The organism is Gluconobacter sp., assembly GCF_047722525.1.
In the GTDB taxonomy this organism is placed as follows: domain Bacteria; phylum Pseudomonadota; class Alphaproteobacteria; order Acetobacterales; family Acetobacteraceae; genus Gluconobacter.
Window position 1 is genome coordinate 1 of the sequence record NZ_JBDNYY010000008.1, and the last position, 57421, is coordinate 57421.

Sequence of the window (57421 nt, forward strand, 5' to 3'; positions counted from 1 at the left end):
AGAGATGGAATCACAGAGGAACCCTCAAATCCAGAAGGTTTTTCGAACCCTCCAGCTCGTTCCAGTAATATCGACATCATGATAAGTCGTTGGAGAAGCGCCTGTAGACCAGTTCTTGACATTATAAAAATCGCCGTTTGAGCCGCCGGTCCAGTAAGTAGAAGCCATTAAACAAGTATCCTATATTCCAGGGAAACCCGGATATTTTTTTGTTCAAAACTCGAGTGCAGAATTATTCAACCCGCGCACTCTCATCCGGGATCAATGCTGGCCTAACTCGCACATCTTAAAAATATTTTCTCATTAATAAGACGTTAAACCCTTTTTTTATCATAAACGGTAAATGTCTGAAAAATCCCGGAAATCTCGAGTATCACCCCGGTTCTTGTCGATCTCCTGAGGCGGGCTGGAGGTCTGTTTTCGGGGGATTGCCGGGAAATCCCGACTTTTTCGATCATGATTCATCCCGTCTGAAGAATTGCACAGACAGGCAAACGGCGATTATGACAGCCACAACATATCCGGAAATACAGGAGCAGGGCGATCAGGATGTCCGAGGTCTGACGTTCTCCTGTCCCAGGATAGTCGGATCATTGATCGGGCATAGCTTCTGGAAAGGCACAAGCTGCGTAGACCAATCTGGCGGACTTCTCTACGTTCCCGCAAAACAGTATCACAGTGAGACCCCCATTGAGCGCCGAAGTAAGAAACATCGCATTTTATTTGCCGCAATTTCATCGTATCCCCGAAAACGACGAGTGGTGGGGTGAGGGCTTTACGGAGTGGACTAACGTCCGCAAGGCGAAACCGCTCTTCAAGGGGCATGTTCAGCCGATCGTTCCAGGGGAACTGGGATATTATGATCTGCTGGACGAACAGGTCTACGCTGCGCAGGCGCGGATGGCCCAGAAGCATGGAATTGAAGGATTCTGCTACTGGCATTACTGGTTCGGAAACGGAAAGCGTATCCTCGAGAAACCCTTTAACAAGGTTCTGGAAACGGGGAAGCCTGATTTTCCTTTCTGCCTGTGCTGGGCCAACCAGTCCTGGACGGGCGTGTGGCATGGGGCTCCGGGCCGGGTCCTCATGGAGCAGACCTATAATGGCGATGAGGATATGCGAGCCCATTTTGCATTCCTCGCAGAGGCTTTCCGTGATCCGCGCTACATTACCTTTAATGGACGGCCTGTCTTTCCGATCTATGGCGTTCGTGATCTTCCCGATCCACCGGCTTACATCCTGGCGCTGCGAAATCTGGCGGTTGAGCACGGATTTCCGGGGCTACATATCATCGGCATGGCCAATAGTGATGCCGACAAACTTCTGACCTGTTGCGATCAGGTGATGCCCTTTGGACCTGGAGATTATCTGGAGCACCGGCCATTAGGATTGTTAAAGCGCGTTTTGCGTCGTCTTGCCTGCACATCGCAGGCCGACTGGCTGTCTGATTTCCTGCGAAAAGCAATGAATGCGCCGATTCATTATCCATTCCGGGATGTGGTCGATCAGGCTTTTAAAGACCTTCCTGCGTCTCCGGATTATATCCCGTGCGTCACGACTGGCTGGGACAATACCCCTCGTTCGAAACGTAGAGGGGTTGTCTTTGAAGGATACTCTCCTGAATTGCTGGGCGAATATGTGCGCAAGGCGGTGTTGCGGAACAGGCAGGTCGGCAGTGATAATTTCATTTTCTTTAAAGCCTGGAATGAGTGGGCGGAAGGCAATATTCTGGAACCCGAAACGCGTTTCGGGTTGAGACCGCTTGAAGCCGTAGCGGCTGCTCTGAAGGACTGATCTGAACTCGTGACGGACAGATCTCAGTCGGAAAACATTCCGAATTCGGAACATGATGCCATAACGGACACAGGTGCAAAAACAGCGCGGGGTGCGGCATTTCTGCTTGGTACCAAGCTTTCGGGCCGCGCTCTGGATTTCATTTCTCTTGTCGTCCTGACACATCTTCTGCGACCGGCCGATTTCGGGGTGGTCTCTCTGGCCATGTCCATAATCTATCTGGCAGAGGCGGTTTTCGAGCTTCCTCTGTATCAGGCGCTTGTTGTTCTGGATCTGATAGATAAAGACCATCTTGATACGGCATTTACACTGAGTTTTCTGCGTGGCTTTGCCATCTGCATCGTCATTCTGGTTATTTCAGTACCGTTCTCGATTTTCTATCACGACTTCCGGCTGCTTCCGCTTCTCATGGCACTCAGCCTGGCGCCTGCATTTCGTGGAATGCAGAGTCCAGGCCTTGCGCTTTACGCCAAGCAGCTCGATTTTTCGCGCGAATGTGCCATTGAGCTGCTGGGGAAAGGCTGCGCGTTGGCCGTTGCCGTTCTTGTCGCTTTTACAACACGCTCATACTGGGCCATTGCGGCGGCCACAATTACCAGCTCTGTTGCGTCCATGGCCGTTTCCTACGTCATATCTGCGTATAAACCACGTTTCACGCTGTCTCGATGGAATGATTTCAGGAGCTTTCTCGGCTGGAGCAGCGGTGCCCAGATTCTTGGCGCCATTAACTGGCAATACGATCGCCTGATTCTCGGCCGTCTTGTCTCTGCGCAGACCTTGGGTGTTTTTTCGATAGCAAGCGATCTCGTTGCCATTCCTTCTCAGGCCATCGCCGTTCCTCTGAGTCGCCCTCTCCTTTCGGCTCTCGTGGCGAACCGGGACAATCTGGATCGGCTTAGAAATCTCTATCGCCTGTCGAACACCACCATTTTCATGGTCATTCTTCCTATTTTCATTGAAATGTCTTTGCTTTCCAATGAAATCGTTCATACGATTCTGGGGCCAAAATGGGAGAAGTCCGTCACTTACATTGCTCTCCTCGCCATTCCTCCAATAATTGCAGGGCTTTCTGAAGGCATTGGGGCTCTTGTGATGGCTTTTAAGAAAAACCATCTTTATATGCGCCTTAATGCTCTGGAGTTCTGTCTCAAGATCCCGATTATTACGGGTGTATCATTTTTCTTCGGGGCGATCGGGGCGTGCTGGGCCCGTATAGGCGTAGCATTCATTATGATGGTTGTTTGCCTTGCGACGACCAGATCTTTAATCAAGACATCCTACACCGAAATCTTTTTTCAGAACTGGCGTACCGGTCTGGCCGGAATTATGTCCTGCCTCGCCATAGAAGGTATGAAATACGATATTCTGCCCTCGACATGGCCGGGACTTGCGAGGCTGTTCATTCTGGGAGGGACCGGAATAGGCGCCTATATCCTTGCTCTGCTTGTGCTTTGGTGGCTGACCGGGAAAAAGGCTGACGATATTGAAGCCAAAATAGTCGGAAAATGCCTGTCGAGATTCAGGCAAACCCAACCTCAGCCTTGAAATCTGGTTTTCTGGTAAGCTCAAGCGTCAATAGCTTTCTTCAGCGCTTCGATTTTTAATATACGGCGCTAGTTCCTGCCGACGTCGCTGTTTTACGAACGGGATTGAGCGGAGCGGGTTTCAAGGAGCTGAAGCAGCTTGATGGCCTTTTCATTCCCATGATCTGCGGCAAAATCCAGAAGCCGCTTCGCTTCCGCATGATCGGTCTCGCATCCCATACCATTGTAGAGTAGCTGGGCAAGCGTTACCGCGGCTCCGACATGCCCGGCTTCTACGGCTCGGCGATACCATGAATGGGCTTCAAGAAAATTGGGGGCGACGCCATCTCCCTGAAGGTTGATATCGCCCACCAGGGCGATCGCTTCAACCTCGCCGCTCTGAGCGGCTTTTCGTAGCCATGTTTCAGCTTTCGACACATCCCGCTCGACACCCCGGCCCTGATAATAGGCAACTCCGACCTTCATTTGCGCTACCGAATGGTTCTGTGTTGCGGCCTTCATGAAATGACTGAACGCCTGAGCATCTTTGCCACCTTCGTATTCCAGAATTGTACCAAGCATCAGTTCGGCGTCGGGCAGGCCGTCTGTAGCCGCCTGCTGAATGAAAGCCACCGCCCTGCTGCGTTCTTCAGGTGTTCGCGCCGCACCAAGCAGGGTGACTCCATGACCATATAATCCCTGAACATTTCCCCCTTCGGCCGCACGTTGGTAGAGTTCGCGGCCTCTGGCGATATTGCGAAGAGTTTCTGGCCCCTGCGTCAGGAGATGTGCGGCCAGCACCATGCCGTCAAAATCGCCGCCTTCCACTGCCCGCTCGGCCCAGGAGAGTGCCTCTGCATGATCAGGTTTTCCCTGTCTTAGTGTCATATCGAACACTGTGACCTGCTCTCCAGCAGACGGGCTGAAGCCCATATGACTCAGCACGCCCAGTCTGTGACAGGCTTTGGCATGATTCTGGCCTGCGGCTTGCCGGAACCAGCGAAGTGCCTCGTGTCCGTTCATCGGAACATCCTGGTCGGCCAGATACAGTTCTCCAAGCATGAACTGGGCTTCCGCGTTTCCTGCGGTTGCCAAGACATGGAGCTGTTTGATCCCTCGTCTGGTTTTTCCGTTTTTCAGAAGATTCTGTGCATGCTTCAGCTTTGCTTCAGGGGCGCCAAATAACGGGAAGCCGAATTTTTTCATGTTATTTTTCCAAATCATTATGGTGTGATTTCAGGAGTGTAGAAGCGGGCACAGGACAGCGCATGAACGGAGCAACAAACTGGTGCGAAAAATACTCAAGCCACGTCTCCGCTGGGGAACGCAGGCCGTGCAGGATCATTGTCAGAACCAAACCACCGGTTATCAGGAAGAGAATGGGCCGTTTCGACCATGTCGTTCCTGAAAGCGTACGTAATTCATTTTTTCTTGCCAGCGTCAGCAACAGGACGCCCAGCAAACCGACGCCCGCACCAATAAAAACTTCTGCAAGCGAATGGACATGAAGGGCGATCCGCGCGCATCCTGCAGACAGCGCAATCCCAAATGCCACGGCCAGACACGTACGCGGAGATCTGCTGAAAAGCACTGCCGCTCCGCCATAGACAAAAGTCGTACCTGCCGTGTGTCCGCTGGGACTGTACAGGCTTTGCCCCGGAAGACGCCCGCAGGCCTCGAAACAGAGTTTGAGGATCAGTGTGCCCCCGAAGACCAGAAGCACCAGGGCACAGTAGTACAGGAATATCCTGTATCGTTCCTGCAGGATGAGGATCAGACTGATCAGTGCCATCAGGGGCCACAGAATATTCTCGTCCCCAAAATCACTCAGAAAGCCGATGAGAATAACGGTGCTGTCAGGCACGCCCCGTTTTTCCCTTTCTGGCCTGAGCCCTCATCAGTGATGAGACCAGCACAGCCAACAGCACATAGAAATCCATCGTTCCCAGAACGGGGCCGGAAATAAGCGTCGCCATTGTCCGTCCTAGCAGCGCGGTCACTGTTGCCTCGATCATCCACGCATCGAGCGACTGTTCATTGGCCGCTACTTTCAGGGTACGGAATATTGTCGCAAAGAGTCGCCCGTTCCAGACGACGAGCCCCAGAATACCCACTACACCAATGGTGGACAGGAAGCCTGGAAGAAGACTGGAAGAACGGTTACTGCCCCATCCGGTGCCGAGGCCATAGGTTTCCAGGGCGAGTTGGTATGAATCAGTATCCTTCTGGGTGCGCTCTTCGTAAGAAACGGACTGCTTCTTTTCCTGTGTCTCCAGAATGACTGCTGCTGCCCCCTTGATGACATCAGGCGCGAAAGCCGCGAGGGCGAGTGTCGTCAGGCCCATGCACAGGACGCCGGCTCCGATGAACAGCATCAACCGCCGGAACAACTGCCGTTTCCGACTCACAATGGCATAGATGACCAGCAGCATCAGCCCGACCAACATGGCAATATACCCCGTGGTTGAGGTCGTCATCAGCAGGCAAAGCGTGCTCATGACCAGCATGAGCCGCGTCAGCCATCCACCATACCCCCTCAATGTCGACCATACCGTCGAATAGAGTGTACCGATGAGAAATGTTGCGCAGGCTGCAGGTTCCGTAAACGTGGAGTTGATGCGCGGTACTGGTCCGCTCATTTGCGTATCGAGTACAGCCCAGCCGGGATTGGAATAAAAAAGGGTTTTTGGAAACGGAATACTTCCTATAAGCCTGTGTGCCATTTCCCAGAATCCGACCATACACGCCAGCATCGCTCCTATGAGATAGGCTTGGTATAGCCGGCGCGGGTCGGCCTCCCGTCTCGTCAGGAATAAGACCGTCATGACGAACATGACGAGATCGAGCACGAGATAGGCGTCCTGCGTCATGTTGCCGCGTTGAGGGGAGAGCGGTATGCGGGTTGCGATCTCATCCAGCTTCTGAGGCCAGACAAGAACTTTTCCTTCAAACAGCCGCGGAAGCAGAATGGAGCCAAGGAGTGCCCAAGAAAAAGCGAAAAACAGCGGCGCACAAAATTTTATCTGGCGCATTGCCCCGGGAAAGGTAATGCCCAATGCAAGCTGAAGCCCCATGAATGCAATAAACATCATTCCGGGAGCCATAGAGGGTTGTAGGCCCAGCCCTCCCAGTACCAGAACAGCGGAAGCCTGCAAGACTCCTCCGACAAGAGTCAGCTCCAGAAGACGCTGCGGGTCTTTTCTGAAAAAGAAGATAAGGCTGAGGGGCCAGAAGATCAGCCCCATCGCAGTCAGACCCATATCAGACCTTGTCGACCGGCCGGGAGGGCATAAATGCCTGCCATTGCTGTTCAACAAACGTCGTGAAACGCGATCGAAACAGCTCTTCCGAAAACCGGAGCGCATTCTGATGACAGAGCTCGGACGTCATGTCCTTTTCATACTCTTCAAATGTCTGCACTGCATCGATAATGCTTTCCACGCTCTGGCTGTCAAACAGAAGACCTGTTGTCCCATGCTGAACAATATCGCAGGCGCCTCCACGTCCGTAAGCGATTACGGGAGTTCCCGCTGCCTGAGCCTCGACAAGGGAGATACCGAAATCTTCCTCGCCGGCATAAACGAAGGCCCGGGCCTTACTCAGCGTCATCTGCAATTCTGCGTCGGAAATATGCCCCTTGAGGCTGATATTCGGAGCCCCGGCAGCTTTCTGACGGACAAGCTCCGCATCAGTTCCGCCACCGATGACGATCAGCTTCCGGTCGGGCATGTGGCGGAATGCTTCAACCACCAGGTCAATCCGCTTGTAGGGCACCAGTCGTGAAACAACGACATAATAGTCTTCCTTTGTGCCATTCACGGGAAAACGATCCAGATTGACGGGGGGCGGAATGACATGGGCTTCCCGTCGCCATGTCTTGCGGATCCGGCGGGCGATATAATCTGAGTTTGCTACGAACGCGTCCACACCGGCCGCGGCTCTCACGTCCCAGTTGCGCAGACGATGGAAGAGCCAGCGGATGTAGAGGCCGCGCAGCCCTCTGTTCAGGCCGCTTTGGCGAAGATAGGTATTCTGGAGATCCCAGGCATACCGCATTGGGGAATGGATATAGGACACATGGAGTTGATCCGGTCCTGTGATAATACCCTTTGCCACGGCATGGTGGCTTGAAATAACAATATCAAACCCGCTGAAATCCCACTGCTCCACAGCCAGAGGCATCAAACCGAGATAGTGTCTGAAGAACCTGCTTGCAAAGGGCAGTTTTTGGATGAAAGATGTTTGAATTTCCCGGTTTCCCAAGCGCGCGCGGTCCGTCGGGGAAAGAAAGTTCACGACAGAGAAAATTTTTGCGTTCGGGTAACATTTAATTAATTGCTCGATGACAAGCTCAGAGCCCGCCCAGTTCTCCAGCCACTCGTGTACAATCGCAACCTGGATAGATTTCATGTCTATTTTTTCTCATTCTGCGGTTTTCAAAGTTCCGCTGCCGATAGATATTTACGCTCTCTGTGCAACACCGTCGTCAAAACAGACCTCCACTCCCATTGCCGGAAGCGGCATCGGTCTGGCAGCGTTTCTCGGCGCATGCATGTGGCTTGCCGGAGGCTACTGGTTCCTCTCGTGATCAACCTCAGGGATTGGCGGTTTGCTCATCTTTGGAGAATGGGGAGCAACATCAGAAGTGTCGCTCGTATACCTTGATGACGTCTCCAGGTTTAACAAAATTCTGAGGATAGAGAAGGCCGGTGACTGTGCTTCCTCCCTCCTGCCGGATCGTATACGCATAGCGTTCCCATGACCGGTATGTGAATCCTCCTGCCGCTGCGACAGCTGAAAGCAGCGTCATGCCTGGCTGGTATGCATACTGACCGGGGTGCTCGACCTCTCCGATGACCGAGACGAGACGGTAGGCTGTAACCTGCACCGCAATTTTCGCGTCCCGAAGAATGGCTTTCTGCCGAAGTGAGGCCGCAATGCTCTGTCCGAGTTCCCGGGTCGTCAATCCTGAGGCTGGTACATTCCCCAGCAATGGCACATCAATATTACCTGCACTGTCGATGCGGAAATCAGAAGTTAACTGATCCTGACCATACGTCATCAGGCGCACTTCATCATCCGTTCCAAGTCTGTACTGCATCGGATCGTACGCTGGTACCGGTGTCAGTCCCCGGCCTGGACTACAGGCTGCCAGACAACAGCCCGTTACACACAGGAGAATATATTTTCGCAGGTTCTGCAAAAGGCGCATTCCAAGAAATTCCGTCATGATGAGAACTTTATCATAATTGATATTTTATGCTTATCACAGCCGTATCGATACTGTATCGCCCTGTTCCGACAGCATTTGCATTTCTATAGATATTCGATGCTCCCAGAGAGAAGTTCCGGTCCAGCGCCCAGTCAAAGCCAACGCTGAAGTCAGAATTGAGCTGGGATGTCATGACCTGATACAGAGGCGTATGTTCGAAAATGGCTGGCGTCTTACCCGCTCCGCCCTGCTGCACCTGAGCCCCGGCATGCAGTACGAGGTTGCGGGAGTAGGTATGGCGGATATCGAGTGCAGCGTTCGTATAAACAAAGCCGACTACACTTTCGAAAGCGCTGTCAGCAATCCCGCGCGAAACGGTCAGAGAAACCCGCGTAAGATGCGTAGGTGTCCATGTTCCCCGTAGTTCAACATAGAATGTATTAAGGGCTTTATAGGCCGAAGCCTTATAGGAACGGCTCTGATATCCTCCCAGAACCCGAACGCTGAACGGGCCCGGCATTTCGTAATCGTATCCTGCCAGAGCGGAAAAACCGTTGGAATTTCTGGAAGGGAGACTGAAACGGTTGCTCGAATACCGGATCTCGACACCTTGGGCGATCATGAGAAGATCGCTACCTTCGGCCATGGAATAGCGCAACCCGATCCCTTCGGAGAACAGGATCCGATTGCGGTAGGACTGCTGCAGGTAGATATCGCTTCCCCCAAGATCTGAAAACTGAAAGCGTTTCAGATCAAAGTTTGGAATTATCGAGAGCTTTCCGTGCGTCTCGATCCGATCGTCCAGAGCCAGATCCTGCACAAAATAGGGAACGGGCCGATTGGCGGCCAGTGCACCCAGATCAAAGGGCATCTGGGTCATTTTTTCATGGCTCAGATGATACTCGAGCCGATCATGGCCCAGCCTTTCATCTCCCGACAGAAATGCAGACCAGTTGGTCTGATCCTGTAATCCGCGCTCGGGATAGTAAAGCTGGTTAACGGAAGTTCCAATATTGATACGTCTCCGGCTCTGAATGAGTAATCCTTCCAGATTGGCCTTGGTCTGGCTGACTGCGCTGGGAACACCGCCCATGATCTGGTCGGCGTTATTGGTGTACCCCCATCCTTCAGAGGCCTCACCATTGACAGTCCAGGGGCCGAACCTGAGGCCCTGAGCCCCATATCGATGATTTGTGTCCGACTGGAAAGCGTCTACGGTTTCACTGCTTTCAGGACCACCCAGGGCCGAAAGATTCTGTGTAACCACCTGTGCATATGCTGCTTTGCCCAGAAACAGCGGCGACTGCAAGGCCCCCCCAATTCCCAGAGCGAACAATACGCTCAGACCAGATTTTTCCCGATACAAGAACATGGGGGCGTTTCTTATCAGAAAAACAGTTGTCCAGAAATCCTTCGTATGAAATCAGTCGAGAAGTATATTACGTGCGGCGCTATAACGTTTTATTAACTCATGGTGATATAGACGGCCGCCAATTTTCATGTAGATAGAAGCCGTCGTCAACGACATGAATTATTGTTGTTATCTATCGTGTGGAAAATAGCTGTGAATAACACTGCTATTGCCCTCGATAATTATTGTCACTCACGGAGAACAGATGAGACTATCCCCCTCCTTTAACCAGGATGCTTTCAAAGCCTCTGCAGATAAGACGATTATTTCTGCGGCTGGCAATGTTCGCTCCCGGTTTGTTATGGAGTTTTCCCGTCGGGTACCTCTCGTCTTCTTCTTGAGCGACATCGTGGCTGTCTTTCTGTCAGGCGCGTCTGGAAGCTGGATTGCTTCAGCCGTCCACAATTTGTCAGTCGGTGCTCCGCTGTTTCTTGATGCAAACCTGAACGCATCCCGCACAGCAGGCCATCTCATGCCGATCTGTATCGGTGTTCTGCTCTACATGTTTGTCAGTGGTGAATATCGTAACAGATTCCCGTTCTGGAGCGAGTTCGGGCGTCTGATCGCGGCATCGTTCTGTGCCTTGCTGGCATCGGGCTTCTGGGCGTTCGCGTTTCAGATTTCCGATCTGCGGATGGCGCTCCTGCTGCCCTGGGTCATTTTTCCGTTTTGCAGTGAACTGTTGCGGCAGGTCTGCCGTCACGGACTGCATGCAATCCACTTATGGCAAATTCCCACGGTGCTGGTTGGGGGCAAGGCCGAAACGGATCAGGCAAGACGCATCCTGAATAGTGAATCTCTTCCCAGCCATGAAATCACGAAGTGCCTTAGTCCGGCGGAAGCGATTAACCTCCTTGCGCTTTCCGAAGAAACGAATTTTTCCCGCTGGTTCCAGTTCCTGTTATGCCTTGATCCAACCGACATATGTTCTCGGGACCTCATCGAGCGACTGACCCGCAAGCGTATTCCCTTCGCCCTGATCCCGCAGGTCTCCGGGATGCCTACTCATGGTCTGACGCAATCGTCCTATTTCAGTCATGATACTATTATTCTGTCGTACCGCAGCAATCTGGAAGAACCGGTTCAGCGTTTTTTTAAATTCACGTTTGACTTTGTAATAGCTCTGGTTCTGCTTGCACTCGTTTTCCCTGTTTACGTCATCCTCTATGTACTCATCGCTCTGGAGGGCGGCCAGCCAATCTATGGTCATCGCCGGATCGGTCAGAACGGACGTGAATTCAATTGCCTGAAATTTCGCACAATGGCGAAAAACTCCGATGAAGTCCTGAAGCATCTTCTTGAAACTGATGCTGAGGCAGCCGCAGAATGGCAGGAAACACAGAAGCTGCGGAATGATCCCCGCATCACCCGTATTGGACATCTGCTTCGGAAAACAAGTCTGGATGAACTGCCGCAGCTTCTCAACGTCATTCGAGGGGAGATGAGCCTGGTGGGGCCGCGTCCCATTGTGCAGGCGGAAGCCCATCATTATGGTGAGAATTTCGAGTATTATCAGGCGATCCGTCCGGGAATTACCGGGTTGTGGCAAGTCAGTGGCAGAAGCGATACGGGTTATGCTGAACGTGTTCAGCTTGATCGATGGTATGTTCGTAACTGGACTCTCTGGCACGACGTTGCCATTCTGGCGAAAACCCTTCCGGCAGTTTTCTTGAGACGTGGTGCTCGGTAAGCGGAAATTAATATTTATGAGTCAGATTTCTGCTGCAATGAACGTGAATTCCTCTTATCCGATTGAGATAACTCCTGCCCACGAGCAGGAGTTCGCTGGTTTTAGCCAGTTGTTTTCAAGCCTCAGAAGGCACAGGCTCCTGATGTGTTCTGTTACGGGCGGCACATTCCTTCTGGGCGCTGTCGCCATTGCGAGCCTCAAACCTTACTATCAGTCCGTTGCTGAAGTCGCGGTGGGGGCTCGCGGCATGATATCGCCGTCACAGCTCAGTCCCTATGCCGATCATGCTCTGGATCTGGTCGCACTCAATACCCAGCTCCGCATCATCAAAAGTCCAGCAATTGCCCTGATGGTGACGCAAAGACTGCATCTTGCAGAGACCCCCGAATACGAGCAGGCACTCCGTCCCTCACTTCTGTCAAAACTCAAGAGGAGCCTCGGTCTTCAGAAAGCCGAAGCTCCCCTGACGCATGACCAGCATGAAGAACTGGTTTCCGACCTGCTCATGCAGAAGGTGGTCATCAGCAATGACGGTCGCTCAGCGATCCTCGGAATAACCGCACGATCCGCCACGCCCGATCTTGCGCCAGCCATCGCCAATGCCTACGTCCGGGCGTATCTCGACTTCGAACAGCAGGCCAAGATTCAGGCGGCCCGCAATGCAAGTGTTCTTCTTGAAGAGCAGATTGCCCCTCTGCGCGAGAGAGCAATCCAGACGGAGCAGGCCGTTTCCCGCTACAGGCAGGAACACAATCTGCATCTGCTTGGAGACGATACGGGTAATGATCCGGATCGTAAGGGGCGTATTGTGCTTCCCGCGACAACGAACGATGTGCGCCTCACGCAGATGAATCGTGAACTCGGCGAAGCGGAAGCAGATCTGGCGCGAAAGCAGGCGATATACAGTCAGGCTGAATCTGGCGGAAATATCGAAACCATTACGGCAATCACGGCCTCACCGCTTATCCAGAGTCTTCGCCTTCAGCAGGCGCGGGTCAATGCACGTATCTCGACGCTGGCCGCTACAGCTCTCGATCAGAACCCGGAACTGATCGCTGCCCGTGCCGAGGCAGCGCGAATTGATGCTCAGATTACCACGGAAAGCCGAAAACTTCTGCAGAACCTCCGTTACGAGGCGGAAGCCGCCCAACAGCGGGTCAACGCTCTGAAAGAGCGTACGAACACCCTGCAAGCAAATGCGACGGAAGAAGAGCACGCTGACATCCGCCTGCGACAGCTTGTCGGCGAAGCGACAGCCGCGCAGACCCTGTATCGGGATTATCTCTCCCGTGTTGGTCAGATTTCGGCCGAGACGGCCATACAGCAGGCGGAAGCACGTCTCATCACGCCTGCTGACCAGCCCCTTGGACCTGCGGGGCCGCCAAAAAAACAGTATGGCGTACTGCTACTGCTGATTTCTCTGGGACTTGGAGCCGGTGCCGCCCTGCTGAAAGACCGTTCCCGCAGCACGCTTCGGACCCTGAGCGAGCTTGAGCAGCAGACCCGTCTGTTCGGACTTGGCGCTCTTCCACGTTTCGAAGGCCCCCTGCGGCAGCAGCTGGGCTTGAGTAATTCCCTCTACGGACGGATGCTCAATTCCATGCGGGCCATCCTGACCTTCGGCAATCCGTCCATCCGCACGAAAACCACAGTCATTACCTCTGCTGTGGGCAGTGAAGGCAAAACCACACTTGCCATCTCACTTGCCAGTAGTGTGGGTGCGCTCGGCAAACGCGTTCTTCTGATCGATTGCGATGCCCATCGTCCAGGTGTTCTCATGGCGCTCGGGCTGAAGGAAACTGCTGATGGTTTTATCCGCGAGGCGTTGCCGGGCATGGATATTTTCGTTGCCAGTCAGAGCAGCGAACGCGGTGTGATGAATTTCGAAGCCCTGGCACAGTTTATGGAGACGCATCGAGATGATTACGATCAGATCATCATCGATACCCCACCAGTTCTGAGCTTTCCTGAAGCGGGTGTTCTGGCCTCTTTCGCTGAAGGCGTGATCCTCGCGGTCAAGTGGCATCATACGTCTGCAAGTGCCGTTCTTGAAGCACAGAAAATCCTGCGTACCCATCACGCAAACTGCCTGGGTGCCGTTCTGACGTTTGTCGATATTGAGAATTTGCATCCTGAAGAGAGTGTCCGGATTGGCGAATATGCCTACTATCGCAAGCTTGTCTCTGCACCATAATGACTGCTTCTTCCATGCCCCGGATTTCTCTGAACGGACGTTTTTCCGTTCAGCCCCTCAGTGGAGTCCAGCGTTTCGCAACGGAGATTACCCGAGCACTTTCGGGAATCTGGCCAGTTGACCTGCCACGCCCCGAGCTACTGACGCCGCGGGTTTCTTCTTCTGTGCCGGCACCTGTCGATATGGGGTTTCCGGTCCGCCCCTGTGGTCATTTTCAAGGCCAGATGTGGGAACAGATTGATCTCCCGAGAGCCGCGGGTCATGGCTTGCTCGTAAATCTGGGGAATACCGGCCCCCTTCTCCTGCCAGCGCGAAACAGCCGTCAGATCGTCGTCATTCATGATGCCGGCGTTTTTTCTACTCCTCAGTCCTATTCCCGGCAGTTCCGTGCCTACTACAAAACGCTGCACCGGTTGCTGGCTTTAGGCAGAACCCGGATTGTCACGGTATCGAACTTCGCCCGCAGTGACATAGCCAGTCATCTGCGGATTGATCCGGCCAGAATAAGTGTCATCACCGAGGGGGCGGAACACGCTACGCGTCTCCCGGCAGATAGGACCGTTCTTGAGCGCAATGGCCTGGAAGCGGGGAAATATGTGCTGGCTGTTGGCAATATGGCTCCCCACAAGGATTTCGCGGCACTTGATCATCTGGCGTCGACACTCCCTCAGCGTGGGGTAAAACTGGTCATTAGCGGCGGAATGAACAAGCGGGTTTTTGAGAGTGACATACCGGATCTGCAGCACGCCACGTATGTTGGTCGTGTGACGGATGAGGCACTTCACGCCCTTTACAGAGACGCAGCCTGCTTTGTTTTCCCTTCCATTTATGAAGGGTTTGGTCTCCCGCCGATCGAGGCCATGGAAGCGGGCTGCCCCGTCGTCGCGCGTGATATTCCTGTATTGCATGAAGTTTGTGGTCAGGCTGCTCTCTACGGTTCCATGCCGGCCGATCTGACGTCCCGGGTTTTGGAAATTCTTGATAATCCAGGGGTTGCCAAAACACTTCGTCATGCGGGCCGCGAGCAGGTGCGCCGCTATCGCTGGTCAATCGCGGCCGGGAAACTTCTGAATGTCATGCGAGAGGAATTCTTCGTATGCTGAAGGTTGTCCGCACCCTGCACATGATGGTTATGCTGCTTACAGCCAGTACCATCATGTCGGTCAGTGCGCAGGAACCCAGCGTTGATGAAGATACATCTTCGACTCCTTCGCCTGCGAAGATGCAGTTATGGTGTATGATCACGGATTCAGCATCGAACCGCCTGTTCGTTTCTGATCCGGCTCCTACAGGGACACTCAGTCACATGGTGTTGTGGACTGTAAGCAGCCGCTTCGTGACGGTCGTGAACAGTCGCTACAATCTGACGATCCGCAACAGCGATCATGCCTGTGCAGTTTATCGGGATAAAACTCATGCCACGAAGGCCAGAGATACCGCGGTATCCCTGGCTCAACACCATGGCGAACACATCGTTACTATCGGTCTGGATTAGGCCATGACACCTGAAACTGTCTCATCACTTCCGAAGAAATCCGTTAATGCAAAGTAGCCTTCAACGACAGAAAGGCGCGCAGGTTAGCGAAATGGCCCTGCTGTCAGCAGACCCCAAGGTCATCGTTGGTATCGCGACTACGGGCCGTCCTGCAATTCTGGCAGAGCTTGTGGATCAACTGGCCAAACAGTCGATCCAGCCTCACAGACTCATTATCAGCTATGCCAAACCGGGTGATATTGCTGCTATACCCCAGGTGCTTCGGGACAGCATGTCCATTGAATTCGTCACCGGCCATATGGGCGCTGCCGTCCAGCGTAATGTTATCCTTGATCGTGTGAAGAATGAGGACATCATCCTCTTTCTGGATGACGATTTCTTTCCGCATCCCACATATATTTCCAGAATCATCGAGGCTTTTCGTGAGCATCCGGATGTTCTGGGAGCCACCGGACATCTTCTGGCAGATGGGGCCAAAGGGCCCGGTCTGGAAATCGAAGAAGCTAACCGACTGAACGCAAGCGCCGAAACAACGCCTCTTCTTCAGGTCGAGGATGTCTTCAATACTTATGGCTGCAACATGGCCTTCCGCTGCGCTGCCATAAAACGTCTGGGCACCCGCTTCGATGAAAACCTGCCTCTTTACTCCTGGTATGAGGACATGGATTTTTCCCGTTCTCTCCTGCCGCATGGCAGGATTGTCAGGGTCAATGGCGCCCGCGGTGTGCACCTCGGAAACAAGACCGGCAAAGGGTCAGGTGTCCGCCTTGGTTATTCCCAGATCATCAATAGCATCTATCTTGCCCGGAAGGGGACTTACCCCTGGTCACATGCGCTGAAAAGCGCGGGAAGACATGTCCTCATCAACGCTCTCAAATCCTTAAGATCCGAACCTTACATCGACCGCAGGGGACGTCTGCGGGGGAATCTGATCGGCATCGGCGACGTCGTCCGAAACCGTATCACTCCTGAACGTGCCGCCACACTTACCATTTCAAAAGTAGCATCCTGACATGCGTTTTTCACTTGTTGTTCCCACTCTCAACCGGCAGATTGAAGTCGAAGCCTTCATGCAGGGGCTCGACCGCCAGATTTTCCGTGACTTCGAGGTTATCCTCGTTGATCAGAGCGGAACGGATATCTTCGACGACATTGTTGCACGATACAGCAGTAAATGGCCCGTGAAGCATATCCGCTCTGACATCCGCAAACCACGGCACGCATGTAATCTGGGTGCCCGTCAGGCCGTGGGGAAACTAATTGCTTTCCCCGATGATGACTGCATTTACGAACCAGACACTCTCGAACGTGTGGATGCCTATTTCCGCAAGACGGGTGATCAGGGTTTCATAACTGGTGCCGTACTGAACCTGGATGGCGCACCAACGGCAATGGGGCGATGGCTGAAACAGAGTCAGCCCCTTGACCGTCACAGCATCTGGACGGGCCTGATCGAGTTCAATTTCTTCATGCCTCGCGATCTGTTCGAACAGGTCGGCGGTTTTGATGAAAATCTGGGCCCGTGTACGCCATTCGGCTCCTGCGAAGGTCCAGATCTTGCGCTGCGCCTGATGTCGGCCGGGGCACATGGATATCACGATCGCAGCCTGCTGGTCCGTCACATGGACAAGTCTTCGACGGTCAATGGTTCCCGTGCCTATGATTACGGGACCGGGATGGGATATGTGCTACGTAAAAACCATGCTTCCATGCGAACGGTCCTGACATTCTTCATCCGCCCGCTGGGAGGAGCACTCCTCAGCCTGCTGCGACGGAAATCTGATCAGACGGCATATTATTTCAGGACGCTTCAGGGCAGGCTGACAGGGTATTTCTCCAGAGAAGGCCGCCAGATTGCACGGAACACTCCACGGGAAAATATTTCCTGATCATCCGGGAGCCCTTCTGGAGCGACTGTAAAGGCAGGTTCATGACAGGAAATTTTCTCAGGGTTTTCGCCGTTTCGAGCGCAATCCCGGCTGTATTTCTCATACTTTCCGCACATGCTGATGCTGCAGATCCCGCCCGAATGATCGCAGCGTGTCCGGCATGGCCTGTTCATTGTGAAATTGACCTCAAGGGACAGGTCTACAGGATTCAGCATACGCTACATCTCAATCCGCTCACCATGAGGCTGACCAACGGCGTACTGGATGCCTCGGGTCTTCCGGATGGTGAACCTGCAATTCTTGTCTCGTCGGATGGTGCAGGACAGCCTGAAAGTTACGATACCGCTGCAGACAGCATCGATCATATTGTTCTCACGGGCCAGTTGAAAGCGGATGGGATCGTTCTCGACAACAGGAACGATGATAATATCCGCGCAGCCGCTATTACGCTGGAAAATGTTTCAATTTCAGGATTCCGCCACGGATTGACGTTTGGCAGTCATGCTTACGTTTTCGGCCTTTCCCACGTTCAGATCCATAATAACGCGACGGGCCTGTATACGATTTCCGGCGCGGTGGATGCGGGAGAGCGCATTACTCTGGAAGATGTCAACGTTTTCAATAATACGCTGGGCGTGGATGATGAAGGCGGCATGGAACTGGACTGGCTCGGATCGCGTCTGGATTACAACGCAATGACTGCGGTAATATCAGGTCTGTGGAGTTTCGACGGACATATTGAGATTTCTCCCCCGCACAGTCCACCGATCCGGCTTCATGCTCTTGTCGGTCAGCCAGCGGGTTCACTTTTCATGACAGCCGGGTCCTTCGTAATTGTCAGTCAGTCCGACGGAAAGGCAAGCAGCGATTACTGGGTCCAGAGTGATAGCCCCTATAGTGCGATCCAGTTTCCCGCCCGCACTTATGGGGTTCGCGGAAAGATCGCTGTCATGAATGGCCCTGCTCCTGTTTACGGGCCTGCCTTGCCAGCGTTCAACCCGAACTGATCCTGGGCGAGGCCCCTGCCCAAGACAGGGGCCCATAACGGAACTGCTACGCCATCCAACGGCCTACTGCCGCCATACCCAGTTTCAGGAGTTCTTCGGCCCGCTGAGGAGTGGATGCTTCAACATATACCCGCAGTTCCGGGGCATTTCCTGACGGGCGCAGGTGGATAATGTCGTCCTGATGGAAGGTGATGCGGATACCGTCCGTTTCGTCGACGTTCGCAACGGGGCCGCAGGCGGCAACGAAACCCAGCATCTCGCTGACACCTGCAACGTCCTCACGTAACATGGCCAGCCGTGCTTCACTCTGCTTCCGGGGAATGTCTTGAAGACGATCGCTCTGTGTAAAACGCGGCGGTAGTGTTTCAAGAAGTTCTGCAACACCGCGCTGTCCGTCCTGAACCGAGGTCAGGACACAGATCATTGGTAAGACGGCGTCCCGGGTCGGCAGGGCAGCAAGAAATTTTCCCTGACGATTGATATCACTGGCCAGCAGGAAGCCGCCATTGGCTTCGTAACCGACAGATGGGATGTTTCCTGCCTTAATGGCATCCATCATTCCTGTCACGACGTAGGGTGAGCCAATCCGGGTACGACGTACGGAAGGAACAATTCCCGAAGCTTCGAGGGCCGTATTGCTGCTGACAGGCGTTGTCACCGAGGCGGCACCCAGGCTCTGTGCCGCAAGAATTCCAAGAACGTCTCCCCGAAGCCAGCGTCCATGCTGATCCGTGAGGAGAGGGCGGTCTGAATCTCCGTCCGTTGTCAGGATGGCGTCATACTCACCGTTCTGCGCCCAGTCGCGTGCGAGAACGATGTCTTCCGGACGCACTGCCTCTGTATCGACGGAAACGAACACATCCGAACGTCCCAGAGGAACAGCCTTTCCTCCCAATGCCTCGATAACAGACACCAGCACGTCCCGTCCTACTGCTGAATGCTGATACACTCCCAGCGTCTTACCGGAGAGCGCCGTCGGACCAAAAAAATCCACGTAGCGTGAAATATATTCCGGCAGAACGTTTGTGAGCGGGGGAAGCGTGATATCGGTTGTCAGAGTCCCTTGGTCATCGAACCATCCGTGCGGGAGGCTGACGTCCTGTTCGCGCATGCCCGCTTCGTCGCTTTTGAGCAATTCTCCTTTCGCACGATTGAACTTGATGCCGTTTCGATCACTGGGGATATGGCTTCCTGTCACCATAAGTGACGGAATATTCCGCGAGAACGCATACAAACTCAACGCGGGTGTAGGAACCAGACCGCAATAGACCGGCTTGCCTTTCATCCACACGATGGCGGCAGCGCAGGCCCGAAGAATGCGAGGAGTACTCGGACGCAGGTCTCCCGCAATAGCTACGGGCGTTCCGGGGCTGAACTCCCCGACTGTCTCCAAATACTTCAGATAGCCAGCAGTATACGCAAAGCAGACAGCGTCCGTCATGGATGTGACAAGCCCGCGTGCACCACTTGTCCCGAACGCTACTTCTGATTGCACCATCCATTTAGAAATTTTCATGTATCTTCAGCCTCATGTCATCAAGGGAAATAGCTCATGCGTATATCTCCTCGAACATACATCTGCGCTATTGGACCTAATAGGGCTTGCCGGGGAAAAATCATGGGCGAGCTGACAGGGATACAAGGCCAGCCTCGCCCAGCATGTGCCCGAGCGACATTGCTGCGGCTGATCGATCGTTTTGTGGATCTGTCAGCTGTTCGCCATGATCTGAAGCCATTCTGCTGTGATACAGCGCATCCTTCGATCGACTACTGATCCGCATGCTGAGCATCGGATATTATATGGGCATCAGCGCTGGAATAATCAGAAACTTCCACCCCTCCGTCAGATCGAAGTCAAGAGGGCGTCCCTGACCGTCAGTATGGGCGTGGATCTTGCTCGTAAAGCTCCACGGCTTCGACCAAAGCCTTCCCTATGAGGCCCCCTTTTGCACCCGCCGCCTTGCTCTGCCCATCGACGGACCCGCACATAGACCGAGTTCCATTTCCGGTGGCGTTCATGCATGTCTCGCCACGGACAACCGACACGCAGCACGTAAAGTATCCCGTTGAGGAACAGACGATTATCCTGTGCCGGTCAGGACCAGCGGCAACGTTCGGGCGGCAGCAGGCCGCTAATGATCCCCCATTCCTCGTTCGTCAGGTCGACACGCATTCACCGGTCTCCGTAAAGACCAGCTTTGAATCACATCTCCAACATGAGCTGCTTTCTATTCCTCGAAAGGTTCAGTGTAACTGCATGTCATCCTCAAGAACTATCAATCAACGGTTCTTAAAGCTCTCCAGATCTGAATGCGGGAGGATCGCGTAGGTCATAAGTTTAGATGATGGTACAAGAAGAAGAAAAGATTTCGAAGAGAATGCCTAGCTGTGGTTTTGTTTTTGAGGTCAAATCAAATGGTTGATCTCAGAATTGCCGGGGCAGCTTGCCTCTCATTGCATGTGAAAGTTCTGGATCGATAGACTGGAGAACATTTCATGCTGCGAGACATGGCTGTAGAGTCAGGTAACGGTTCGATGGAGCAGAACACTCCGTCACTCAGCATGATCGGAACGCGCGCTTTGCTGTTTGAAGCGCCGGGAGACTTCACGCTTGCACAGCAGCGTCGTATCTGGGCGCTCACGGAAGCATCTCGCGATCGCCAGGACGTTGCTGAAGTGATTGTTGGCGTGACCAACCTGATGCTGGTTTTTGCGCAGGCACCTGAAGATCCGAAAATCGTAGCGGACTGGCTTCTGAAAGCTTGGGATACACTTCCGGAACGTCATATCAAAGGCAAGCTCTTTGAAATTGGCGTACGTTACGGCGGCGAATTGGGAGAAGACCTGTTTCATGTCGCAGAACATGCCTGTCTGTCCCGGGAAGACGTCATCTCGCTGCATCAGGGAGCGGAATACACTGTCTGTGCTTTGGGCAGTGTTCCGGGATTCGGGTATCTTCACGGGCTGGACCCGAGGATTGCGACGCCTCGAAAATCAGTGCCCTCCCTGAACATGCTGGCTGGCACCGTTACCATTGGGGGAATGCAGGCCGGAATATCGGCTTTGACTGGCCCCAATGGATGGAATTCGATCGGCTTTACGGAAATATCGCTATTCAACCCTGAAAAGGATTCTCCTTCCCTGTTCGCAATGGGAGACCGGATCAGGTTCTATCCGGAAAGTATTGATCTGTGATTACAGTTCTTCAAACCCCTCCTCAGAATACCGTTCAGGATCTGGGGCGTTTCGGATACCGCGAATTGGGTGTGGGCACCGCTGGTGCAATGGATGGTGTGGCGCTTCAGGCGGGAAATATCCTTCTGGGAAACCAACGCGGCGCAGCAGCTCTGGAGATCCAGACCTTTCCTTTTGTCGTCCGGTTTGACGAAGCATGTTTCGTCGCTGTGACCGGTGCAGATGCGAAGCTGGATCTCTCCGGGCGACCATTCCTTCCCTGGAGTCTGAAGCACGTCGAGGCAGGGCAGCTTCTGTCGGTGGAGCGCCCATCCGTGGGCGCGCGCGTGTATCTCTGTGTCCAGGGAGGTATTGAAGTTCCTACAATTCTGGGGTCCCGCAGCACGCAGCTACGCGGTGGCTTCGGGGGGCTTGAGGGTCGTTTCCTTGAGGGTGGCGATGTTCTGAAAACAGGTCATGGATCAGAAAAGCGTCTGCTCTATGGTGCTTCGCCACCAAAGCAGAGGCTTGAGCAACTGGACCCGGTAAAAGGTGTGATCGGCCTGAGAGCTATTCCGGCGACAGATTATTTCCGGTTTCCGGAACATGCCCGTCATCGTTTCTGGAATACGGACTGGAAAATTTCTCCGCAGAGCAATCGCACCGGGTATCGCCTGAAAGGTGAGCCGGTTCTTCCTGAAAATGCTGTTGAACTACGATCCTATGGTGTGGTCCCAGGGATTGTTCAGGTCCCTCCGTCAGGAGAACCAATTGTACAGATGGCTGATGCCAATACGGCTGGAGGCTATCCCAGGATAGCGTCGGTTATCGAAGCTGATCTCTGGAGACTTGGTCAGGCACCGGTTGGTTCCAGGATCAGATTCGTCCAGTGTGATCATGCCGAGGGAATTGCAGCGATGTCGGCTGTTACGTCGTATCTGTCTGATCTCATGCAGGTCACGAGCCTTTATCAGGGAGAGCGTGACACGCTTTCGCAGGCTGTTTCCTGACGTTTTCGGGCCAAATGTCTCCCAACCATAACGAAATATTATGGTTGGGGAAAAAATTCCTATGAGAGAACCATTCGTAATCATCTTACACTACTGAAGAGTGTAAAAGGGATATCTTTTCATGAAGATATTCCGGATAAACAACAAACCATGTTCGGGCGTGGAGATTATTCGGGAGTCTGACGAACCGTGCGGCATGATCTGAAACGAGGAGCGCTTCTGCTCGCAACAGCGACGCTATTCAGCGCCATGGTTAATGCTCTTCAGAAGCTGACCGGTGTTCGCCTGCCTGCTGTGGAAATCACGTTTTTCCGGAATTTCTTCTCGTTGCCTTTCGTTCTGCTGATCGCCAGCAGAAGAGGGATGGTTCTCAAAACCAATCATTTTGGCGGCCATGTCATTCGTTCTGCCATTGGCCTGACCGGAATGATCATGGTTGTTGTCGCCGTGACCCGGCTTCCGCTCGCAGAGCAGCAGATCCTGTCCTATACGCAGCCTTTGTTTCTGGTTCTGCTTTCCATTCCCTTGTTGAATGAGAAACCGTCCCTGACGCATTGTATTGCCGTTCTCATTGGTTTCTGTGGCGTATTGTTTGTTGCGCTGGGGAAAAACACAGTATCTGCGGTTCCCGGCGTTGTCATTCCTCACTGGGTATATCTGCTTGCGATTGCACAGGGCGCGGTCGGGGCGCTGACGGCCATGCAGATACGTCAGCTTTCCGCTACGGAATCCAGTACGACCATCACCATCTGGCAGGCCATTCTCATGACACTGGCCACCCTTGTTGCGCTGCCGTTCATCTGGGTATCTCCCGGAATAACGGATCTGTTGTGCCTTGTTGCCGTGGGGGCATTTGCAGGGATTGCCCAGATTCTTCAGACAGAAGCCTTTGCCTCGGCTCAGGTTTCTGCGGTCGGGCCTTTCTCTTACACCGGCCTGCTTTGGGCGGCCCTGATTGGATGGCTTGGCTTTGGGGAACTGCCCGGTCTGACGCTTTTGCTCGGTGGGTGCCTGATCATCGGTTCAGGTGTGTGGATGCTGCGCGTCGATCGAAACCGGCAGTCCAGGAAGGATGATGTGCTTTCCAATGTGGAAGCGCTCAGCAGTCAGGATGCGGCTCTCGAAGCCAGTGAACTTACGAACGAAAATCTGGAAAGCGCACCTTCGACCCGATGAGGGCGCACAGGACACTGCGGTTTTTCAATGTCGAATACCCTGACGGGACGCCCCATCCCTGACCGGTAAGGAGAGCGGATATGTCTGAATTTGGAGTTGCAGGATCCGATGTTGAGGACGGTGCACCAGCCATGAAAGTCTCCCGCACCAACATATCGTCACAAAAGACGTCGGCCACCACCTATCGCTATGTCATGTTTGGATTCATTTTCCTCATGTACATGATCAGCTATGCGGATCGAGCCGCCTTATCCATTGCATTGCCGGCTCTGGGACAGGAATTCGGGCTGGGTTCGGTACAACTCGGATGGATCTCCTCAAGTTTCCTGTGGTCCTATTTCATCCTGAATCTGCCATCGTCCATTCTGCTTGATGCAATCGGGCCTCGTCTGACGGGCGTAATTGCGGTGGCGTTATGGTCGTCTGCGATGGTCTATGGCGGAACGGTTTCCACGATCCGGCAGTTCATTGCATCGCGGGTTTTTCTCGGGATCGGTGAAGCGCCGACCTTTGGTGTCGGGAGCAGTGTCGTGCGCGCCTGGGCACTTCCTAAAGAGCGCGGGTCAGTTCTGACGACGCTTCTGACCGGGCAGCAGATCGGCCTGGCGCTCGGTACGCTGGCTGGTGCGTTCCTGATTGTTCGCTTTGGATGGCGGTTCGAGTTTGCCGCACTCGGGGCGATTGGTCTTCTCTGGGCTGCATTCTGGTGGTTTTTCTATAGAGATTCACCCTATAAGCCGATCGCTGAGAAAAAAGGCCCCATTACCCGGACACAGTTCTTTTCTCTTTTTAAATCCCGCTCGTTCTATGCGATTGTCATTACGCAGTGTCTTGGAAATTACTTCAATTTTCTCGTGATGTCGTGGTTGCCGGTTTATTTCATTCATAAGTTCCATCAGGATGTTTTCCAGTCTGGTGCGAAAAGTGCAGTCTGTTATGTTTCTGCATCATTTGGGGCAATCCTTCTTGGGCGTGTTCTGGAAGTTTCAGTTCTGCGTCGCCGAACTGAAATTCATGCCCGTCGCATTATCGTCTGTACATGCATGATGTTGAGTGCAAGCGTGGGCCTGCTTCCCTTCATGAATTCGATGTCTCTGACTCTGCTTGTCATGGGTGTATGTCTGGCTGGCATGATTGCAGGAAGTGGCGCCAATACGGCGCTTCTTGCGGATCTTCTGGACGATGGCAGCAAGATCGGTACCGTAACGGGCCTGACCCTGACATTCAGCAATCTGTCAGGACTGTTTGCACCGATTGTCACGGGTTACATTGTGGCGGGTACTGGCAGCTTTGACATTGCCTGGTTTGGCTGCTCGGGAGCCCTTCTGGTGGCTGGCCTTACATCCCTGTTCATGGTCAGTGCGCCGATCCGGACGCTCTTCAGCAAGGCATGAAAAAAGGGAGGGAGCCTGAGCTTCCTCCCTTTCTCCGGAATGAACTGCCTTAACGCAGGCTTGCAACGAATTCGGCAATCCGGCGGCACCCCTCACGAAGCGTATCCGTGTCTGTCGCATAGGAAATGCGGAAGAACGGACTGAGGCCGTAAGCCGTCCCCTGAACGGTTGCGACCTGTTTTTCTTCAAGCAGGGCCATGACAAAGTCGGTGTCAGTATCAATCGTTCTGCCGCTGGCTGTCTGCCTGCCGATGCAGTCCGTAATATCCGGATAGACATAGAACGCGCCCTGAGGCGTATGACACCGGATGCCCGGAATGTCGTTCAGAAGTCCAACCACAAGATCACGGCGCTTCTGATATTCTGCCGCCCGGTCTTTCAGGAAATCCTGCGGGCCCGTCAGCGCCGCAACAGCCGCAGCCTGCGCAATGGTGTTGATGCCACTCGTGGCCTGTCCCTGCATGTTGTTCATGGCTGCGACGAGGTCACGCGGGCCGCCACAATAGCCGACACGCCAGCCCGTCATGGCATAACTCTTCGAGACACCATTGACCGTCAGGACGCGGTCTTTCAGTCGTGGCTCGACTTCGGCAAGAGTATGGAACCTGAAGTCGTCGTAAACGAGATGTTCGTAGATGTCGTCTGTCATGATCCACACCTGGGGGTGCTTCAGCATGATCCGGGCAATGCTTTCCAGATCTTCCCGGGAGGCGCATGTTCCGGTGGGGTTATTGGGAAAGTTCAGAGCCAGCCACTTGGTTTTCGGCGTAATGGCGGCTTCCAGCTCTTCAGGAGCCAGGCGGAAACCGTTTTCCGGACGACAGGGAACCTGAACGACCTTTGCGCCACCCAGTCTGGCCAGATCAGCGTAGCTGATCCAGTAAGGCGTCGGAAGGATGACTTCATCACCAGGATTGCAGGTCGCCATCATGGCGTTGAAGATGATCTGCTTGGCACCGTTGGCGACGAGAATTTCATCGAGGTCGTAATGGAGATTATTCTCGCGCAGGAATTTCTGCTGGATCGCCTTTCTCAACGCGGGTTTGCCGTTCTGGGGAGGATATTTGGTATCCCCACTGCGGGCAGCCGCAATTGCGGCCTCGATGACATGATCCGGAGTTGGAAAATCAGGCTCTCCGGAGGAAAGCCCTACAATTTTCAGTCCCTGTGACCGTAGTTCCGAAACCTTGTCGGTCATTGCCGCTGAAGCGGAAACGGAAATTCCGTTCAGTCTGTCTGCGAAGCCGGGCATCCATTTTTACTCCAATGGGTGAATGGTCAAACAAACCTGGATTCCTTATTTTAAAGGCTTTGCGGAACGGTTTGATACCAACGAAAATCCTTTGACCCTATCCAATAAAGATATGAGCGCAATGTTTGCTTAGGACATTACGGTTTCGGCACGGTTCGTGTCGGGTGATGTCTCATCAGATTCCCTGTCGCGCACCGGACCAGTCAGTTCCAAAGCACGCGGACTGCAAGATGTTTCAACATAAGATGTAACCGGAAAAACAGGTATGGATAATGCGCTGAATGACGGGCTGAAACGTCCGGTATATGAGGATGATACCGATTCTCATGAAATGTTCCGCGTTGAAAAGGACCTTCTGGGATCCCGGAAGATTCCGCAGAATGCCCGATGGGGCGTTCATACTGCACGGGCCCAGGATAACTTTCCGATCAGCGGCATTTCCGTCGGGGCCAGCCCGTTTCTTGTGAAAGGAATGGTTCTCGTAAAGCAGGCAGCCGCCAGAACGAATCTCAGGCTCGGAACTCTGGAAGAATGGCGGGCGGAGGCGATTGACAGGGCCTGTCAGGATATTCTCGATAACCGTACTCTTCATGAAGAGTTTGTTGTTGATGTGATGCAGGGCGGAGCGGGAACGTCCACCAACATGAACACCAACGAGGTCATTGCAAATGTGGCGCTCGAACTGTTGGGAAAAACGCGGGGTGATTACAACATCCTGCACCCGAATGATCATGTAAACATGATGCAGTCCACGAATGATTCCTATCCTACCGGATTGCATGTTGCGCTTCTGCTGTCCCTGGAACCTCTGTTGGAAACTCTGAACCGTCTGGCAAACAGCTTGCGGGCCAAAAGCGCCGAATTCGGGGATGTCCTGAAGCTTGGCCGCACGCAGTTGCGAGATGCTGTGCCCATGACGCTCGGGCAGGAGTTCAGAGCCTTCAGCACTACGATTCTATCCGAAATCGCCAATCTGGAAAACGTGTCCGGGCAGTTGCTGTCGATCAATCTGGGTGGCACGGCAATTGGGACAGGCATTACGGCGCATCCTGGTTTTGGTACGGGCGCAACGCAGGAATTACGGCGACTAACGGGCTATGCGTTCAAAAGCGCCCCGGATCTGGTGGAAGCGACGTCTGATGTCGGCGCTTTCGTCAGCCTGTCAGGCGCTCTGAAACGACTGGCCCTGAAGCTTTCGAAAATAGCGGGCGATTTTCGTCTGCTGTCCAGTGGCCCATGGGCGGGATTGGGAGAAATCTCTCTTCCGGCCGTGCAGGCCGGGTCTTCCATCATGCCGGGAAAAGTGAATCCGGTTATTCCGGAGGCCGTCAATCAGGTGGCTTATCTGGTGTGTGGGCACGATCTGACTGTCACTATGTGTGCGGAGGGTAGCCAGCTTCAGTTGAATCCGTTCGAGCCCATGATTGCCCATTGCCTTCTTTCCTCAATGCAGTGTCTGAGCAATGCCGTGACGATTCTGACGACGCGCTGTGTGGATGGCATCGAAGCTGACCGGGAGCGTTGCCGATCCTACGTCGAAGGAAGCGCCAGTATCATTACGGCGCTGGTCCCTCGACTGGGATATGAGGTGTGCTCCAGGCTGGCAAAACGTGCATCGGGTGAGAAACGGAAAATCCTCGATCTTCTGATGGAGGAAGATCTGCTTCCCGCTGGAGAACTGGCGGAACTGCTCCGTCTGGAGCGCCTGACAGGTGCGGTCTGCAAAGTCTTGGGGGGAGAGCCCTCAGTCATAGGTCATGGCGATGGGTCGAGATGAAAACAATATTGGCGATCACCTTTACGAATACGCAACAATAATAAAAAGGCATCAGCCTGGTTGAGGAAGCGCCCCTTCATGATCCTCAGCCATCGCTGGTTGGCATAAGCCACGGAGCGGTATCCGGAATGGTTTTCCAGATGCGGTGCCCGGCAGATCCCTGCTGAGTTTACCGCCCGGTTCCAGATGTTGTCGCCTGTAGAGATGGAGTAGCCGCCGATGAAAAAGCGCTTTCATATGACTGAGAAAAAACTGCTGCTGTGTACGACCCTGTGCCTGTTCGGTTTTTCTGCCAATGAAGCGGTCTCCGCAACGACGACGACCAAGTATGGCGGAAAAGCAGTCAGGGCAGACAAGCCTGTTGCAGCTCCGAAGAAGCCAGTGGTCCATGATCTGGAAAACCATAAGAGCGAAGAGATCAGCGTCACGGCAGGTCGTCGTGTCGGGCGGTCGGTGCTCTCTCCGTCTACGCCGGCACACAGCACGACGCAGGTTACGGTCGTCAGTGGAAGCGAGCTTGCGGCCACAGGCCAGAGCAACCTGATGCAGGCGCTCTCACAGCTCTCCCCGGCTGTAACCGCTCCACCAATGCCGGGGGGTGGTAATAACGGCTTCACACAGACGATGCAGCTTCGTGGTCTTTCTGCCGATCAGACGCTGATTCTCGTCAACGGTCACAGACGGCATATTGGCGCGAATTTCAATGCTCTTGTCGGGCCGCAGTGGGGGTCTGAACCCGCCGATATTGCCCTTATTCCCATCAGCGCCGTTGATCATGTGGAAGTCATTACGGAAGGCGCAACAGCGCTCTATGGTCAGGAGGCCATGGCCGGTGCCGTCAATATCGTTCTGAAATCCGCAACACATGGCGGCTCCATCAATTTCAAGAACAGTGGCTTCTATGGGGGCGACGGACAGAACATTGACGGTTCTGCCAACCTTGCTTTTGCTCTTGGGAAGCAGGGCGGTTACCTGGATCTTGCGGCGCAGGTCATGCATCAACTGCCAGCCTCCCGGAATGGGGACTATATCAACGCGGGCCGCTATCCGAACGATTTTTACTATGCCCTGCCCAATGGCAGCGTAGATCCGCGTTCAAACCGCAGCCGTGATGTCCAGCGCTCAAATTCGCTGTCAAAGCGTACAATGGAAACGCTCTCTGCCAATATGAGTGTCCCGTTGACAGAGCATATTGATCTGTATTCGACGTCGACCTATTCGCACCGGAAAGTTTCAGTAGGACAGACCTATCGTTCTGCCGCCGATGACCTGACGGTTACGTCCCTATGGCCCGATGGCATGCAGCCTTATTACGACATGACAGAGAATGACTTTGAGGTCGATAACGGCTTCAAAGGGCATACATTCGGTTTTTCATGGGATACATACGTCAACTACGGCAAAGATCTTCAATCCTATGACATGCGTGATACGGACAATGCCTCTTATGGTGATGCCAGTAAGACAAAATTTTTCACGGGATCAGCAAATGCCAGCCAGTTGACGGCAGGCTTCCGGGCCTCCCGCAATTTCAATGTTGGCTTCCTGCCCCGTCCCGTCAATCTGGAGTTCGGTGCAGAATATCGCCGTGATACCTTCACGCTTGGGGCTGGTGAACTGGCGTCTTATGCAGATGGCGGCGTTCCTATCCTGACCGGTCCTAATGCTGGAATGGCTGCTACGCCAGGAGCGGCGACGCATGCAGGTAATCCGGCGGATGTCGCAGGAAAATACACTCGCGATGTTTATGACGGGCACGTTAATCTGGATTTCTTCATTACGCGCAAATGGGAATGGACGCTGGGCGGCCGAACGGTTGCCTACCACAACTATCCCGTTGTCACGACCGGATCCATTGGAACACGGTACAACTTTAACAAAAAATGGGCGATCCGTGCCAACATCAACACGGGTTACCGTCCGCCAACGCTTGGCCAGACCTATTATTACTACAGTTCCCCAAGCGCCACATACTCCACCCTGTCTCTGCCGAATAATAGCCCGGCAGCGCGCGCGCTGGGTGCGGGTCCTCTCAAGGGCGAGTACTCCCGCAGCTATAGTATCGGTGTCGATGCAACGCCGATCACCAATATGCACTTGACTGGAAATCTGTATTACATTGCCATCAATGACCGTCTTGCCAGTACGCCAACTCTTGGTGGCAGTTATGTTGCCAGTACTCTGGCAGCAAACAATCTCGGAAATGCTACTTATGCGTCCTATTATACCAATCCGGTGAACACGAACACCTGGGGTGGAGATCTGGCGCTGGATTACACCTGGCGCACACAGAAATATGGTATATTCCGTTTTGGAATTGGCATAAACTTCTCTGACAACGAGATCCGCAGTTACAACAAAACGCCTGCGGTTCTTCAGGCCCATAATATTCCTTATTTCAACTCCTATGCTGTCGCTGAACTGCTTCATGCCTCACCCAAGAACCGTGAGAATCTGACCGTCAACTGGACGAAGGGAAAATGGTCTGCGAAGGTTGAGGAACTGCGTTATGGCTCCTCTGTCTTTATTGCGGCTCCAAACCTGCCCACCAGTCTCTGGACAGCCCAGAGCCCGGCAATCATCACGAACCTCGAGGTCGGTTACAAGATCGTTCCCTGGTGGAATGTCACGATTGGCGCCAATAATGTGGGTAACAAGTATCCGACCCGTGTAAAGACCGCAGCTACCGCATCAAACTTCAATATGTACAAGTATGCTGCGTTCTCTCCTTACGGATATTTCGGTGGGATGTACTACGTTTCAACGTCCATGAATTTCTGAGAAAACCGGAAGGGAAAGGGCACAGACATGCTTGATACATCCGGACGTGTCATCATGGTTTCCGGGGCATCCAGAGGGATTGGCGCAGCAGTCTGCGCCCGTCTTCTGGATGCCGGGTTCAAGGTTTCAGGCGGGATGCGCGCGCCTGAAACGGCGCAGGAGCACCCCAACTTCTTTCCATGTACCTATGATGCGGAATCCCTGGAGGCAGCCTCACGCTGGGTCCGGAAGACGGTCGAGTATTTCGGCAGGGTTGATGCCCTAGTCAACATTGCCGGGATCAATCCTCGCGTTACCGTAGAGCATGGGGATGAAGAAAAGCTTGATCAGATGTGGAGGGTAAACGTGAAAGGCCCTTTGCGTCTTGTCCGTGCAGCGCTTCCTTATCTGAAGGTTTCCGGGACCGGGCGTGTGATCAACCTGGCGTCTCTTGCCGGAAAGCGGGTGGGGACGAATGTCGGATACGCGATGACGAAGTTTGCGCTTGTCGCCCTGTCTCACGGAATCCGGCAGGAGTTCTGGAATGACGGCATTCGTGCCTGTGCCGTATGTCCCGGTTATGTTGCAACCGACATGACAGCGCATGAAACGGAAGTGGCTGCGCCGGACATGACGCAACCGGAGGATCTGGCAGAAATTGTCGAGACTGTCCTGCGCCTGCCAAATTCAGCATCCCTGTCTGAGATCCTGATCAACTGTCGCAAGGAAGGAATGCTGTAGAGACCGTGGGTCAGGTAGCAGAGGCACCGTGCAGGTTCATCGTTTCTTCCCGCAGAATTTCGATGACCGCTGTCGCAGCGACAGAGTGCGTGGCGTCATCCTTCAGGCACAGGGAAATCGGCGCGATAATCTCTGGTTCTGTCAAGGAGCGGACAGCCACCGGGAAGACGTGTTGCAATTCGCGCGCCACCGGAAGCGGCAGGATCGTGATACCGAGCCCTTCGGCAAGAGCTTCTCCCAGTGTGGAAAGCGATTCAAGCTCGGCAATGATATGCGGGCTGAATCCACTGTCCCGGCAGGCTTTTTCAATACGGGTCCGGGGGTAGGTTGAACGTACGGGCAGGAACATTTCCCTGTCTGCCAAAGCAGCCAGGGGAATGACCTCCTCGCCTTCAGGAAAGAATTCTTCCAGCCCAACGACGCACCATTGTTCCTTGGCAACGGTTTCAAAGGAGAGCCCTCTGATTGGCCCGACATCATAAAGAACCGCGACATGCATCGCGTCTTTCATGATGAGTTCTGTCAGGGCAGGCCCGAAATGTTCCCTGATATGCAGAATGACATTGGGATATTTTTCCCGAACCTTTCTCAAAAGAGGAAGGGCAAGGGATGTCGCGCTGCTACAGGGGGCCAGACCGACGCAGACCTCACCTGAAACGACAAGTTCCGGCTGGGAAACACTCCGGCGGGCTTCCGCTTCCTGCCGGAGCATGATGTGTGCATGATGGTACAGCGCCCGCCCGGCTGGTGTGAGACTGACGCCTCTGGGGCTGCGGAGGAGGAGTTTCTGCCGGAACTCCCCTTCCAGAGCCACCATCTGCTGGCTCAGGGCAGGCTGTGCAATATGCAGCAGACTGGCCGCACGCGTTACGCTTCCGACGTCCACAACCTTGATGAATGCCGCGAGACGTCTTGTGTCCATGGAAATCAGCCTAGAAGAACATGGGCAGGAACGATTTCACCGCCACCACTTTCAATTTCTGATCTTATGACACGGGCCAGTTCTACGGAACCCGGAGTATCACTATGGACGAGAATGGAAGAAGCCTCAATCCGGCGCGTTTTCCCCTCGATCGTCGTGATCGTTCCGCTATCCAGAAACTGGCGGACCCTGTCCCGCAGTTTGCCATGATCGTGGATGACAGCACCTTCGAGCCCGCGGGGCACCAGATTTCCATTCATGTCATATGCACGGTCGGCCAGAAAGATCTGCAGAACCCGCAGACCTGCTTTTTCCGCTGCACGACCAACAGGCTGACCCGACATCGAGAAGAAAATCAGGTCACGGTCCATCGTGGCGATGAGTTTTGCAAGACGCTCTGCGAGCGCTTCGTCTGCATTGATCGCATTCCCGAAGGCCGCATGGTATGACACATGCGTAACGCGCGCACCGTGTGGGGATGCGATCCCCTGAAGGGCGCCGATTTGGTAGGCCAGAATAGCTTCCATTTCCTTGGGTGAAAGCTGCATGAAACGGCGGCCAAAACCGTTCAGGTCCGGAAAGCCCGGATGTGCGCCGATACCTACACCCCGCTCGATGGCCATGCGGACCGTGTGATCCATGATCGAAGGATCGCCGGCATGAAAGCCACAGGCAATGTTCGCGGAGGAAATGACGTCCAGAAGACCGTCATCATCGGCTACTTTCCACCTTCCGAAGCCTTCACCCAGGTCCGAGTTCAGGTCGATCTTCATTCATTCCTCCTGGATGCGTTTCTGGCGTGTCTTGTTACTTCACTCGTGGACAGGGATGACCGTGAGAATGGTGGTCCCGTATCCCGTCAGGTCACCGTCCTGTACCAGCACCTCTGCAATGGTTCCGGTGCATGGGGATGTCACGCTGATCTGCATCGGGCCGATCGAGAGCAGGGCGACAGTGTCCCCAGTCGTGACGGCGCTGCCCACAGGGGCCAACGGGACATCCTGCATGGGGCGCAGGAGCGACAGGACGCCGAAATAGGGACTTTTCACAGCGACAGTATCATCGCGTTCTGGAGTCTCTTCGGAAATCTGGAACGCCGCAGCTTCAGGAATGGCGACAGGATTCAGAACGATTTTGAAAGACCGTTCCCCGGCCGTCACTTCCAGACCGTCCAGCCCCGCGTTTCGGAGCCAGCCGATGATCTGTGCTGTTTCACCCACATCGGGAAGCTGGAACAACGCGAAGTCATTTTGCAGAGTTGTCATGCGTCTTCCCGTGTCCTGAGCCAGTTCTCCAGGAAGTGAATGTCGACACTGCCTTCACGGAAGGCGGGTTCAGCAACGATGTCCTGATGAAGGGGAAGGTTGGTTGTCACGCCTTCGACCCGCATTTCGGCAAGGGCAATCTCCAGACGGGCGAGAGCCTCTTCCCGCGTCCCGCCATGAACGATGATCTTCCCGATCATCGAATCATAGTGAGGGGGAACGGTGTAGCCAGCCGTGACATGGGTATCAACGCGTACGCCCGGTCCCCCTGGAAGATCCCATCTTGTGATAAGACCCGGAGAAGGGCGGAACGTTCTGGGGTCTTCCGCATTGATGCGGCATTCAAAAGCATGCCCGTGTGTGACAACGTCCTGCTGCCGCAGGTTCAGTCCTGCGCCATGTGCGATACGAAGCTGTTCGCGCACAATGTCGATACCGGTCGTCTCTTCGGTAATCGGATGCTCGACCTGAATGCGCGTGTTCATTTCGATGAAGGCAAAGAGGCCGTCTTCATACAGAAACTCGAACGTACCAGCGCCGCGATAGCCGATTCGATGGCACGCTTCGGCACAGCGTGCGCCGATCCGGGCGATGTCTTCTGCCGGGATGTCGCAGGGCGGGGCTTCTTCAAGCACTTTCTGATGACTTCGCTGAAGAGAGCAGTCCCGTGCGCCGAGCCACAGGGACGTTCCATGCGTGTCGCAGAGCACCTGAATCTCGATATGTCTCGGCTTCTGCATGAATTTTTCGAGGTAAAGCGTCCCGTTCCCAAACGCCTGCCGCGCTTCACGGGCTGTCAGTCTGACGGCTTCGGCCAGTTCATCCGCAGACCAGACAACACGCATGCCCTTGCCGCCACCGCCACCGGTTGCCTTGACGATCACCGGATAGCCCACGGCCTCCGCAATGGCTGCGACGTCTTCAGCCGCTTCGGGAAGGGAGCCATCGGATCCCGGGACGCAGGGCACGCCAGCTTCCAGCATGGCGCGCTTGGCGGAAATCTTGTCCCCCATGATACGGATGGACTGCGCCGTCGGACCTACGAAAATCAGGCCCGCTGCTTCAACAGCTTCCGCAAAATCGGCATTTTCGGAAAGAAAGCCATAGCCGGGATGAATGGCGGTGGCACCCGTTACGCGCGCTGCCAGCAGAAGCCGTTCCGCATCAAGATAGCTCTTTGCTGCCGATGCGGGACCAATGCAGAGTGCGATATCCGCTTCCTGAACATGGCGGCTCTCGCGATCGGCTTCTGAAAAGACCGCGACAGTTTCCAGCTTCAGGGCCCTGCAGGCCCGCTGGATGCGCAGGGCAATTTCACCGCGATTGGCAATCAGGACGCGGCCGGCACTCCGGGGCGCACTCATTGAAGGCGCAGGAGAGGCGTGCCGGCGTCCACCTCCTCTCCGTCTGAGGCGAGCAGGGCGACGACGGTTCCAGAGGCATCTGCCTCAATGGCACTGAAGACTTTCATTGATTCCATGAGGCCGACCTGCTGCCCTTTTTCCACCCTGTCTCCGACCGCGACGAAAGGGGGGGAGCCAGGGGCGGGACGTTGATGGAAAATACCGTATGCGGGTGCGGAAATGACATGTTCGGATGGAGGGGCCTCTTCCATAGCCGGGGAAGAGGCGGCCGGAACGTCTGCCGGCTTCAGACCCTGCGAAGGGGGGACAGACGTCAGGGCCGGCAAAGGGCTGGAGACGGAATTGCGGAACAGGCGGATGTGAGACCCGTTCTCCCGGAACTCCATCTCTGCAACACCGGAGCGCCCGGCGAGTTCAATCGTCTCCCGGATACGGTCCATCCATGCCGTCATTCTTTGGGTGTCGCTCTTTTGGCGAAGTTCAGACCACCCACGACCTGCGTTGTCGGCAGGACTTCCATAAAGCTGACATTCATGCGCTGCGGCGCCGTCACGGCAAAGGCAACGGAGTTCGCGATGTCGATCGGGAGCAGAGAGTCGTATTCGTCAAAGAACCGGCGTTTGGCTTCTTCCATGTTGCCGATCAGACGACCGAAGACTTCCGTTTCCACGCGGGCCGGCGAAACCTCGGTCACGCGGATATGGGATCCGTACAGGTCACACCGAAGCTGCTGGGAGAGGGAATGCACGCCTGCCTTGGTCGCGTGATAGACGGTATTGCCCCCCGCAAACGCATAGTGACCGGCGATGGAACTGATGTTGACGATATGACCACGGTCGCGCTCCACCATACCCGGCACAACCAGATGCGTCAGTTGCAGGACAGCACGGAGATTGACATCCACCAGGCTGTCAATGTCCTCGCGGGTTGTCTTCACGATGTTGCCGCTGCGGGACTGGCCGGCATTGTTCACGAGAACATCGAAGGGGATGTCCTGGGTGAGCTGCGCCAGGGCATCGTAATCCTCGACGCTGATGGCATGAGGAATGCATCCCGTTTTCTCGGCCAGTTCAGCCAGCCGGCCCGCATCGCGCGCTATCGCGTGAACTTCCAGGCCACTCTCCCGAAGACGTGCGACAATAGAGGCGCCGATACCGGAGGAGGCTCCTGTGACAAGTGCTGTACGGTAGGGAAATTCACTCATGATTGGCTGCCATCTGTTGCGGAGGAAGAGCTGTCTGCTCTTTCATTCGGACATATCAATGTGCCTTGAAAAAAATGATACTTCCGTAACAAATACCGATCCAACAGGACTTTGGTCTTGGGTCATAAGAGTACGTTATGCCCTGACTGCAGACTGTAAAAATCGTCGACGCAGCGTGTGATGGCCTCCTCGACCTCCTAACATGTAATCCATGCGTGCGGCTACGGGAGTTAAGCCTTCAGGGTTTTGAAGCTGCTTTCTATGACAGCAGGACCCTAGGCTCAGGACTCATAGCCAGAAGATGACGGTTGCAGCGAGGCAGATTGCCGAGAAGAATACGGTGGGGCATCTGTCATAGCGTGTCGCGACCCGTCTCCAGTCCTTGAGCCTTCCGAACATGATTTCGATGCGGTTGCGGCGTTTGTATTTTCTCTTGTCATATTTGACTGGTTTTCCGCGGGATCTCCGTCCCGGGATGCAGGGCCTGATCCCTCTTTCCTCCCGGGCATCCCTGAACCAGTCGGCGTCATAACCCCGGTCCGCCAGCATCCATTGTGCCACGGGCAGGCTGTCCAGCAGAGCAGAGGCTCCGGTGTAATCACTGACTTGTCCTGCTGTCACGAAAAAGCTCAGCGGTCGTCCGTTCTGATCGGTGATCGCATGCAGCTTCGTGTTCATGCCACCTTTTGTCCGTCCGATCAGTCGCCCTGGATCCCTTTTTTTAGTCGCAGGCTCGAAGCCGTGCGGTGCGCCTTGAGATACGTCGCATCAATCATAATTGTCTGGGGCTCTGCCCTTCCGGCAGCCAGACCGTCCATCATCCGGGAGAAGATCCCCATGGCGCCCCAGCGCTTCCAGCGGTTGTACAGTGTCTTATGTGGACCGTATTCCCGGGGCGCATCACGCCAGCGCAGACCATTACGGTTCACAAAAATGATCCCGCTCAACACTCGACGGTCATCAACGCGAGGTTTGCCATGGCTCTTCGGGAAAAAAGGCCGCAGACGCTCCATTTGCTCGTCCGTCAGCCAATACAGGTCGCTCATCTTCAGTCTCCTCAAGGAGCCTGAATCACATCCAATCACTCATATCAATGGGTCCTGAGCCTAGTCGGAATGGCATGCGCTGGCGCGATGCTCCCCGGGAATATGGGCTGCACAAGACGCTCTATAACAGCTGGAAGTGCTGGAGCGCGTCATGGAGATCTTTGCCCGGATGATGGGCGGCCGGGTTGCTGGAAAGGCAGAGCTCCGACCATCATGATTGATGCGACTCACCCTCAGGAACACTGCACGGCCTTCGAGGCTACAGGTAAAAAAGGGGACCCAGACCGTCAATGCTGGTGGCCAGACGACGCGGGGTGTTGATGTCCAGCTCAGCACGCGTCCGATCTGGCATCATCTGCGTCCCTATGTCACGTTTGAGTACCTGCACTCGACCATCGACAACAATATCGCGGCAACCACGACCAGCGGGACCAGTGATTTTCTGCGGACCAAGGGCAAGACGGCCATCCGGTCTCCGCATGAGATGGCGGGGATCGGCATTGATTATGACGATGGCAGCTTCTGGTTTTCCGGGCAGGTCAAGTATGTGGGCAAGCAGTACGCCACGTTCATGAACGACAATGCCATTCCCCAGTACATCACGAACAATGTCGGCATGGGATACCGTTTCCACAACGCGGGTTTCCTGAAATCGCCACAGATCCAGTTGAACATGCAGAACCTGACGGGTGCCAAGTTCCGCAGCGGCGTCTACGGTTTCACGACGAATGCAAGTGCGACGAAGGGTGTTTTCGGCGGTACGATTGCCGGTTCTTCCCCGAGTTATTATCTCCAGGTGCCGTTCAGTGCGATGGTGACACTCTCGACCGGCTTTTAAGACGAAGAGCCTGTCTTTCGTATGAAAGGCAGGCTCGGCCGTTTGGGAAGCGGTGGGTGCGCGGAGATGTGCGGGTGTTCCCGGTGTGCGGTTCGGGCGGAGAGGGATGATGCCTTAAAGATAGGATTTTCTTTTGCCTGTTTCCTTCGATATCCTCTTCTTTTTTGGAGGGTTTGGAAACATGGCTATCAAAGATCCTGTGGTAATCGAGCATCTCAACACACAGCTCACCAATGAGCTGACGGCGATCAACCAGTACTTCCTGCATGCCCGGACGCTCCGGCACTGGGGCGTGACTCATCTGGGCAAGAAGGAATATGACGAGTCCATCGAGGAAATGCGTCATGCGGACTGGCTGATCGAGCGGATCCTGTTTCTGGGTGGTCTGCCGAATGTCCAGCGTCTGAATCCGATCCTGATCGGTCAGACGGTCCAGGAAATTCTGGAATGTGATCTGAAGCTTGAAGAGAAGGCCATTCAGGATCTTCGGGACGGGATCGCTTATTGTGAAAGCGTCCGGGATTATGTTTCCCGTGATCTGCTTCTGAAGATCCTGGTCAATGAGGAAGAGCACGAGGACTTCATTGATCGCCAGTTCGACCTGATCAGGCAGGTGGGAATCGAGCGTTACATCCAGAAGAATTCTGCTCCGGCCCCTGAGCAGGACTGAAAAAACTGACTATCGAACAACCCGGCTTTGTCCGGGTTGTTTTTTTATGCGGCGTTGAGCTGGGACTGTTCAGTCTGGGCCTTCTGAAGGGCCGACCGCAAAAGGCATACGATGCCCGGAACGCAGTTCCCGCACTTTGCCTTGCATTTTCTGGCTGAGTAGATTTCCGCTGGCCGGGATGCTCCGTTGTGAATTGCGATTTCGATGTCCTGATGGGACAGCGCGTTGCATGAGCAGACGATCATGGAGGGGCAGGCTTTCGTTCACAGGGACCGATGAGGCGAGCCTAGTTCAAATGCAAATCGTTCGCAAACTCATTTTTGTTTTTTGGCGACTCAGAGGGATTCCTGGCTGATCCAGCGCTGGACGACGGGGCGGATGGCGAAATTGCTCTGGATGCGCACGACGCCGGGAAGGCGGGAGAGCTCTTCCTTGTGGATGCGTTCGTAGTCAGCCAGATCCCGTGCGGCGACGTGGAGGAGGTAATCGGCCTCACCTGTCATGAGATAACATTCGCGGACATCGGGACATTCGCGGATGCGGGTTTCGAAGCGGCGGAGAGTTTCGTCCGTCAGACGTTCGAGGGTGATCTGGACGATTACCGTGGTCAGTTTGTGGGCGGAGCGCTCGTCGATGACGGCGCGGTAGCCCCGGATGACGCCCTGCTCTTCCAGTAGCCGGACGCGGCGCAGGCAGGCGGACGGAGAGAGGCCGACGCGCTGTGCCAGGTCGGCATTGCTGAGGCGTCCGTCGTGCTGAAGGATGCGCAGGATCGATTCGGTGATGCGGTCGAAGATCATGATGGAATTATCCGCCTATTTCCGAAATTTCGTGCATATATTTTTCGTGAATTGGAATATTCTGCGATTATCCGGCAGGATATTCTAACGGGAAGGGGGATAGTCTCGGCTTTCATGATGAGCGCATGTTCTGATCCTCTGTGGCCTTCGTATCGTGCCGGTGCCCGCCTTACGGTGGATCTGGGCGCGATTGCGTCCAATTACCGGTATCTTCAGACTCTGGCCGCGGATGCGTCCTGTGCGGCTGTCGTCAAGGCGGATGCCTATGGGCTGGGCATCGAGCGTGTTGCTCCGGTTCTTGAAAGCGCCGGGGCCAGGGATTTTTTCGTCGCGCATGTCGATGAAGGGATAAGGCTGCGTTCCGTGGTTTCGGAGAAGGCCCGGATTACGGTGCTCCATGGGGCGCGTCCCGATGCGACCGGAGACTGCGTGCGTTATGGTCTGCGGCCTGTTCTGAACAGTCTTGAGCAGATTGCGGCGTGGCGTGACGAAGCTGGCCGGGCAGCAGCCCCGCTGGAAGCTGTCCTTCAGGTTGACAGCGGGATGTCGCGGTTTGGTCTTTCCGGTGGGGATCTTGAGGTCCTGCGGGAGGATCAGGGGCTTGTGGAAGGGCTGGATGTCAGTCTGGTCATGAGCCATCTGGCCTGTGCTGATATGCCGGATCATCCTGCCAACCGTTCCCAGAAAGCGCGGATGCTGGAGATGTCGGCGCAGTTGCCGTCTGCGCCGCTGAGTCTGTCGGCGTCGTCGGGAATCTTTCTGGGGCCGGAGTATCATCTGGATGTCGTGCGGCCCGGGGCGGCCCTTTATGGCCTGGCTCCCAACCGCAGTGGTCCCAACCCGTTATCGCCGGTTGTGCGGCTTCAGGCACATGTCCTGCAGATCCGCGAGATTCTGCCGGGTGAGGGGGTCGGGTACGGACTGACGTATCGTCCGGTCCAGCCGCGTCGGATTGCGACCGTGGCTGTCGGTTATGCGGACGGCTTTTCCCGGCATGGCGCCGGGCATGGCTGTGCCTGGTTTGAGGAAATCTGTCTGCCGATCCTGGGGCGGGTCTCGATGGATTCCCTGATTGTGGATGTTTCAGATGTGCCGGAAGGGAAGCTGCTTCCCGACATGATGGTGGATCTGATCGGACCCAGACGTAGTGTGGATGATGTTGCGGAGGCGGCGGGAACGATCGGGTACGAGGTTCTCACATCTCTGGGGCACCGTTTTCACAGGGAATATGTCGGGAATTGAGAGAAGCCCCGCAAGGGCGATTGACATTCCTGCATGGAACACAAGATAGACGAACTGAAATCGGATTATATCATGATGATGTTGTCTGTCGCAGAAAATCGGAATTCTCATGTATCTCCGCCGTGATAGAGCTTTGACCGCCATATCCATCATGCTGGATGTCGCTTTTCATGCAGGCAGATCCGGGGTGGTGAGCGGTGCGGATATTGCCAGGCGGGGCGACATGCTCCGTCGGGGGATCGAGCCTGTGCTGCAGGCTCTTTCGCGGGCCGGACTGCTGTCCAGCGTGCGGGGTCCGAAGGGCGGATATCGTCTAGGGAGGCCGCCCCGGACCATCACGTTGAACGAGATCGTCCGGACAGTGACGGAGGATCCGGAAATGCCCGAAGAGGAGACGAATCTTCTGCGGGCCAAGGTTCTGGAACCGTTCTGGCAGTCCGTGGATCAGGAGGTTTCGGAAAAGATGGCGTCCGTCACGCTGGAGCATCTGCTTCAGAATGCGGAGGAGGCCGGAATGCAGCGTCCCAGCCGGGCACCGATCTCCTTCTCTATATAACTTATAAAAAAAGTATTTTGTAAAAAACACGAAATGGGTTTTAGAGGGCTGGATATCTTACCATGATGGATCAATGTTTGATCCGGGGTGGTGAGCCCATGTCCTTGATGTCTCCTTTGTCTCCTGTTCGGGGAGCGGCGATGAGGACGGATTCATGATGGGTCCAGCCGCAGGGTGAGATCGGGATTCATCAGGAAGGTGAGCGCTGATGAAACGTCCTGTCCGACTTGAACCTGGCCAGAAGCTGGTTCTGACTGCCAACCGTCTTCTGGATGGTCGTACCGTCTGGTGGAGTGCGGATGGGGTATGGGATCTTCATATCGGACGTGCGGCCATGCTGGATGCGGAAAGCGCGGAGGCGGTGCTGTCGCGCGTGGCCGGGGAAGCCCAGCGTGATGGGGTTGTGGGTGTCTATGATACGGCGGTGCAGGCTGTCTCGCCGCCGGAGCCTGTAACCGTTCGTGAAAAGATCCGGGCTCATGGCCCGACTGTTCATCCCGAATTTGCAGTGGAGACCGAACAGTGAGTGTTCCTGTCGGCCATTATCAGTATGACCGGATTGACCGGGATTTCCTTCAGGCGCGGATTGCCGAGTTCGAGGGGCAGGTGAACCGTCGTGTGGACGGGACACTGAGCGAGGACGAGTTCAAGCCGCTGCGTCTGATGAACGGGCTCTATCTTCAGCTTCATGCCTATATGCTGCGGGTTGCCATTCCCTATGGGATTCTGGACAGCCGGCAGTTGCGAAAGCTGGGCGAGATCGCCCTGCGGTATGATCGTGATTACGGCCATTTCACTACGCGGCAGAACATCCAGTTCAACTGGATCCGGCTGGAGGATACACCGGCCATCCTGCGGGAACTGGCCGAGGTGGACATGCATGCCATCCAGACCAGCGGGAACTGCATCCGCAACGTGACGGCGGATGAATATGCGGGGGCGGCGGCGGATGAGCTGGTGGATCCGCGGGTTCATGCTGAGATCCTGCGTCAGTGGTCCACGCTGCATCCCGAGTTCACCTTCCTGCCGCGCAAGTTCAAGATCGCGATTTCGGGCAGTCCGAATGACCGGGTGGCCGCGCGCTTCCATGATATCGGGATTCTGGCCCGTCCGGGTGAAGGTGGGGCACCGGTATTCCGGATTTTTGTGGGAGGCGGTCTGGGGCGGACGCCGATCATTGGTGAAGAGCTGTTCGATAGCGTGCGTGAAGAGCACCTGCTGGCGACGCTTGAGGCGATCGTTCGGGTCTATAATGCCCATGGCCGACGCGATAATATTTATAAGGCGCGGATCAAGATTCTGGTTCAGGCGATTGGGGTTGAGGCCTATCGTGAGGCTGTTGAAGCGGAGCTCGCCCAGATGGATCTAGAGCGGTATCGGCTGACGCCCGAGGCAGTTGCGGCGATCCGGGCACGGTTTGCTGTGCCGTTGCTTGAGGCGCCGGAGGGTGCGGATGCTGTTCTGGCGGAGCAGCGGCGTGCGGACCCGATCTTTGATCGCTGGGTGCGAAGCAACACGCATGTTCATCGGGATCCGGGGCATATCATTGCCACCATTTCGCTGAAGCCGGCGGGGGGGATTCCGGGGGATGCGACCTCGGCGCAGATTGCGCGGCTGGCGGATCTGGCGGATGCGTATTCGTTCGGAGAAATCCGGATTACGCATCTGCAGAACGTGGTTCTGGGGCATGTGCGCAAGGACCGGCTGCGGGATCTGTGGCTGGGGCTGTCGGAGGTCGGACTGGCGGAAGCGAATATCGGTCTGATCGGAGATATCGTGGCGTGCCCGGGGCTGGATTACTGTGCGCTGGCCAATGCGCGGTCCATTCCGATTGCGCAGAAGCTGGGTGCGCGGTTTGCGGATACGGCACTTCAGGCGGAAATCGGGGCGCTGCGGATCAATATCTCGGGCTGCATCAATGCCTGCGGGCATCATCACGCCGGGCATATCGGACTTCTGGGTGTGGACAAGCGCGGGGAAGAGTTCTTCCAGCTGACGGTTGGCGGCCGGGCCGAGAATGGTGCGGCGATCGGGACGATTCTGGGTGCCGCGCTGCCGGAAGACGAGACCGTGGATGCGATTGCGCGGCTTGTGGACTGCTATCTCGGGCGTCGGGAGAGCGGGGAGACGTTCCTCGATACCCTGACACGTCTGGGGCATGAGCCTTTCAGGGAGGCGGCGTATGAAGCTGTTTGAACTCGGCGCGCGGACCGCACAGGTTCATGAGGTGCTGGTGACAGTTGCGGAACTGGCGGAGCGCGATGATGCGCGGGCGGTTCTTCTGGAGAGTGGGGATGATCCGGCGCTGCTGAAGCCGTATCTGAACCGGCTGAAGCTTGTGGTGCTGCGGTTCCCGATCTTCCGGGACGGGCGTGGGTTCACGCAGGCGCGGGAGCTTCGGGAATATCTGCGGTTTGTAGGTGAGATCCGGGCGGAAGGGCATATCCTGCCCGATCAGGGGGCGTTTCTGCGTCGCTGTGGGGTGGACAGTGTCGTTCTGCCGAAGGACGGCAATGGCGATCCGGCTCTGTGGGAAAAGCAGCTGCGGCAGTTCCCGGTGGCGTATCAGTGCTCGGTTCTGCCGGAGCGGTCCGTCGGGCCGGGGCTGCGGGTCGAAGAGGCGTCCTAGCGGGCGCCGAACCACCCGCGGCGCCAGAACCAGAACAGGGGCAGGATGACCGAGAGCACCATCAGGCTCAGGCCGTAGGGGTAGCCGTATTTCCATGACAGTTCGGGCATGTTGTGGAAGTTCATGCCGTAGATGCCGGCGATCAGGGTTGGCAGGATGCCGATCGCGCTGACGACGGTCAGGACCTTCATGCCGTCATTCTGTTCGATGCTGATGAAGCCGAGGGTGGCGTCGAGCAGGAACTGGACCTTGTTGACGGTCTGTGCGTCGAAGTCGTTGAGGGAGGCGATGTCGCGCCCTGCAACCTTGATGCGGGTCTTGAGGGGCTGTGGGTCTTTTGCGGTCCTGTCACCGATATAGATCAGGATGCGGTCGAGGCCGAGCAGGCTGTCGCGGATCAGGGATGCCAGATCGCCGGCATGGCCGAGGCGACGCAGGGTTTCGCGCAGCATCTCGCCGGCACGTGCGGGGTCATGGGGGCGATCCACTGTAAAGACGCGCTTGGAGATGGCGTCGAGGGTGCGGCCCAGCGCTTCCAGGGTGTCTGCCAGACGGTTGATGATTTCTTCGATGATCTCGACGAGGAGTTCGTTGGCGGAAGGTTCGCCTTTGGCGGGGTCACGTTCCGCCTGACGGCGGCCGACGATGTCGAAACCGTAGTAGTCGGCATAGCGGACGGTGATGAGGCGCCGGTCTGTCAGGACGAAGCCGATCGGCAGGGAGAACGCCGTGTCTTCTTCACGCCTGACGAGGGGGGTCGAGAGATAGAGGACGCCACCCTCTTCGTGATGGCGGGACGAGCTTTCGATTTCCTCGAGTTCGTCCCGGCGGGGGATATGGGTGCCGAGGTCTTTTTCTGCGCGGTCGATCTCGACGGGGGTAGGATTGATGAGGTCGAGCCAGACCGCTTTGGAAATATCGACGTCTGGTCCGGTTTCCCGGGCCGGAACGCCAGCGGGGCGCACCAGGTACATCAGGCAGGTCCTCGGGGAAAATGAAAGGGCGGTGAGGCTCTCTCATGTCCTGCCTGCTTCGGGATCGCAAGGCCCCGGGTCTGTAATTGTTTCAGAATGCGTCGGAAATCAGTGAGGTGGATGGACGGCGGGGGCTGCCCTTGGTATCGCTTTGGGGCCCTGAAGCGGAACTGAGTGCGGTATGACGAATACATCTTCCCCCCTGTCTAATTCTCTCCGTTCCGGCCCTGATGACCGGGGACGGTTCGGGATCTTCGGTGGCCGCTTTGTGGCGGAAACGCTGATGCCGCTCCTGCTTGAGCTGGATGAGGCCTATCGCGCTGCGCAGGCTGATCCGGAGTTTCGCAGGGAACTGGACTATTATCTGAAGGATTATGTCGGTCGTCCGAGCCCGCTGTGGTTCGCGCAGCACCTCACCGAGGAACTTGGCGGGGCGAAGGTCTATTTCAAGCGTGAAGAGCTGAACCATACTGGCTCGCACAAGCTCAACAATGTCATGGGCCAGATCCTTGTGGCCCGGCGGATGGGCAAGACGCGGATTGTTGCGGAGACCGGCGCGGGGCAGCACGGTGTGGCGACGGCGACGGTCTGTGCGCTTTTCGGGCTGAAATGCACCATTTACATGGGTGCGACCGACGTGGAGCGGCAGAAGCCCAATGTGTTCCGCATGCATCTGCTGGGGGCGGAAGTGAAGCCTGTCACGGCCGGGGCGGGGACGCTGAAGGATGCCATGAACGAGGCGATGCGTGACTGGGTGGCCAATGTCGCGGATACGTATTTCCTTGTCGGTACGGTCGCGGGGCCTCATCCGTATCCGGAGATGGTCCGTGATTTTCAGTCCGTCATCGGGGTTGAGGTCAAAGAGCAGATTATTCAGGCTGAAGGACGCCTGCCGGATGTGATCGTGGCGGCCATCGGTGGCGGGTCGAACGCGATGGGGATTTTCCATCCGTTTCTGGACGATGCGGATGTGAAGCTGATTGGTGTTGAGGCGGCGGGGCATGGGCTGGATTCCGGCAAGACGGCGGCGTCCATTTCCCGTGGGCGGCCGGGTGTGCTGCATGGCAACCGGACCTACCTGCTTCAGGACAGGCACGGGCAGATCGAGGAAGCGCATTCAATCAGTGCGGGGCTGGATTATCCGGGGATCGGGCCGGAACATTCCTGGCTGAATGATATTGGCCGGGCGGAATATGTCGGTGTGACGGATGAGGAGGCGCTTGAGGCGTTTCAGGTCTGCACACGGACGGAGGGTATTATCCCGGCACTCGAATGTGCGCATGGGTTGGCGCATGTCATGAAGATCGCGCCCACGATGGCGAAGGATCAGATCATTGTCCTGAATGTCTCCGGTCGTGGGGACAAGGATATCTTTACCGTGGCGCATCATCTGGGAGTGAAGCTGTGAGCCGGATCCAGACACGTTTTGCAGCTCTGAAAAAGGAAGGGCGCGGGGCGCTGATTCCGTATCTTCAGGCCTGTGACCCAGATTATGACACCTCGCTGGAACTGCTGCGGGCGATGCCGGCGGCGGGGGCTGATCTGATTGAGATTGGTGTGCCGTTTTCCGATCCGTCCGCCGATGGGCCGACGATTCAGGCGGCTGCCCTTCGTGGGCTCAAGGCCGGGGCGACGCTAGGTCTGGTGCTGGAGATGGTCCGCGCGTTCCGTGAGGCGGACAGTGAGACGCCGATCGTATTGATGGGGTATCTGAACCCGATCGACAGCTATGGTCCGGCCGAGTTCTGCTTTGATGCGGCGCAGGCGGGGGTGGACGGGATTATCGTTGTCGACATGCCGACTGAAGAGGCCGATCTTCTGGATGCGCATGCTCGGGAAGCGGGCCTCGATATCATCACGCTGGTGGCGCCGACGACGTCCAATTCCCGGCTGTTCCACGTTCTGCGGGATGCGAGCGGGTTCGTTTATTATGTGAGCATTACCGGGATTACCGGGACGAACAGCGCGAGTGCGGCGGATCTGGAGAAGGCGCTGCCGCGGATCCGGGAAGCCACGGACCTGCCTGTGGCCGTGGGTTTCGGGATTTCCACGCCGGAGCAGGCGCGGACGGCGTCGCGGATTGGGGATGCCGCTGTTGTGGCGTCGGCTTTGATCAAGACCATGGCTGGCACGCTTGAGGATGGCCGGGCGACGGAACGGACGGTTCCGGCGGTTCTGAAGCAGCTTGAGGGGCTGGCGGCGGCCGTGCGGGCCTGAGGTCCGGTGTTCCGGCAGGCGGGTACCTGCCGGAAGAAAGCGGATCAGACGTCGTTGCGCAGGGAGAGTCCGAAGAGGACGGTTGCGACGCCGGCCATCAGCAGTTCCACGGCGATGAACATGCCGATCAGCCACAGGCCCGACCAGGGCAGCGTCATGTAAAGCAGGATGCCGATGACCAGCGTGATGAGGCCGCTGATGGCAAGGGCGAGCCAGCTTCTGTTGGTGCGGTGTCCGCCCGCCCAGAACGTCCGGGCGAGGCCGGCGAAGATCAGGCAGCCTGCGAGGATGGCGGTCAGGAAGATCGAGCCGGTGGCGGGTTCTTCGATCAGGAGCAGTCCGCCGAGAATGTAGAGACCGCCGATCAGTCCGGAGAGCCACTGGTTCGGGACGGGCAGGCCGCGATGGGCGAAGCTCTGCATGACCTGGGCGACGCCGCCGATGATCATCAGGACGCCGAGGATGACCATGCTGGTCAGTGTGGTGGTGATGGCATCCAGGGCGGCCAGGATGCCGAGGATGATCAGGAAGGCGCCGAAGCCGATGAACCAGCCGGGCTTGAGGCCCTGTGGCGTGGGAAAGCGGATGGTGTTGAAACTGTCGGACATGGTCTTCTCCGTTCAGGAACGTGGTCTGGCGAGAAGATGCCATGTTTTGTGGGGCAGGCGGGAGCGATAAGAGGCGGGCTGATGGTTGGGCTGGCATATTTGGTCGCCGGGCGTTAAAACGCGCCAGAGAATATGGCCCTTCGCCGGGCTTTGACCCCACTCCGTCCTTTGTCCTGAAGGCGGGCAGAAAGTAACGAGACGACATGAGCTGGATGACCGACTACGTCCGACCCAAGCTGCGTGGCCTGCTTCAGCGGGACGTGCCGGACAATCTGTGGACCAACTGCGAATCCTGCGGGCAGATGATGCTCACCAAGGAGCTGGAGCGGTCCGAGAAGGTGTGTCCGCATTGTGGGCATCACATGCGGGCGACGGCGAAGGAGCGGCTGGGCTGGACGTTCGACGGGGGGGAATACACCACCATCGAGCTGCCGAAGATGCCGGTCGATCCGCTGGGGTTCAAGGATTCCAAGCGGTATACGGACCGCCTGAAGGATGCCCGGAACAAGTCGCATCTCGATGAGGCGCTTGTGGTCGCCCATGGTCTGATCAAGGGGCAGAAGGCCGTGGTTGCCGTTATGGCGCCGGAGTTCCTGCTGGGGACGATGGGGGCTGCGCTGGGCGAGGCTTTTGTGGCGGCCTGTCGTCTGGCGGTCCTGCAGAAGGCGCCGCTGGTGGTCTATACAGCTTCGGGTGGGGCGCGGATGCAGGAAGGCGTTGTCAGTCTGATGCAGATGCCGCGCACGACGATCGGTGTGCAGATGCTTCAGGAAGCGGGTCTGCCTTATGTTGTCGTATTCACGAACCCGACGACGGGGGGCGTTTCGGCGTCCTTCGCGATGCTGGGCGATGTGCATATCGCCGAGCCCAATGCGCTGATCGCGTTTGCGGGGCCGCGTGTCATTCAGGATACCGTCCGCGAGAAGCTGCCGGAAGGGTTCCAGCGTTCGGAATATCTGCGTGAGCACGGCATGGTGGATATCGTGGCCCAGCGTTCCGAACTGCCGGAACTTCTGGGGCGGATCCTGGGGATCATGATGCGCCAGAAAACCGTTTCCGACGCAGCGGCCTGATGACTGCGGAGCGTGGGGCACCGGTTCGGTTGTCCGGCGAATATCAGGGGCGGCCGGGGGCCGTTCTTGCGCGGTTGCAGGAGTTGTATCCGGCGTTGATTGATCTTTCGCTGGGGCGGCTTGAGGCGCTTCTGGCGAAGCTGGGTCATCCTGAGCGTTATCTGCCGCCGGTCATTCATGTGGCGGGGACGAACGGCAAGGGCAGCACCTGTGCCAATCTGCGGGCCATTGCCGAGGCGGCTGGTCTGCGGGTGCATGTCATGAGCAGTCCGCATCTGGTGAGCGTGACCGAGCGCTTCCGGCTGGCGGGGCGGCTTGTGGACGAAGATGTTCTGGTTGCTGCGCTCGAGAAGGTTGAGCAAATCAATGCTGGTGCTCCGATTACGGTTTTCGAGGTTCTGACGGCTGCGGGGTTCCTGCTGTTTTCGCAGGTACCCGCGGATCTGGTTGTGCTGGAAGTCGGGCTTGGCGGGCGGCTGGATGCGACCAATGTGGTGCCGAAGCCTGCGGCCTGCGTGATTACGCCGGTCAGTCTGGATCATGAGGCCTTTCTGGGCAGTACGGTCGCGGCTATTGCCGGGGAAAAGGCTGGGATCATCAAGAAAGGTGTTCCGGTTGTTTCTGCGGCTCAAATGCCGGAAGCTCTGGAGGTCATTCGTCGCAGGGCTGCGGAACTGGGTGCGCCGCTTCGGGTGGTGGGGCAGGATATTTTCTTCACCGAGCGGGTGGATGGTCTTGATTACCGGGATGCTGACGGGGCGCTTTCGCTGCCTTTGCCCGCGCTGAAGGGGCAGCATCAGGCCGGGAATGCGGCTCTGGCTGTGGCGGCGCTCCGGGTTTCGGGAGTGGCGCTGCCGCTTTCGGCGTATCAGGGGATTGCCCGGACCTTCTGGCCTGCGCGTTTGCAGAAGCTGGAGGGTACGCTGGCCCGGATGCTTCCTGCGGGGTGGGAACTCTATCTGGACGGGGGGCACAATCCGGACGCCGGGCAGGTGCTGGGGACGGTTCTGGAGGGCTGGAAAGACCGGCCCGTTCATGTGATTGCCGGTGTAAAGCAGACCAAGGATGCTTCAGGTTTTTTGAGACCAATTATTGAACGTGCGACTTCGGTTCAGGCGGTGTCGGAGCCTGGGCAGCATCTGGCGATGTCGGTCGCGGACATCGTTGCGGCTTCCGGAGGCCGGGCGGTTGCGGGGCCTACGGTGAAAGCGGCGCTGGAGCATCTGTCGGCGCAAGGGAGCGGGCCTGCTCGGGTGTTGATCTGTGGGAGTCTGTATCTGGCCGGGGTGGTGCTGGCTCAGGATGGCTGGATCGCAAGGTAATCCGTTTCTGATGGCAGGGCGTGATGTTAGAAAGGCGGCGTGACTATGACCGAATCGCATTCCTTTCCGACCGTATCTGAGGGTTCCTCGAACGATGGGGATCTGGGTGTCCTGCTGAGGCGCAGCCCGCCTTCGAGTACGGCCGCAGAACAGGCGCTTCTGGGCGCCATCCTGACCAACAACAAGGCGTATGAGCGGGTTTCGGATTTTCTGGAACCGGCTCATTTTTCCGACCCGGTCAATGGGCGGATCTACGAAGCCATTGCGCGGCGGATCGAGCGGGGGCAACTGGCCGATCCGGTGACGATGCGGGCGGAGTTCGAGCATACCGGTGTTCTGGATGCTGCGGGCGGGCCGGCCTATCTGGCCAAGCTGCTGACGGCGATGGTGGGCATCGTCAATGCGGGTGATTATGGGCGGGTGATCCATGATGCCTGGGTTCGGCGGCAACTGATCGATATTGGCGAGACGGTCGTCAACAATGCCTTCGGCGCCCGGCCTGATCTTGATGGGTCGGATCAGATTGCGGCGTCCGAGGAAGCCCTGTTCAAGCTGGCGACCGAGCGTGGCCAGGAAGGCGGCTTCGTTTCCTTCACCAATGCGCTGACCGAGGCGGTCAAGGTCGCGACCAAGGCTTATCAGCGGACCGGAGACGTGGTGGGTCTGACGTCGGGTCTGCGGGATTTCGACAAGCGGACGGGTGGGCTTCATCCCTCCGATCTCATCATTCTTGCGGGCCGTCCTGCGATGGGCAAGACGGCGCTGGCGACCAAGATCGCGTTCTCGGCGGCTCGGTCGATTTTGCGGGATGCCGAGGACAGCGGGGAGAAGCCCAAAGGGTCAGTGGCGATTTTCTCGCTGGAAATGTCGTCCGAGCAGTTGGCAACCCGTATTTTGTCGGGGGAAGCCGAGGTTTCGGGCGAGAAGATTCGTCGTGGTGATATCGGGCAGAAGGAATTTGACCGGTTTGTCCGGGTTGCGCGCGAGCTTCAGAGGCTGCCGCTTTATATTGACGATACGCCGGCGATTTCCCTGTCCGCCATGCGGACCCGGTGTCGGCGTCTGGCGCGGACGCAGGGGCTGAGCCTGGTTGTGGTGGATTACCTGCAACTGATGCGGCCAGCCATCGGGACGAAGCCTGACAGCCGTGTTCTGGAAATCTCGATGATCACGCAGGGGCTGAAGGCCATTGCGAAGGAGCTTTCCGTTCCCGTGATTGCATTGTCGCAGCTTTCACGTCAGGTCGAGTCGCGTGAGGACAAGCGGCCGATGTTGTCGGATCTGCGCGAATCGGGTTCGATCGAGCAGGATGCGGATGCGGTCATGTTCGTTTATCGGGATGAGTACTATCTGCAGCAGCGTCAGCCCAAGGACAGTGCTTACGACAGCAATGACAAGTTTCAGGTGGCGACAGAAGAGTGGCAGCGCAAGATGGCGCTCGTGCACAACAAGGCCGAGCTGATTCTTGAGAAGCAGCGGCATGGTCCTACCGGAATGATCCAGCTTTATTTCGAAGGGGAATATACCCGGTTCGGGGATCTGGACGTCATTCACGAATAATTCTCCGGGTTGATCCGTCTGTGCAGGAGGGGGGGCGGCTGGGAAAACCTCCATCCGAAAACACTGGAAATACAAAAAATCATCGTTATTTTTTTTGAAAGAGTTTTTGCGGCGGGGGATACGCACCGCCGCAACCTCAAATCAATACCTGACAAGTACTGATTGAGACAAAATCCAGTCTCTGGAAAAAGCCGTAATATGAAACTCTTCAAGGTGGTTTCTTGCGAAATCCTGAAGAAAAAAGCGTGCCTGCGTTGCGGGATTGTGGCTGCAATGCGGAAAATTGGCGGCAGCTAAAACCAGTGTTAATGGCTCAAAGCCACATTTGTTCCTTGACCCAGTGGCACAGTGCCATTAATTTATCGTTAATCGGTGGTTGTCATGGGGACGATCAACGGGGAAGGAAGGGAGCCGGTCAATGAACTCAGACGATCTGATGACCGGGGATGTTTCCGATTTGTTCATTCCATCGATGAGGCGAACTGATCGTGTCGTATCGAATGGGGGCGCCTGAATGCGTACGGAAACCAGTGAAACGGCCACTAATGGATCTCCTCATCTGGTCTCTTGGGCGGATCAGGTATGTCGGAAGACGTGTTTCTGTCCGTGTTCGGAGCCATGTCTTGCCGCTGGAGCACCAACTCTGGGTGCAGGGCAGCCAGCCGCAGGGCCAGTTCTTCGTCGGTACGACCGTTCAGGACGCCTTTCAGAAGAAAATCTGTCGACACGCGCAGGCGGTTCGAGAGCGCCGCGATGAGGAAGACGCTGGGCGCGCGGTCCCCGCGTTCGATCTTGTTGAGAGTGGAGGCGTCGACGCCCAGCAGGCGGGCGCATTCGCTCTGGTTGGGCATGACGAGTTCACGAGCCCAGGAAATGCGAGTTCCGATGGCTCGTTGGAGTGCAGTCAGAGAGTCCGGGCGCTTGTGTTTGGCCATGCGGCCTTTTTAGCAATGGCTTTATGCCAAATCCAGAAGAAGTTTTTTTTATCACACGCTGTGGCATTTTGCCAAAGTTGGTAACAGTTCTGTATTGATAAAGGTGTTGAGATGAGGCAGGTCAAGTCAGGTTCCGTACCCCGTCGGGTCTCCGCAAGCGCTCTCGCTGCCATGCTTGCTTCGGATGGTTGGCTACCGGAGCAGGGAAGTGTTCGCAAGGGACGGGGACGTTCTGCCAGAAAAACATCCGGCGTGTCTTCGTCGCGGGCCCGGACGGTGACGGACAGGGAGACGGCCGAGGCCCTTCCCGCGGGGCATCCTGTAAGCTGGAATGCGCTGTGGGGTGCGGATCTGGTGCCGGTTTTTCCGGGGTTGCAGCCAATGGGCGGTCGTGAGTCCGGCATGGAGATCAATTGATGCTGGGTATGGCGCGGGAAATCCCTGACGGTGTGGTGAGGCCGACTGTGGAGCGGTATCGCCATTCTGAGATCCGTGAGGTCGAAAAGACGTTCCGGGTCGTGAATGCGGTGCAGTCCATGTATGACGCGGGCGATATCGGAGACGATGAACTGGCGGCGGCGGACCGCTGGTATCGGGAATATGTCTTTGCGTCCCTGGGGGTTGTGGAAGAGGCGCCGTCTGACGGTCGTGTCAGGGAGCGGGGGGATATTCACACCTGGATGATGGGGCGGGGGCAGTGTTCCGCGCGGATCTCGCAGATTCGCGACATGCTGGGGCTTGGGGCACATGTTCGGCTTGAGATGCTTCTGGCGCGTGAGATGTCTTTTTCGGCGATGGCGCGGCATCTCTATCCTGCCCTGTCGGAAGGGCGGGCACGGATGAAGGTTTCGGCTCAGTGTGCGCTGCTTCTGGAGCAACTGGCGCATGTTTATGAGACGATGTCCAAAAAGAACCGCAGGAAAAAATCCGGTTAACGATAAATTGTCGCTTGATATTTGAACGCGGTTTTGTTATAAAAAATGCATACTGAAGAATTACGACATGAAATCCAAAGCCGGCCTTTCGCAAGAAGGTCGGCTTTTATTTTGGAAGTTTCCTGAATTATGGAAAAATGTGAAATTTCTTCTGGCAGCATTGTCCTGTCTGGTCGGCAGACATTCATTGTTCTTCAGGAAAGTTCGGGTTCATTTGTGGGCTGTCCGCTTGTCTATGAAGGTGAGCCGGTTCATCGGGCGGATGTCGTGCTGGAATGGCATGAACTGGTGGATGCGGGTCTGTCACGTCTGGATGTGCGGTGCAGGTCCATTCCCTGTCAGCGATCGGCAGCGTCCGTTCGGGTGATCGGACGGGTTGCACCGGAAACTGTTGCCCGTGTGGCGACGCGGGCGGAGCGGGAGCAGACGCAGCGGAATGTGGAAACTCTGGCGCGGAAAGGATCGGGACAGCGGGTTCGCTCGCGGCACATGCCGGTCCGGGCTGTGTGGCTGGAGGGGGGCATGATGATGAGCCGCAGGGAGGCTTCGCTGAGGGCAGGCTGATGGTGGGTTTCCAGGTCGGTCCGGGAGGCGGGACCGGAAGCCGGGTGCCAGGGAAAAGGTTGAAGCAGATGGATGAAGACGTATCTGGCAGGTGTTCCTTGCGACGGGAACAGTCATGGGAACGGAAGAAGAGATTTCTGGAACATCTGTCTGTGAGTGGGAATATTTCGGAAGCAGGGCGTGTTGCCGAGGTACAGCGCAGCACGTTGTATCTGTGGAAAGATACGGACAAGGAATTTTCTGCCCGGTGGGAGGATGCGCTTGAGGAGGCCGCGGATGCTCTGGAGGCGGAGGCACGGCGGAGGGCCGTCGAGGGATATGACGAGCCCGTTACTTATGGGGGGCGGGTGATCTGCGATCCGGAGACGGGGAATCCCATTGTCCGCAAACGGTATAGTGACGGGTTGATGGCCTTTCTGCTTCGGGCGCATCGTCCGTCCCGTTTCAGGGCGGGTATGGAGCCCGAGGGGCGGTCGGGAACGATTTCGATCAGCATCAGCAGTGATGACAGCGCCCTTTAGGCTTAATGATTCGCAGCGTGAGGCGGTGCGGCTGCTGGGTGGGCCGGCGCGGCATATTCTTCTGAGGGGCGGGTCGCGGTCGGGGAAGACCTTTGTTCTGGTTCGGGCCGTTGTAATACGGGCGTTGAAGGCACCGGACAGTCGGCATGGTATTTTTCGCCATCGTCTGACGGCGCTGAAGGCGTCGGTTCTGCGGGACACGTTTCCGAAGGTCATGCGGATGTGTTTTCCGCAGGTCGGGTGGAAGCTGGACCGGCAGGACTGTGTTGTGACGTTTCCGAATGGATCGACGATCTTTTTCGGAGGGCTGGATGACGAGCAGCGGACCGAGAAGATCCTGGGTCTGGAGTTTGCGACGGTTTATCTGAACGAGGCCAGTCAGATCAGTTATGGCGCGCGGAACATGCTTCTGACGCGTCTGGCGCAGAAGACGGGTCTTGCCGTCAAGGAATATATTGATGCCAATCCGCCGAGCATGGGGCACTGGCTTTATGCGCTTTTCGAAAGCGGGATCGAGCCCAAGTCGGGGGAACCGGTCAGGGATCGGTCGCTCTATGCGACGATGATCCTGAATCCGCAGGCCAACCGGGATAATCTGAGCGAGGATTATCTCGCCAGTCTTGAAGCGCTTCCTGAGCGGGAAAAGCGGCGGTTTCTTTATGGTGAATATCAATCGGTTGTCGAAGGGGCGCTGTGGCGGCTGGAGATGTTCCGGCGTGAGGCGGCGATTACGTCTCAGAGCCGGGCGGATGTGGCGGCTCGGATGCGGCGTATTCTGGTGTCTGTTGATCCTTCGGGGGCTGCGGGACCGGAAGATTACAGGTCCGACGAGATCGGGATTGTGGTCTGCGGCGTTGATGCGGCTGGTGTGGGGCATGTTCTGGAAGATCTGTCTGCCAGGGATAGTCCGGCGGGCTGGGCTGCCAGGGCCCTGCGGGCATTTGATGAATGGGGTGCTGAACGCATTGTTGCGGAGCGGAACTTCGGGGGGGCTCTGGTAGAGGGCACGATCCGGAGTGTGCGGGCGCATGCTTCCGTCAAGCTGGTGACGGCGGCGCGGGGCAAGGCGGCGCGCGCGGAGCCGGTTGCGGCACTCTACGAGGTTGGCAGGGTTGTTCATCATGGTCGGTTCACGGCTCTGGAGGATCAGCTCTGTCATTTCTCGGTCAGTGGATATCGCGGGCCACGGTCTCCGGACCGGGCGGATGCGATGGTCTGGGGGCTGAGTGAACTGATGCTTGCCGGGAATGGCGGCATGACGGGCTGGAGCTCGTCTGGATTTTCGCTGGCGCGCTGAACCGACCGTTCGGGTCGGAATTGCGGCCTGAAACAATGGAGAACACATGGACTGGTTGTCCCTGCAACAGCGTTACGCTGTTCCCGCGGGTGCGTCCGCGCGGACAGCGCGGCTGCTGGCGCTCAAGCGTGTTCTGGACGGGACGCAGTATGATGCGCTGCCGCATCCGTTCTCGATGGAGAAGTCGGGGGCGGGGGAATATATCCCGCTGTCCAGCCGGCGTCCTTCTGTTCGTACGAATTTGTGCCGGACGGTGGTGGATGAGTCGGTGTCGCTCCTGTTCGGGGATACGCACTGGCCGGGTCTGGTGACGGATGATTCGCGTGTGGCACATGCCCTGAGCGCGTTTGCGTCTCAGACCCGGCTGGCGTCGCTTCTGATGGAAGCTGCGCGGCTGGGGGCGGTGGGGTCGGTTGCGATTCTGTTCGAGGTTTCTGCCGGGGTTCCGAAGTTGTCCGTTCTGGAAACGGCGTATCTGACGCCGTTCTGGGATGATGCGACGGGGGAGCTGCTTCGGGTTGAGGAGCGGTTTCTGGTTCGGGGCCGGGATCTGGCGATGCAGGGCTATCCGATTTCGGATGAGCTTCTGGGCGCGCAGTTCTGGTGGCAGCGGGTTTGGACGCCGCTGGATTGTGCGGTGTCCGTGCCCTGGCTGGTGGGGATGGATGGCGGGGTTCGGGACGAGAGCCGCTCCGTTCGGCATGGGCTGGGGTTCGTGCCCATTGTGTGGATACGCAATCTGGGCGGGCCTTGTGGGCGTGATCCTGAGGGTGAGTGCACGTTCGAGCGGGCGATCGATACGGTCATCGAGGCAGATTATCTGCTGTCTCAGGCCGGACGGGGACTGAAATACGGGTCCGATCCGACGCTGGTTCTGAAAACGGGCGGATTTTCAGACGGGGTGGCGCATCAGGGCGGGGCGGCTTCGGCTCTGACGCTTCCGCCCGAGGGTGATGCCAAACTGCTGGAAATCAACGGGAACGCAGCGGGGGCGGTGCTCGATCATTATCGGGAACTGCGTCTGGTGGTGTTGGAGCAGTTGCATGGCAACCGGGCTCATGGTGACCGGGTTGGTGGTGCGCAGTCGGGCAAGGCCATGGAGATGATGTGTCAGCCGCTGATCTGGTTGGTGGATCGTCTGCGCCATTCCTACGGGGAGGGGGCGCTGCTCTCGATTTACCGGATGGCGTGCCGGTTTTCCTGTGTTCTGGAAAACGGACTGCGGCTGGGGGGATCGCTGGTCAAGGATCTGCCGTATTGCCGCATGAGCCTGCGGTGGCCGGCGTGGTTTCCGTCTACGGATCCGGAGCTTCTGTCGCTGGTGCAGGGGCTGGTGACGGCTGTGTCCAATGGAATTCTGAGCCGCGAGACGGCGGTTCG

55 protein-coding genes (1 of these 55 cut by a window edge) are annotated in these 57421 nt (G+C 56.3%); 34 read left to right on the forward strand and 21 right to left on the reverse strand.

The window, feature by feature from the left end; genetic code table 11:
* The first annotated feature begins 723 nt into the window (after nucleotides 1-723).
* Nucleotides 724-1794: a glycoside hydrolase family 99-like domain-containing protein gene (locus tag ABF859_RS09165; protein WP_415527471.1), complete on the forward strand. Its 1071-nt coding sequence runs from the start codon at nucleotides 724-726 to the stop codon at nucleotides 1792-1794.
* A gap of 9 nt (nucleotides 1795-1803) precedes the next feature.
* Nucleotides 1804-3339, forward strand: a complete 1536-nt coding sequence (locus ABF859_RS09170) for an oligosaccharide flippase family protein (RefSeq protein WP_415527472.1) — start codon at nucleotides 1804-1806, stop codon at nucleotides 3337-3339.
* 92 nt (nucleotides 3340-3431) lie between these two features.
* Here the strand turns inward: ABF859_RS09170 and ABF859_RS09175 are convergent, their stop codons facing one another.
* The 6 genes from ABF859_RS09175 to ABF859_RS09200 form a co-directional block, all read right to left on the reverse strand.
* Nucleotides 3432-4541, reverse strand: a complete 1110-nt coding sequence (locus ABF859_RS09175; RefSeq protein WP_415527473.1) for a hypothetical protein — start codon at nucleotides 4539-4541, stop codon at nucleotides 3432-3434.
* The gene (locus ABF859_RS09180; RefSeq protein ID WP_415527474.1) at nucleotides 4525-5181 is read right to left on the reverse strand and encodes a phosphatase PAP2 family protein; all 657 of its coding nucleotides are present in this window, start codon (nucleotides 5179-5181) and stop codon (nucleotides 4525-4527) included. Before ABF859_RS09180 ends, ABF859_RS09175 begins: the two co-directional genes overlap by 17 nt.
* The gene (locus tag ABF859_RS09185; RefSeq protein ID WP_415527475.1) at nucleotides 5174-6562 is read right to left on the reverse strand and encodes a hypothetical protein; all 1389 of its coding nucleotides are present in this window, start codon (nucleotides 6560-6562) and stop codon (nucleotides 5174-5176) included. Before ABF859_RS09185 ends, ABF859_RS09180 begins: the two co-directional genes overlap by 8 nt.
* 16 nt (nucleotides 6563-6578) lie before the next feature.
* Nucleotides 6579-7727, reverse strand: a complete 1149-nt coding sequence (locus tag ABF859_RS09190) for a glycosyltransferase (RefSeq protein WP_415527476.1) — start codon at nucleotides 7725-7727, stop codon at nucleotides 6579-6581.
* Nucleotides 7728-7956: 229 nt separating this feature from the next.
* Nucleotides 7957-8418, reverse strand: coding sequence for a polysaccharide biosynthesis/export family protein (locus ABF859_RS09195; protein ID WP_415527477.1), 462 nt, complete (start codon nucleotides 8416-8418; stop codon nucleotides 7957-7959).
* A gap of 142 nt (nucleotides 8419-8560) precedes the next feature.
* A complete protein-coding gene (locus tag ABF859_RS09200) occupies nucleotides 8561-9796 on the reverse strand; it encodes an outer membrane beta-barrel protein (protein ID WP_415527478.1) in 1236 nt (411 codons plus the stop codon).
* A 349-nt stretch (nucleotides 9797-10145) separates the two neighbouring features.
* Here ABF859_RS09200 and ABF859_RS09205 point away from each other — a divergent pair, with 349 nt between their 5' ends.
* The 7 genes from ABF859_RS09205 (at nucleotide 10146) to ABF859_RS09235 (ending at nucleotide 18215) form a co-directional block, all read left to right on the forward strand.
* Nucleotides 10146-11630, forward strand: a complete 1485-nt coding sequence (locus ABF859_RS09205) for an exopolysaccharide biosynthesis polyprenyl glycosylphosphotransferase (RefSeq protein ID WP_415527480.1) — start codon at nucleotides 10146-10148, stop codon at nucleotides 11628-11630.
* A 142-nt stretch (nucleotides 11631-11772) separates the two neighbouring features.
* Entirely contained in the window at nucleotides 11773-13824 is a 2052-nt protein-coding gene (locus tag ABF859_RS09210; RefSeq protein ID WP_415527481.1) for a GumC family protein, read from the forward strand.
* A gap of 164 nt (nucleotides 13825-13988) precedes the next feature.
* The gene (locus ABF859_RS09215; protein ID WP_415527482.1) at nucleotides 13989-14927 is read left to right on the forward strand and encodes a glycosyltransferase family 4 protein; all 939 of its coding nucleotides are present in this window, start codon (nucleotides 13989-13991) and stop codon (nucleotides 14925-14927) included.
* The gene (locus ABF859_RS09220) at nucleotides 14921-15319 is read left to right on the forward strand and encodes a hypothetical protein (protein ID WP_415527483.1); all 399 of its coding nucleotides are present in this window, start codon (nucleotides 14921-14923) and stop codon (nucleotides 15317-15319) included. Before ABF859_RS09215 ends, ABF859_RS09220 begins: the two co-directional genes overlap by 7 nt.
* A 91-nt stretch (nucleotides 15320-15410) precedes the next feature.
* Nucleotides 15411-16331 carry a glycosyltransferase family 2 protein gene (locus ABF859_RS09225; protein ID WP_415527484.1) on the forward strand — a complete coding sequence of 307 codons (921 nt, stop codon included), beginning with the start codon at nucleotides 15411-15413 and terminating at the stop codon, nucleotides 16329-16331.
* A 1-nt stretch (nucleotide 16332) separates the two neighbouring features.
* Nucleotides 16333-17208, forward strand: a complete 876-nt coding sequence (locus ABF859_RS09230; protein WP_415527485.1) for a glycosyltransferase family 2 protein — start codon at nucleotides 16333-16335, stop codon at nucleotides 17206-17208.
* Between the two features lie 140 nt (nucleotides 17209-17348).
* Nucleotides 17349-18215 carry a hypothetical protein gene (locus ABF859_RS09235; protein WP_415527486.1) on the forward strand — a complete coding sequence of 289 codons (867 nt, stop codon included), beginning with the start codon at nucleotides 17349-17351 and terminating at the stop codon, nucleotides 18213-18215.
* 46 nt (nucleotides 18216-18261) lie between these two features.
* Here ABF859_RS09235 and ABF859_RS09240 read toward each other — a convergent pair whose 3' ends face one another.
* Together ABF859_RS09240 and ABF859_RS09245 are read right to left on the reverse strand one after the other, a co-directional pair.
* On the reverse strand, nucleotides 18262-19713 hold the full coding sequence (locus tag ABF859_RS09240) for a phosphomannomutase (protein ID WP_415527605.1): 1452 nt from the start codon (nucleotides 19711-19713) through the stop codon (nucleotides 18262-18264).
* A 345-nt stretch (nucleotides 19714-20058) separates the two neighbouring features.
* Nucleotides 20059-20292 (reverse strand): transposase, encoded by a 234-nt coding sequence (locus ABF859_RS09245; protein WP_415527606.1) that lies wholly within the window; start codon nucleotides 20290-20292, stop codon nucleotides 20059-20061.
* Nucleotides 20293-20711: 419 nt separating this feature from the next.
* Between ABF859_RS09245 and pxpB the strand changes: the two genes are divergently transcribed.
* The 4 genes from pxpB to ABF859_RS09265 all read left to right on the forward strand — a co-directional run bounded on the left by pxpB (nucleotide 20712) and on the right by ABF859_RS09265 (nucleotide 24969).
* Complete coding sequence (pxpB, locus tag ABF859_RS09250) at nucleotides 20712-21410, forward strand: 5-oxoprolinase subunit PxpB (RefSeq protein WP_415527487.1); 699 nt, start codon at nucleotides 20712-20714, stop codon at nucleotides 21408-21410.
* Entirely contained in the window at nucleotides 21407-22399 is a 993-nt protein-coding gene (locus ABF859_RS09255; protein ID WP_415527488.1) for a biotin-dependent carboxyltransferase family protein, read from the forward strand. Before pxpB ends, ABF859_RS09255 begins: the two co-directional genes overlap by 4 nt.
* Before the next feature lie 189 nt (nucleotides 22400-22588).
* The gene (locus ABF859_RS09260; RefSeq protein ID WP_415527489.1) at nucleotides 22589-23575 is read left to right on the forward strand and encodes a DMT family transporter; all 987 of its coding nucleotides are present in this window, start codon (nucleotides 22589-22591) and stop codon (nucleotides 23573-23575) included.
* Between the two features lie 131 nt (nucleotides 23576-23706).
* Nucleotides 23707-24969, forward strand: a complete 1263-nt coding sequence (locus ABF859_RS09265; RefSeq protein WP_415527607.1) for an MFS transporter — start codon at nucleotides 23707-23709, stop codon at nucleotides 24967-24969.
* Nucleotides 24970-25018: 49 nt separating this feature from the next.
* Here the strand turns inward: ABF859_RS09265 and ABF859_RS09270 are convergent, their stop codons facing one another.
* Nucleotides 25019-26221, reverse strand: a complete 1203-nt coding sequence (locus ABF859_RS09270) for a pyridoxal phosphate-dependent aminotransferase (protein WP_415527490.1) — start codon at nucleotides 26219-26221, stop codon at nucleotides 25019-25021.
* Between the two features lie 265 nt (nucleotides 26222-26486).
* Between ABF859_RS09270 and ABF859_RS09275 the strand changes: the two genes are divergently transcribed.
* From ABF859_RS09275 to ABF859_RS09285, 3 genes are all read left to right on the forward strand, one after another.
* On the forward strand, nucleotides 26487-27998 hold the full coding sequence (locus tag ABF859_RS09275) for an aspartate ammonia-lyase (protein WP_415527491.1): 1512 nt from the start codon (nucleotides 26487-26489) through the stop codon (nucleotides 27996-27998).
* Nucleotides 27999-28235: 237 nt separating this feature from the next.
* The gene (locus ABF859_RS09280; protein ID WP_415527492.1) at nucleotides 28236-30779 is read left to right on the forward strand and encodes a TonB-dependent receptor plug domain-containing protein; all 2544 of its coding nucleotides are present in this window, start codon (nucleotides 28236-28238) and stop codon (nucleotides 30777-30779) included.
* A gap of 27 nt (nucleotides 30780-30806) precedes the next feature.
* Complete coding sequence (locus ABF859_RS09285) at nucleotides 30807-31499, forward strand: SDR family NAD(P)-dependent oxidoreductase (protein ID WP_415527493.1); 693 nt, start codon at nucleotides 30807-30809, stop codon at nucleotides 31497-31499.
* 10 nt (nucleotides 31500-31509) lie between these two features.
* Here the strand turns inward: ABF859_RS09285 and ABF859_RS09290 are convergent, their stop codons facing one another.
* The 7 genes from ABF859_RS09290 to ABF859_RS09320 all read right to left on the reverse strand — a co-directional run bounded on the left by ABF859_RS09290 (nucleotide 31510) and on the right by ABF859_RS09320 (nucleotide 37300).
* A complete protein-coding gene (locus ABF859_RS09290; protein ID WP_415527494.1) occupies nucleotides 31510-32421 on the reverse strand; it encodes a LysR substrate-binding domain-containing protein in 912 nt (303 codons plus the stop codon).
* Nucleotides 32422-32426: 5 nt separating this feature from the next.
* The gene (locus tag ABF859_RS09295) at nucleotides 32427-33194 is read right to left on the reverse strand and encodes a LamB/YcsF family protein (protein ID WP_415527495.1); all 768 of its coding nucleotides are present in this window, start codon (nucleotides 33192-33194) and stop codon (nucleotides 32427-32429) included.
* A 39-nt stretch (nucleotides 33195-33233) separates the two neighbouring features.
* Complete coding sequence (locus tag ABF859_RS09300; protein ID WP_415527496.1) at nucleotides 33234-33686, reverse strand: acetyl-CoA carboxylase biotin carboxyl carrier protein; 453 nt, start codon at nucleotides 33684-33686, stop codon at nucleotides 33234-33236.
* Entirely contained in the window at nucleotides 33683-35050 is a 1368-nt protein-coding gene (gene accC, locus ABF859_RS09305) for an acetyl-CoA carboxylase biotin carboxylase subunit (RefSeq protein WP_415527497.1), read from the reverse strand. The genes ABF859_RS09300 and accC overlap by 4 nt, the downstream gene beginning before the upstream one ends.
* Nucleotides 35047-35502: an acetyl-CoA carboxylase biotin carboxyl carrier protein gene (locus ABF859_RS09310; RefSeq protein ID WP_415527498.1), complete on the reverse strand. Its 456-nt coding sequence runs from the start codon at nucleotides 35500-35502 to the stop codon at nucleotides 35047-35049. Before ABF859_RS09310 ends, accC begins: the two co-directional genes overlap by 4 nt.
* On the reverse strand, nucleotides 35499-36254 hold the full coding sequence (locus ABF859_RS09315) for an SDR family oxidoreductase (protein WP_415527499.1): 756 nt from the start codon (nucleotides 36252-36254) through the stop codon (nucleotides 35499-35501). The genes ABF859_RS09310 and ABF859_RS09315 overlap by 4 nt, the downstream gene beginning before the upstream one ends.
* Nucleotides 36255-36542: 288 nt before the next feature.
* Nucleotides 36543-37300, reverse strand: a protein-coding gene (locus ABF859_RS09320) for an IS5 family transposase (RefSeq protein WP_415527500.1) whose coding sequence is annotated in 2 segments (ribosomal slippage) — nucleotides 36543-36967 and nucleotides 36967-37300 — 759 coding nt in all. Because the reading frame shifts where the segments join, the coding sequence is not laid out codon by codon here.
* A gap of 220 nt (nucleotides 37301-37520) precedes the next feature.
* On the opposite strand from ABF859_RS09320, the gene ABF859_RS09325 reads away from it, so the two are divergent.
* Together ABF859_RS09325 and bfr are read left to right on the forward strand one after the other, a co-directional pair.
* Nucleotides 37521-38138, forward strand: a complete 618-nt coding sequence (locus tag ABF859_RS09325; RefSeq protein ID WP_415527501.1) for a TonB-dependent receptor domain-containing protein — start codon at nucleotides 37521-37523, stop codon at nucleotides 38136-38138.
* A gap of 181 nt (nucleotides 38139-38319) precedes the next feature.
* A complete protein-coding gene (gene bfr, locus ABF859_RS09330) occupies nucleotides 38320-38808 on the forward strand; it encodes a bacterioferritin (protein ID WP_415527502.1) in 489 nt (162 codons plus the stop codon).
* Between the two features lie 44 nt (nucleotides 38809-38852).
* Here bfr and ABF859_RS09335 read toward each other — a convergent pair whose 3' ends face one another.
* On the reverse strand, nucleotides 38853-39053 hold the full coding sequence (locus ABF859_RS09335; protein ID WP_415527503.1) for a bacterioferritin-associated ferredoxin: 201 nt from the start codon (nucleotides 39051-39053) through the stop codon (nucleotides 38853-38855).
* A 90-nt stretch (nucleotides 39054-39143) separates the two neighbouring features.
* Nucleotides 39144-39608, reverse strand: a complete 465-nt coding sequence (locus ABF859_RS09340; RefSeq protein WP_415527504.1) for an Lrp/AsnC family transcriptional regulator — start codon at nucleotides 39606-39608, stop codon at nucleotides 39144-39146.
* 117 nt (nucleotides 39609-39725) lie between these two features.
* Here ABF859_RS09340 and alr point away from each other — a divergent pair, with 117 nt between their 5' ends.
* The 5 genes from alr (at nucleotide 39726) to ABF859_RS09365 (ending at nucleotide 44035) form a co-directional block, all read left to right on the forward strand.
* The gene (gene alr / locus ABF859_RS09345) at nucleotides 39726-40850 is read left to right on the forward strand and encodes an alanine racemase (RefSeq protein WP_415527608.1); all 1125 of its coding nucleotides are present in this window, start codon (nucleotides 39726-39728) and stop codon (nucleotides 40848-40850) included.
* A 109-nt stretch (nucleotides 40851-40959) separates the two neighbouring features.
* Nucleotides 40960-41406, forward strand: coding sequence for an RrF2 family transcriptional regulator (locus ABF859_RS09350; RefSeq protein WP_415527505.1), 447 nt, complete (start codon nucleotides 40960-40962; stop codon nucleotides 41404-41406).
* A 208-nt stretch (nucleotides 41407-41614) separates the two neighbouring features.
* Nucleotides 41615-41932 (forward strand): DUF2849 domain-containing protein, encoded by a 318-nt coding sequence (locus tag ABF859_RS09355; protein ID WP_415527506.1) that lies wholly within the window; start codon nucleotides 41615-41617, stop codon nucleotides 41930-41932.
* The gene (locus tag ABF859_RS09360; RefSeq protein ID WP_415527507.1) at nucleotides 41929-43602 is read left to right on the forward strand and encodes a nitrite/sulfite reductase; all 1674 of its coding nucleotides are present in this window, start codon (nucleotides 41929-41931) and stop codon (nucleotides 43600-43602) included. The genes ABF859_RS09355 and ABF859_RS09360 overlap by 4 nt, the downstream gene beginning before the upstream one ends.
* Nucleotides 43589-44035, forward strand: coding sequence for a DUF934 domain-containing protein (locus ABF859_RS09365; RefSeq protein WP_415527508.1), 447 nt, complete (start codon nucleotides 43589-43591; stop codon nucleotides 44033-44035). The genes ABF859_RS09360 and ABF859_RS09365 overlap by 14 nt, the downstream gene beginning before the upstream one ends.
* Here the strand turns inward: ABF859_RS09365 and ABF859_RS09370 are convergent.
* Nucleotides 44032-45009, reverse strand: a complete 978-nt coding sequence (locus tag ABF859_RS09370) for a magnesium transporter CorA family protein (protein ID WP_415527509.1) — start codon at nucleotides 45007-45009, stop codon at nucleotides 44032-44034. The genes ABF859_RS09365 and ABF859_RS09370 overlap by 4 nt on opposite strands.
* A gap of 181 nt (nucleotides 45010-45190) precedes the next feature.
* Between ABF859_RS09370 and trpB the strand changes: the two genes are divergently transcribed.
* The gene (trpB, locus tag ABF859_RS09375; protein ID WP_415527510.1) at nucleotides 45191-46417 is read left to right on the forward strand and encodes a tryptophan synthase subunit beta; all 1227 of its coding nucleotides are present in this window, start codon (nucleotides 45191-45193) and stop codon (nucleotides 46415-46417) included.
* On the forward strand, nucleotides 46414-47226 hold the full coding sequence (gene trpA, locus ABF859_RS09380; protein WP_415527511.1) for a tryptophan synthase subunit alpha: 813 nt from the start codon (nucleotides 46414-46416) through the stop codon (nucleotides 47224-47226). The genes trpB and trpA overlap by 4 nt, the downstream gene beginning before the upstream one ends.
* 44 nt (nucleotides 47227-47270) lie before the next feature.
* On the opposite strand, the gene ABF859_RS09385 is transcribed toward trpA, so the two are convergent.
* Entirely contained in the window at nucleotides 47271-47834 is a 564-nt protein-coding gene (locus tag ABF859_RS09385) for an HdeD family acid-resistance protein (protein WP_415527512.1), read from the reverse strand.
* Between the two features lie 203 nt (nucleotides 47835-48037).
* Here ABF859_RS09385 and accD point away from each other — a divergent pair, with 203 nt between their 5' ends.
* Genes accD through ABF859_RS09400 form a run of 3 tightly spaced genes read left to right on the forward strand, consistent with a single transcriptional unit; the run spans nucleotide 48038 to nucleotide 51789 of the window.
* Nucleotides 48038-48907 carry an acetyl-CoA carboxylase, carboxyltransferase subunit beta gene (gene accD, locus ABF859_RS09390; protein WP_415527513.1) on the forward strand — a complete coding sequence of 290 codons (870 nt, stop codon included), beginning with the start codon at nucleotides 48038-48040 and terminating at the stop codon, nucleotides 48905-48907.
* Complete coding sequence (locus tag ABF859_RS09395; RefSeq protein WP_415527514.1) at nucleotides 48907-50229, forward strand: bifunctional folylpolyglutamate synthase/dihydrofolate synthase; 1323 nt, start codon at nucleotides 48907-48909, stop codon at nucleotides 50227-50229. Before accD ends, ABF859_RS09395 begins: the two co-directional genes overlap by 1 nt.
* A 45-nt stretch (nucleotides 50230-50274) precedes the next feature.
* Nucleotides 50275-51789: a replicative DNA helicase gene (locus ABF859_RS09400; RefSeq protein WP_415527515.1), complete on the forward strand. Its 1515-nt coding sequence runs from the start codon at nucleotides 50275-50277 to the stop codon at nucleotides 51787-51789.
* 542 nt (nucleotides 51790-52331) lie between these two features.
* Here the strand turns inward: ABF859_RS09400 and ABF859_RS09405 are convergent.
* Nucleotides 52332-52724, reverse strand: a complete 393-nt coding sequence (locus ABF859_RS09405; protein ID WP_415527516.1) for a helix-turn-helix domain-containing protein — start codon at nucleotides 52722-52724, stop codon at nucleotides 52332-52334.
* Between the two features lie 111 nt (nucleotides 52725-52835).
* Between ABF859_RS09405 and ABF859_RS09410 the strand changes: the two genes are divergently transcribed.
* The 6 genes from ABF859_RS09410 to ABF859_RS09435 all read left to right on the forward strand — a co-directional run.
* Complete coding sequence (locus tag ABF859_RS09410) at nucleotides 52836-53141, forward strand: transcriptional regulator (protein WP_415527517.1); 306 nt, start codon at nucleotides 52836-52838, stop codon at nucleotides 53139-53141.
* Nucleotides 53141-53659, forward strand: a complete 519-nt coding sequence (locus ABF859_RS09415; RefSeq protein WP_415527518.1) for a hypothetical protein — start codon at nucleotides 53141-53143, stop codon at nucleotides 53657-53659. The genes ABF859_RS09410 and ABF859_RS09415 overlap by 1 nt, the downstream gene beginning before the upstream one ends.
* Before the next feature lie 216 nt (nucleotides 53660-53875).
* Nucleotides 53876-54223, forward strand: a complete 348-nt coding sequence (locus tag ABF859_RS09420) for a hypothetical protein (RefSeq protein ID WP_415527519.1) — start codon at nucleotides 53876-53878, stop codon at nucleotides 54221-54223.
* Between the two features lie 152 nt (nucleotides 54224-54375).
* Nucleotides 54376-54744 (forward strand): hypothetical protein, encoded by a 369-nt coding sequence (locus tag ABF859_RS09425; RefSeq protein ID WP_415527520.1) that lies wholly within the window; start codon nucleotides 54376-54378, stop codon nucleotides 54742-54744.
* Entirely contained in the window at nucleotides 54728-56041 is a 1314-nt protein-coding gene (locus ABF859_RS09430) for a phage terminase large subunit (RefSeq protein ID WP_415527521.1), read from the forward strand. Before ABF859_RS09425 ends, ABF859_RS09430 begins: the two co-directional genes overlap by 17 nt.
* A 46-nt stretch (nucleotides 56042-56087) precedes the next feature.
* On the forward strand, nucleotides 56088-57421 hold the 5' portion of the coding sequence (locus tag ABF859_RS09435; protein ID WP_415527522.1) for a portal protein. 85 nt of this gene lie beyond the right edge of the window; 1334 of the gene's 1419 nt are visible here — the first part of the coding sequence; its start codon is at nucleotides 56088-56090; the stop codon falls past the right edge of the window.

Bases quoted from the DNA above. Each gene is read 5' to 3' on its own strand.
- ABF859_RS09175 (WP_415527473.1), bottom strand. From the start codon at position 4,541: ATGATTTGGAAAAATAACATGAAAAAATTCGGCTTCCCGTTATTTGGC.
- ABF859_RS09185 (WP_415527475.1), bottom strand. From the start codon at position 6,562: ATGGGGCTGATCTTCTGGCCCCTCAGCCTTATCTTCTTTTTCAGAAAA.
- ABF859_RS09190 (WP_415527476.1), bottom strand. From the start codon at position 7,727: ATGAAATCTATCCAGGTTGCGATTGTACACGAGTGGCTGGAGAACTGG.
- ABF859_RS09195 (WP_415527477.1), bottom strand. From the start codon at position 8,418: ATGCAGTACAGACTTGGAACGGATGATGAAGTGCGCCTGATGACGTAT.
- ABF859_RS09205 (WP_415527480.1), top strand. From the start codon at position 10,146: ATGAGACTATCCCCCTCCTTTAACCAGGATGCTTTCAAAGCCTCTGCA.
- ABF859_RS09210 (WP_415527481.1), top strand. From the start codon at position 11,773: ATGTGTTCTGTTACGGGCGGCACATTCCTTCTGGGCGCTGTCGCCATT.
- ABF859_RS09220 (WP_415527483.1), top strand. From the start codon at position 14,921: ATGCTGAAGGTTGTCCGCACCCTGCACATGATGGTTATGCTGCTTACA.
- ABF859_RS09225 (WP_415527484.1), top strand. From the start codon at position 15,411: ATGGCCCTGCTGTCAGCAGACCCCAAGGTCATCGTTGGTATCGCGACT.
- ABF859_RS09230 (WP_415527485.1), top strand. From the start codon at position 16,333: ATGCGTTTTTCACTTGTTGTTCCCACTCTCAACCGGCAGATTGAAGTC.
- ABF859_RS09235 (WP_415527486.1), top strand. From the start codon at position 17,349: ATGATCGCAGCGTGTCCGGCATGGCCTGTTCATTGTGAAATTGACCTC.
- ABF859_RS09240 (WP_415527605.1), bottom strand. From the start codon at position 19,713: ATGGTGCAATCAGAAGTAGCGTTCGGGACAAGTGGTGCACGCGGGCTT.
- pxpB (WP_415527487.1), top strand. From the start codon at position 20,712: ATGCTGCGAGACATGGCTGTAGAGTCAGGTAACGGTTCGATGGAGCAG.
- ABF859_RS09265 (WP_415527607.1), top strand. From the start codon at position 23,707: ATGAAAGTCTCCCGCACCAACATATCGTCACAAAAGACGTCGGCCACC.
- ABF859_RS09270 (WP_415527490.1), bottom strand. From the start codon at position 26,221: ATGCCCGGCTTCGCAGACAGACTGAACGGAATTTCCGTTTCCGCTTCA.
- ABF859_RS09275 (WP_415527491.1), top strand. From the start codon at position 26,487: ATGGATAATGCGCTGAATGACGGGCTGAAACGTCCGGTATATGAGGAT.
- ABF859_RS09280 (WP_415527492.1), top strand. From the start codon at position 28,236: ATGACTGAGAAAAAACTGCTGCTGTGTACGACCCTGTGCCTGTTCGGT.
- ABF859_RS09285 (WP_415527493.1), top strand. From the start codon at position 30,807: ATGCTTGATACATCCGGACGTGTCATCATGGTTTCCGGGGCATCCAGA.
- ABF859_RS09290 (WP_415527494.1), bottom strand. From the start codon at position 32,421: ATGGACACAAGACGTCTCGCGGCATTCATCAAGGTTGTGGACGTCGGA.
- ABF859_RS09295 (WP_415527495.1), bottom strand. From the start codon at position 33,194: ATGAAGATCGACCTGAACTCGGACCTGGGTGAAGGCTTCGGAAGGTGG.
- ABF859_RS09300 (WP_415527496.1), bottom strand. From the start codon at position 33,686: ATGACAACTCTGCAAAATGACTTCGCGTTGTTCCAGCTTCCCGATGTG.
- accC (WP_415527497.1), bottom strand. From the start codon at position 35,050: ATGAGTGCGCCCCGGAGTGCCGGCCGCGTCCTGATTGCCAATCGCGGT.
- ABF859_RS09310 (WP_415527498.1), bottom strand. From the start codon at position 35,502: ATGACGGCATGGATGGACCGTATCCGGGAGACGATTGAACTCGCCGGG.
- ABF859_RS09315 (WP_415527499.1), bottom strand. From the start codon at position 36,254: ATGAGTGAATTTCCCTACCGTACAGCACTTGTCACAGGAGCCTCCTCC.
- ABF859_RS09325 (WP_415527501.1), top strand. From the start codon at position 37,521: ATGCGACTCACCCTCAGGAACACTGCACGGCCTTCGAGGCTACAGGTA.
- bfr (WP_415527502.1), top strand. From the start codon at position 38,320: ATGGCTATCAAAGATCCTGTGGTAATCGAGCATCTCAACACACAGCTC.
- ABF859_RS09335 (WP_415527503.1), bottom strand. From the start codon at position 39,053: ATGATCGTCTGCTCATGCAACGCGCTGTCCCATCAGGACATCGAAATC.
- ABF859_RS09340 (WP_415527504.1), bottom strand. From the start codon at position 39,608: ATGATCTTCGACCGCATCACCGAATCGATCCTGCGCATCCTTCAGCAC.
- alr (WP_415527608.1), top strand. From the start codon at position 39,726: ATGAGCGCATGTTCTGATCCTCTGTGGCCTTCGTATCGTGCCGGTGCC.
- ABF859_RS09350 (WP_415527505.1), top strand. From the start codon at position 40,960: ATGTATCTCCGCCGTGATAGAGCTTTGACCGCCATATCCATCATGCTG.
- ABF859_RS09355 (WP_415527506.1), top strand. From the start codon at position 41,615: ATGAAACGTCCTGTCCGACTTGAACCTGGCCAGAAGCTGGTTCTGACT.
- ABF859_RS09365 (WP_415527508.1), top strand. From the start codon at position 43,589: ATGAAGCTGTTTGAACTCGGCGCGCGGACCGCACAGGTTCATGAGGTG.
- ABF859_RS09370 (WP_415527509.1), bottom strand. From the start codon at position 45,009: ATGTACCTGGTGCGCCCCGCTGGCGTTCCGGCCCGGGAAACCGGACCA.
- trpB (WP_415527510.1), top strand. From the start codon at position 45,191: ATGACGAATACATCTTCCCCCCTGTCTAATTCTCTCCGTTCCGGCCCT.
- ABF859_RS09385 (WP_415527512.1), bottom strand. From the start codon at position 47,834: ATGTCCGACAGTTTCAACACCATCCGCTTTCCCACGCCACAGGGCCTC.
- accD (WP_415527513.1), top strand. From the start codon at position 48,038: ATGAGCTGGATGACCGACTACGTCCGACCCAAGCTGCGTGGCCTGCTT.
- ABF859_RS09395 (WP_415527514.1), top strand. From the start codon at position 48,907: ATGACTGCGGAGCGTGGGGCACCGGTTCGGTTGTCCGGCGAATATCAG.
- ABF859_RS09400 (WP_415527515.1), top strand. From the start codon at position 50,275: ATGACCGAATCGCATTCCTTTCCGACCGTATCTGAGGGTTCCTCGAAC.
- ABF859_RS09405 (WP_415527516.1), bottom strand. From the start codon at position 52,724: ATGGCCAAACACAAGCGCCCGGACTCTCTGACTGCACTCCAACGAGCC.
- ABF859_RS09410 (WP_415527517.1), top strand. From the start codon at position 52,836: ATGAGGCAGGTCAAGTCAGGTTCCGTACCCCGTCGGGTCTCCGCAAGC.
- ABF859_RS09415 (WP_415527518.1), top strand. From the start codon at position 53,141: ATGCTGGGTATGGCGCGGGAAATCCCTGACGGTGTGGTGAGGCCGACT.
- ABF859_RS09430 (WP_415527521.1), top strand. From the start codon at position 54,728: ATGACAGCGCCCTTTAGGCTTAATGATTCGCAGCGTGAGGCGGTGCGG.